The organism is Priestia sp. SB1, from assembly GCF_038898415.1.
The window spans coordinates 391,098-440,221 of the sequence record NZ_JBBJSS010000006.1 but is presented as its reverse complement, the minus strand read 5'-3'; the positions used below and the strand labels follow the sequence as shown (position 1 = coordinate 440,221).

The 49,124-nt window shown below is 38.7% G+C and carries 63 protein-coding genes and 2 riboswitches (1 of these 65 only partly in view); of the genes, 44 read left to right on the top strand and 19 right to left on the bottom strand.

What is annotated here, in order from left to right; genetic code table 11:
* Positions 1-482 precede the first annotated feature (482 nt).
* A complete protein-coding gene (locus WKH56_RS24225) occupies positions 483-683 on the top strand; it encodes a cold-shock protein (protein WP_033580115.1) in 201 nt (66 codons plus the stop codon).
* A gap of 233 nt (positions 684-916) precedes the next feature.
* Here WKH56_RS24225 and WKH56_RS24220 read toward each other — a convergent pair whose 3' ends face one another.
* The gene (locus WKH56_RS24220) at positions 917-1,117 is read right to left on the bottom strand and encodes a cold-inducible protein YdjO-related protein (protein ID WP_155010758.1); all 201 of its coding nucleotides are present in this window, start codon (positions 1,115-1,117) and stop codon (positions 917-919) included.
* A gap of 492 nt (positions 1,118-1,609) precedes the next feature.
* Positions 1,610-2,518, bottom strand: a complete 909-nt coding sequence (locus WKH56_RS24215; RefSeq protein ID WP_275210941.1) for a DMT family transporter — start codon at positions 2,516-2,518, stop codon at positions 1,610-1,612.
* A 311-nt stretch (positions 2,519-2,829) separates the two neighbouring features.
* Here WKH56_RS24215 and WKH56_RS24210 point away from each other — a divergent pair, with 311 nt between their 5' ends.
* The 9 genes from WKH56_RS24210 (at position 2,830) to WKH56_RS24170 (ending at position 7,991) form a co-directional block, all read left to right on the top strand.
* On the top strand, positions 2,830-2,964 hold the full coding sequence (locus WKH56_RS24210; protein ID WP_342836871.1) for a hypothetical protein: 135 nt from the start codon (positions 2,830-2,832) through the stop codon (positions 2,962-2,964).
* 105 nt (positions 2,965-3,069) lie between these two features.
* Positions 3,070-3,375, top strand: a complete 306-nt coding sequence (locus WKH56_RS24205) for a hypothetical protein (protein WP_063247527.1) — start codon at positions 3,070-3,072, stop codon at positions 3,373-3,375.
* A gap of 184 nt (positions 3,376-3,559) precedes the next feature.
* The gene (locus WKH56_RS24200; RefSeq protein ID WP_342836870.1) at positions 3,560-4,042 is read left to right on the top strand and encodes a hypothetical protein; all 483 of its coding nucleotides are present in this window, start codon (positions 3,560-3,562) and stop codon (positions 4,040-4,042) included.
* A 168-nt stretch (positions 4,043-4,210) separates the two neighbouring features.
* Complete coding sequence (locus tag WKH56_RS24195) at positions 4,211-4,720, top strand: MepB family protein (RefSeq protein WP_063247525.1); 510 nt, start codon at positions 4,211-4,213, stop codon at positions 4,718-4,720.
* 351 nt (positions 4,721-5,071) lie between these two features.
* Entirely contained in the window at positions 5,072-5,665 is a 594-nt protein-coding gene (locus tag WKH56_RS24190) for a YdeI/OmpD-associated family protein (protein WP_310884034.1), read from the top strand.
* A gap of 138 nt (positions 5,666-5,803) precedes the next feature.
* The gene (locus WKH56_RS24185) at positions 5,804-6,175 is read left to right on the top strand and encodes an iron chaperone (protein WP_221832290.1); all 372 of its coding nucleotides are present in this window, start codon (positions 5,804-5,806) and stop codon (positions 6,173-6,175) included.
* A gap of 40 nt (positions 6,176-6,215) precedes the next feature.
* Entirely contained in the window at positions 6,216-6,923 is a 708-nt protein-coding gene (locus tag WKH56_RS24180; RefSeq protein ID WP_310884033.1) for a DNA alkylation repair protein, read from the top strand.
* A 162-nt stretch (positions 6,924-7,085) separates the two neighbouring features.
* Complete coding sequence (locus WKH56_RS24175; protein ID WP_342836868.1) at positions 7,086-7,379, top strand: RNA polymerase alpha subunit C-terminal domain-containing protein; 294 nt, start codon at positions 7,086-7,088, stop codon at positions 7,377-7,379.
* Between the two features lie 123 nt (positions 7,380-7,502).
* Entirely contained in the window at positions 7,503-7,991 is a 489-nt protein-coding gene (locus WKH56_RS24170; protein ID WP_310884031.1) for a tetratricopeptide repeat protein, read from the top strand.
* A 262-nt stretch (positions 7,992-8,253) separates the two neighbouring features.
* Here the strand turns inward: WKH56_RS24170 and WKH56_RS24165 are convergent, their stop codons facing one another.
* Complete coding sequence (locus WKH56_RS24165) at positions 8,254-8,442, bottom strand: hypothetical protein (RefSeq protein ID WP_014458940.1); 189 nt, start codon at positions 8,440-8,442, stop codon at positions 8,254-8,256.
* Between the two features lie 501 nt (positions 8,443-8,943).
* On the opposite strand from WKH56_RS24165, the gene WKH56_RS24160 reads away from it, so the two are divergent.
* The 3 genes from WKH56_RS24160 to WKH56_RS24150 all read left to right on the top strand — a co-directional run bounded on the left by WKH56_RS24160 (position 8,944) and on the right by WKH56_RS24150 (position 10,511).
* On the top strand, positions 8,944-9,171 hold the full coding sequence (locus WKH56_RS24160) for a hypothetical protein (protein WP_310884030.1): 228 nt from the start codon (positions 8,944-8,946) through the stop codon (positions 9,169-9,171).
* Positions 9,172-9,262: 91 nt separating this feature from the next.
* Positions 9,263-10,111, top strand: coding sequence for a sialate O-acetylesterase (locus WKH56_RS24155; protein ID WP_310884029.1), 849 nt, complete (start codon positions 9,263-9,265; stop codon positions 10,109-10,111).
* A 79-nt stretch (positions 10,112-10,190) separates the two neighbouring features.
* A complete protein-coding gene (locus WKH56_RS24150) occupies positions 10,191-10,511 on the top strand; it encodes a hypothetical protein (protein WP_310884028.1) in 321 nt (106 codons plus the stop codon).
* A 53-nt stretch (positions 10,512-10,564) separates the two neighbouring features.
* Here WKH56_RS24150 and WKH56_RS24145 read toward each other — a convergent pair whose 3' ends face one another.
* Entirely contained in the window at positions 10,565-11,740 is a 1,176-nt protein-coding gene (locus WKH56_RS24145) for a NupC/NupG family nucleoside CNT transporter (RefSeq protein WP_310884027.1), read from the bottom strand.
* Positions 11,741-12,207: 467 nt separating this feature from the next.
* On the opposite strand from WKH56_RS24145, the gene WKH56_RS24140 reads away from it, so the two are divergent.
* A complete protein-coding gene (locus WKH56_RS24140) occupies positions 12,208-12,423 on the top strand; it encodes a hypothetical protein (protein WP_310884026.1) in 216 nt (71 codons plus the stop codon).
* A gap of 54 nt (positions 12,424-12,477) precedes the next feature.
* Positions 12,478-13,149, top strand: a complete 672-nt coding sequence (locus WKH56_RS24135; RefSeq protein WP_310884025.1) for an MOSC domain-containing protein — start codon at positions 12,478-12,480, stop codon at positions 13,147-13,149.
* Positions 13,150-13,206: 57 nt separating this feature from the next.
* Here the strand turns inward: WKH56_RS24135 and WKH56_RS24130 are convergent, their stop codons facing one another.
* Positions 13,207-14,049 (bottom strand): C40 family peptidase, encoded by an 843-nt coding sequence (locus WKH56_RS24130; protein WP_342836865.1) that lies wholly within the window; start codon positions 14,047-14,049, stop codon positions 13,207-13,209.
* Between the two features lie 515 nt (positions 14,050-14,564).
* Here WKH56_RS24130 and WKH56_RS24125 point away from each other — a divergent pair.
* The gene (locus WKH56_RS24125; RefSeq protein ID WP_310884024.1) at positions 14,565-15,479 is read left to right on the top strand and encodes a DMT family transporter; all 915 of its coding nucleotides are present in this window, start codon (positions 14,565-14,567) and stop codon (positions 15,477-15,479) included.
* A gap of 48 nt (positions 15,480-15,527) precedes the next feature.
* Here the strand turns inward: WKH56_RS24125 and WKH56_RS24120 are convergent, their stop codons facing one another.
* Positions 15,528-16,178, bottom strand: a complete 651-nt coding sequence (locus WKH56_RS24120; RefSeq protein ID WP_034267099.1) for a DUF975 family protein — start codon at positions 16,176-16,178, stop codon at positions 15,528-15,530.
* A 192-nt stretch (positions 16,179-16,370) separates the two neighbouring features.
* Here WKH56_RS24120 and WKH56_RS24115 point away from each other — a divergent pair, with 192 nt between their 5' ends.
* A complete protein-coding gene (locus WKH56_RS24115; RefSeq protein ID WP_342836864.1) occupies positions 16,371-16,724 on the top strand; it encodes a DUF4181 domain-containing protein in 354 nt (117 codons plus the stop codon).
* Here the strand turns inward: WKH56_RS24115 and WKH56_RS24110 are convergent.
* Positions 16,699-16,881 (bottom strand): hypothetical protein, encoded by a 183-nt coding sequence (locus WKH56_RS24110; protein ID WP_328141159.1) that lies wholly within the window; start codon positions 16,879-16,881, stop codon positions 16,699-16,701. The genes WKH56_RS24115 and WKH56_RS24110 overlap by 26 nt on opposite strands.
* 146 nt (positions 16,882-17,027) lie before the next feature.
* Positions 17,028-18,041: a S66 family peptidase gene (locus tag WKH56_RS24105; protein WP_328141158.1), complete on the bottom strand. Its 1,014-nt coding sequence runs from the start codon at positions 18,039-18,041 to the stop codon at positions 17,028-17,030.
* A gap of 148 nt (positions 18,042-18,189) precedes the next feature.
* Here WKH56_RS24105 and WKH56_RS24100 point away from each other — a divergent pair, with 148 nt between their 5' ends.
* Positions 18,190-18,702 (top strand): sigma-70 family RNA polymerase sigma factor, encoded by a 513-nt coding sequence (locus tag WKH56_RS24100; protein WP_048019395.1) that lies wholly within the window; start codon positions 18,190-18,192, stop codon positions 18,700-18,702.
* Positions 18,703-18,721: 19 nt separating this feature from the next.
* A complete protein-coding gene (locus WKH56_RS24095; protein ID WP_342836862.1) occupies positions 18,722-19,882 on the top strand; it encodes a DUF4179 domain-containing protein in 1,161 nt (386 codons plus the stop codon).
* Between the two features lie 46 nt (positions 19,883-19,928).
* Here WKH56_RS24095 and WKH56_RS24090 read toward each other — a convergent pair whose 3' ends face one another.
* Positions 19,929-20,348 carry a MarR family winged helix-turn-helix transcriptional regulator gene (locus tag WKH56_RS24090; RefSeq protein ID WP_063247511.1) on the bottom strand — a complete coding sequence of 140 codons (420 nt, stop codon included), beginning with the start codon at positions 20,346-20,348 and terminating at the stop codon, positions 19,929-19,931.
* A 143-nt stretch (positions 20,349-20,491) separates the two neighbouring features.
* Between WKH56_RS24090 and WKH56_RS24085 the strand changes: the two genes are divergently transcribed.
* From WKH56_RS24085 to WKH56_RS24075, 3 genes are all read left to right on the top strand, one after another.
* Entirely contained in the window at positions 20,492-20,839 is a 348-nt protein-coding gene (locus WKH56_RS24085) for a DUF6054 family protein (RefSeq protein ID WP_028414741.1), read from the top strand.
* A 205-nt stretch (positions 20,840-21,044) separates the two neighbouring features.
* Complete coding sequence (locus tag WKH56_RS24080; protein WP_328141156.1) at positions 21,045-21,428, top strand: FixH family protein; 384 nt, start codon at positions 21,045-21,047, stop codon at positions 21,426-21,428.
* A gap of 278 nt (positions 21,429-21,706) precedes the next feature.
* Positions 21,707-22,912 (top strand): hypothetical protein, encoded by a 1,206-nt coding sequence (locus WKH56_RS24075; protein WP_342836861.1) that lies wholly within the window; start codon positions 21,707-21,709, stop codon positions 22,910-22,912.
* Between the two features lie 140 nt (positions 22,913-23,052).
* Here the strand turns inward: WKH56_RS24075 and WKH56_RS24070 are convergent, their stop codons facing one another.
* The gene (locus WKH56_RS24070; protein ID WP_342836859.1) at positions 23,053-23,433 is read right to left on the bottom strand and encodes a VOC family protein; all 381 of its coding nucleotides are present in this window, start codon (positions 23,431-23,433) and stop codon (positions 23,053-23,055) included.
* 336 nt (positions 23,434-23,769) lie between these two features.
* On the opposite strand from WKH56_RS24070, the gene WKH56_RS24065 reads away from it, so the two are divergent.
* Both WKH56_RS24065 and WKH56_RS24060 read left to right on the top strand, forming a co-directional pair.
* Positions 23,770-23,937 carry a hypothetical protein gene (locus WKH56_RS24065; protein WP_176343650.1) on the top strand — a complete coding sequence of 56 codons (168 nt, stop codon included), beginning with the start codon at positions 23,770-23,772 and terminating at the stop codon, positions 23,935-23,937.
* A gap of 126 nt (positions 23,938-24,063) precedes the next feature.
* A complete protein-coding gene (locus WKH56_RS24060; protein WP_328264090.1) occupies positions 24,064-24,240 on the top strand; it encodes a hypothetical protein in 177 nt (58 codons plus the stop codon).
* 44 nt (positions 24,241-24,284) lie between these two features.
* Here the strand turns inward: WKH56_RS24060 and WKH56_RS24055 are convergent, their stop codons facing one another.
* Positions 24,285-25,214 (bottom strand): DUF3298 and DUF4163 domain-containing protein, encoded by a 930-nt coding sequence (locus WKH56_RS24055; RefSeq protein WP_328141155.1) that lies wholly within the window; start codon positions 25,212-25,214, stop codon positions 24,285-24,287.
* Positions 25,215-25,645: 431 nt separating this feature from the next.
* On the opposite strand from WKH56_RS24055, the gene WKH56_RS24050 reads away from it, so the two are divergent.
* The 4 genes from WKH56_RS24050 to WKH56_RS24035 all read left to right on the top strand — a co-directional run bounded on the left by WKH56_RS24050 (position 25,646) and on the right by WKH56_RS24035 (position 28,582).
* The gene (locus WKH56_RS24050) at positions 25,646-25,903 is read left to right on the top strand and encodes a FeoA family protein (protein WP_108674805.1); all 258 of its coding nucleotides are present in this window, start codon (positions 25,646-25,648) and stop codon (positions 25,901-25,903) included.
* Positions 25,896-26,627: a FeoB small GTPase domain-containing protein gene (locus WKH56_RS24045; RefSeq protein WP_251439602.1), complete on the top strand. Its 732-nt coding sequence runs from the start codon at positions 25,896-25,898 to the stop codon at positions 26,625-26,627. The genes WKH56_RS24050 and WKH56_RS24045 overlap by 8 nt, the downstream gene beginning before the upstream one ends.
* Before the next feature lie 13 nt (positions 26,628-26,640).
* Positions 26,641-28,008, top strand: coding sequence for a nucleoside recognition domain-containing protein (locus WKH56_RS24040; protein ID WP_481861971.1), 1,368 nt, complete (start codon positions 26,641-26,643; stop codon positions 28,006-28,008).
* 196 nt (positions 28,009-28,204) lie between these two features.
* Positions 28,205-28,582, top strand: coding sequence for a hypothetical protein (locus WKH56_RS24035; RefSeq protein WP_048019402.1), 378 nt, complete (start codon positions 28,205-28,207; stop codon positions 28,580-28,582).
* A 141-nt stretch (positions 28,583-28,723) separates the two neighbouring features.
* On the opposite strand, the gene WKH56_RS24030 is transcribed toward WKH56_RS24035, so the two are convergent.
* Entirely contained in the window at positions 28,724-29,167 is a 444-nt protein-coding gene (locus WKH56_RS24030; protein WP_342836854.1) for a hypothetical protein, read from the bottom strand.
* A 291-nt stretch (positions 29,168-29,458) separates the two neighbouring features.
* Positions 29,459-29,839, bottom strand: a complete 381-nt coding sequence (locus WKH56_RS24025; RefSeq protein ID WP_251439603.1) for a FixH family protein — start codon at positions 29,837-29,839, stop codon at positions 29,459-29,461.
* Between the two features lie 230 nt (positions 29,840-30,069).
* Between WKH56_RS24025 and WKH56_RS24020 the strand changes: the two genes are divergently transcribed.
* Positions 30,070-31,053, top strand: a complete 984-nt coding sequence (locus WKH56_RS24020) for an HD domain-containing protein (protein WP_310884017.1) — start codon at positions 30,070-30,072, stop codon at positions 31,051-31,053.
* An 88-nt stretch (positions 31,054-31,141) separates the two neighbouring features.
* Here the strand turns inward: WKH56_RS24020 and WKH56_RS24015 are convergent, their stop codons facing one another.
* Positions 31,142-32,248 (bottom strand): GntR family transcriptional regulator, encoded by a 1,107-nt coding sequence (locus WKH56_RS24015; protein WP_310884016.1) that lies wholly within the window; start codon positions 32,246-32,248, stop codon positions 31,142-31,144.
* Positions 32,249-32,586: 338 nt separating this feature from the next.
* On the opposite strand from WKH56_RS24015, the gene WKH56_RS24010 reads away from it, so the two are divergent.
* The 10 genes from WKH56_RS24010 to WKH56_RS23965 all read left to right on the top strand — a co-directional run bounded on the left by WKH56_RS24010 (position 32,587) and on the right by WKH56_RS23965 (position 44,352).
* Positions 32,587-34,218, top strand: a complete 1,632-nt coding sequence (locus WKH56_RS24010; protein WP_255902115.1) for a xylulokinase — start codon at positions 32,587-32,589, stop codon at positions 34,216-34,218.
* Complete coding sequence (locus tag WKH56_RS24005; RefSeq protein ID WP_098999159.1) at positions 34,212-34,910, top strand: L-ribulose-5-phosphate 4-epimerase; 699 nt, start codon at positions 34,212-34,214, stop codon at positions 34,908-34,910. The genes WKH56_RS24010 and WKH56_RS24005 overlap by 7 nt, the downstream gene beginning before the upstream one ends.
* A gap of 29 nt (positions 34,911-34,939) precedes the next feature.
* Positions 34,940-36,364 carry an L-arabinose isomerase gene (gene araA / locus WKH56_RS24000; protein WP_310884015.1) on the top strand — a complete coding sequence of 475 codons (1,425 nt, stop codon included), beginning with the start codon at positions 34,940-34,942 and terminating at the stop codon, positions 36,362-36,364.
* 145 nt (positions 36,365-36,509) lie between these two features.
* A complete protein-coding gene (locus tag WKH56_RS23995) occupies positions 36,510-37,889 on the top strand; it encodes a sugar porter family MFS transporter (RefSeq protein WP_048019409.1) in 1,380 nt (459 codons plus the stop codon).
* A 440-nt stretch (positions 37,890-38,329) separates the two neighbouring features.
* The gene (locus tag WKH56_RS23990) at positions 38,330-39,205 is read left to right on the top strand and encodes a metallophosphoesterase family protein (RefSeq protein WP_223546690.1); all 876 of its coding nucleotides are present in this window, start codon (positions 38,330-38,332) and stop codon (positions 39,203-39,205) included.
* Positions 39,206-39,362: 157 nt separating this feature from the next.
* The gene (locus WKH56_RS23985) at positions 39,363-39,533 is read left to right on the top strand and encodes a hypothetical protein (protein WP_255902070.1); all 171 of its coding nucleotides are present in this window, start codon (positions 39,363-39,365) and stop codon (positions 39,531-39,533) included.
* Between the two features lie 258 nt (positions 39,534-39,791).
* Entirely contained in the window at positions 39,792-40,043 is a 252-nt protein-coding gene (locus WKH56_RS23980) for a hypothetical protein (RefSeq protein ID WP_028414722.1), read from the top strand.
* An 80-nt stretch (positions 40,044-40,123) separates the two neighbouring features.
* A riboswitch (SAM riboswitch) is annotated at positions 40,124-40,234 on the top strand.
* A gap of 79 nt (positions 40,235-40,313) precedes the next feature.
* Positions 40,314-40,502: riboswitch (cobalamin riboswitch) on the top strand.
* Between the two features lie 150 nt (positions 40,503-40,652).
* Complete coding sequence (metE, locus tag WKH56_RS23975) at positions 40,653-42,947, top strand: 5-methyltetrahydropteroyltriglutamate--homocysteine S-methyltransferase (protein WP_310884014.1); 2,295 nt, start codon at positions 40,653-40,655, stop codon at positions 42,945-42,947.
* Positions 42,948-43,089: 142 nt separating this feature from the next.
* Complete coding sequence (locus WKH56_RS23970) at positions 43,090-43,707, top strand: acetate uptake transporter (protein ID WP_310884013.1); 618 nt, start codon at positions 43,090-43,092, stop codon at positions 43,705-43,707.
* Positions 43,708-43,851: 144 nt separating this feature from the next.
* Entirely contained in the window at positions 43,852-44,352 is a 501-nt protein-coding gene (locus tag WKH56_RS23965) for a GNAT family N-acetyltransferase (protein ID WP_033580157.1), read from the top strand.
* 22 nt (positions 44,353-44,374) lie between these two features.
* Here the strand turns inward: WKH56_RS23965 and WKH56_RS23960 are convergent, their stop codons facing one another.
* Entirely contained in the window at positions 44,375-44,506 is a 132-nt protein-coding gene (locus tag WKH56_RS23960; protein WP_259345520.1) for a hypothetical protein, read from the bottom strand.
* A gap of 242 nt (positions 44,507-44,748) precedes the next feature.
* On the opposite strand from WKH56_RS23960, the gene WKH56_RS23955 reads away from it, so the two are divergent.
* The 3 genes from WKH56_RS23955 (at position 44,749) to WKH56_RS23945 (ending at position 45,713) form a co-directional block, all read left to right on the top strand.
* The gene (locus WKH56_RS23955) at positions 44,749-44,949 is read left to right on the top strand and encodes a helix-turn-helix transcriptional regulator (RefSeq protein ID WP_063247495.1); all 201 of its coding nucleotides are present in this window, start codon (positions 44,749-44,751) and stop codon (positions 44,947-44,949) included.
* Between the two features lie 154 nt (positions 44,950-45,103).
* Positions 45,104-45,268: a hypothetical protein gene (locus WKH56_RS23950; RefSeq protein ID WP_255902057.1), complete on the top strand. Its 165-nt coding sequence runs from the start codon at positions 45,104-45,106 to the stop codon at positions 45,266-45,268.
* A gap of 31 nt (positions 45,269-45,299) precedes the next feature.
* Positions 45,300-45,713, top strand: coding sequence for a DUF5301 domain-containing protein (locus tag WKH56_RS23945; RefSeq protein WP_310884012.1), 414 nt, complete (start codon positions 45,300-45,302; stop codon positions 45,711-45,713).
* Between the two features lie 81 nt (positions 45,714-45,794).
* Here the strand turns inward: WKH56_RS23945 and WKH56_RS23940 are convergent, their stop codons facing one another.
* Together WKH56_RS23940 and WKH56_RS23935 are read right to left on the bottom strand one after the other, a co-directional pair.
* Positions 45,795-45,935: a hypothetical protein gene (locus tag WKH56_RS23940; RefSeq protein WP_013058226.1), complete on the bottom strand. Its 141-nt coding sequence runs from the start codon at positions 45,933-45,935 to the stop codon at positions 45,795-45,797.
* A 166-nt stretch (positions 45,936-46,101) separates the two neighbouring features.
* Complete coding sequence (locus tag WKH56_RS23935; protein ID WP_048019640.1) at positions 46,102-46,734, bottom strand: LysE family translocator; 633 nt, start codon at positions 46,732-46,734, stop codon at positions 46,102-46,104.
* 139 nt (positions 46,735-46,873) lie between these two features.
* On the opposite strand from WKH56_RS23935, the gene WKH56_RS23930 reads away from it, so the two are divergent.
* On the top strand, positions 46,874-47,485 hold the full coding sequence (locus WKH56_RS23930) for a transglutaminase-like domain-containing protein (RefSeq protein WP_310884011.1): 612 nt from the start codon (positions 46,874-46,876) through the stop codon (positions 47,483-47,485).
* 127 nt (positions 47,486-47,612) lie between these two features.
* Positions 47,613-47,747: a hypothetical protein gene (locus WKH56_RS23925; protein WP_255293408.1), complete on the top strand. Its 135-nt coding sequence runs from the start codon at positions 47,613-47,615 to the stop codon at positions 47,745-47,747.
* 72 nt (positions 47,748-47,819) lie between these two features.
* Here the strand turns inward: WKH56_RS23925 and WKH56_RS23920 are convergent, their stop codons facing one another.
* Together WKH56_RS23920 and WKH56_RS23915 are read right to left on the bottom strand one after the other, a co-directional pair.
* Positions 47,820-48,260 (bottom strand): DUF5391 family protein, encoded by a 441-nt coding sequence (locus tag WKH56_RS23920; protein WP_310884010.1) that lies wholly within the window; start codon positions 48,258-48,260, stop codon positions 47,820-47,822.
* A 428-nt stretch (positions 48,261-48,688) separates the two neighbouring features.
* Positions 48,689-49,124, bottom strand: the 3' portion of a protein-coding gene (locus tag WKH56_RS23915) for a DUF2500 domain-containing protein (RefSeq protein WP_221832339.1). Its footprint extends 47 nt past the window's final position; the window shows 436 of its 483 coding nt (coding positions 48-483); the start codon falls outside the window, past its right edge; it ends in the stop codon at positions 48,689-48,691.

Below are 49,124 nucleotides of genomic sequence, written 5' to 3'. Positions count from 1 at the left end.
TGTAGACACCTCATCCCAAATGTAAGAAGCTTTGTAATGATTAGTTGTAATCAATAACTTGTTTTCCTTCTTCCCTAAATAGAATATCCCAATAACCTCTTTATAATTCAGTAAAGCCAACAGGTGTTTTTTGGATTACATATATCCTTTATTTATAAGAAAGATTAAATAGTGAATTATTAGGAATAGCTATAATAAATGGAGCTATATACATATTCAATATGCTCCAGCATTCATAAGCTATGCTACATACACCTATCATAAGTCTTGGTAGGGGAAAGATGAATAGGTAGAACTTGTTGAAAGGGATACTTTCCTTATTTGCTATCGATCCTACTATATGTTATACTACAGGTAACTTATTTTTGTTCGGTATATTGAGAAAAGAAAAAACCCTAAGTAGAAGTTTTTATCTTGAAATAGTATGTTTGGGCAAGATTAGTAATACATTTGTGGAGTATTCCACAGCAGGAGGCAACATTATGACACAAGGTACAGTAAAATGGTTTAATGCAGACAAAGGTTTCGGTTTCATCGAAGTTGAAGGCGGAGAAGATGTATTCGTTCATTTCAGTGCTATTCAAGGTGAAGGTTTCAAATCATTAGAAGAAGGTCAAAAAGTTACTTTTGATATCGAGCAAGGTCAACGCGGAGCACAAGCTGCTAACGTTCACAAAGCATAATTAAAAGTGATAAAAAAAGACTCCTGTGAAGGGGTCTTTTTTTTATGGTGTCATAATTAGCATACTATTGGTTCAATAGAAAAACCCAGGCTTTAAAAAAGCCTGGGTTTTAGACAAGACGATTGGTACAAGGTTAACTAGTTATAACATACAACAGAAATAGAAAGCAAATAGGAACCAAAACTTCTTTATGGATAAATAGTGCTTAATCTTTTAGAAAGCATAGGTTTATATTATTTTTTATGCGGATTACGGGGGATTTTATCAATAAGCCGTTTTTTAGCTTCCATCTGACTTTTACACAAAGGACATTTCTGATGCCTATCGTAAGAGAAGTCTTTCCTCATCCAGCCTTTACACTCTTCTACTGTACATTCCCAAATTTCTGTTTCCTCTTGAATCGGAGGTTCTTGATTTCTTTTACTATAATGCATATTAACCACTGCTCCTCTCTTTAGAAGTATACCTTATAAAGAGAGCATAAATACTTTATATCTTTTATTTCGTTCATGTTTCATTAGCATCGATCTCATATTTGAAAATAAGAGTGAAGTGAGAAGAAGCAGGGAAAGTTCCCTGCTTCTTTTTTTATATTGTGAGTTAAAAATATTCCAATCGTAATATGATGTTGTTAAGAGGGGGAATGAATGTGAGTAATTTAGCACAGGAAGACAGAGAAAAAGAAAAAAAGAAAAAAAGAAAAGAAAAATGATGCTTATTGTTTTGACATTTGTGCTCATTATTGTAGCTAAAAAAGGCAGTCAAATAGAAGGCTGCCTTTTAAACAAAATTGAACAACTAGAATTACGTCTTATCATCACATATGATGAATTTCATTTGAAATATATCATATTCTGTAGTCCTTCAGTTTTTTAATTCCTCTCTTATAGATAACTTTAAAGACTCACATTGTAAAATCTACTTACTTAATTTTGTTTATTGCTAACAAGAGTGACATGCGGAGTTTTACCTTTTGATTTCCTAGATGAAAGATAAACGCCAGCAAAGATAATAAGTAGTCCAACGATTACGTTTGGAGTAATTGTTTCTCCAAGTAGTAAATAACCCCATACCATGGCCGAGGCAGGGATCAGGTAAGTAACCGTCGCTGCTAATTCAGGGCCACCATTTTTATTGATATAAAAATAGATTAACTGACCCAATCCTGAGCCAAAACAGCCGAGACCCACAATTGCCAGAATCGGAAGTGGATGAATCAACAAATCTGCTTTGAATGGTTCGGTAATTAGCATCCCAATTAAACCGATGATAGCACCTGTTAGTAGGGTGAAGGTTGTTATAGTTAGTACGCTCACCTCAGACAGAAACCGCTTTGTTAACTGCCCAGCAAGCCCATAGCAGATACAAGCAACAAGCATTGTTCCAATTCCGACAAACCCTTTCCCGAAAATCTGACCAAATTGAAAATCCATAAGGACGAGTATCCCGAAAAACCCGATAAGAATACCGATCCACTGACGTCCGGTAAGTCGATAAGAAAAAAGAATAAATCCGATAAGACCTGTCCAGATTGGAGTGGTCGCATTTAGAATGGAGGCAGTTGTACTGTTTATCTCAGTTTCGCTTAAGGAAATTAATCCCCACGCCAAACCACAGTTAAATATACCAACAACAATCAACGCCTTCCAGGGTAGTTTCTCTTTAACTTTTCTACGCTTCCACCATAGAAAAGGAAGCAAGATGATTGCACCTGCTAGACAACGAAAAAATACAATTCCCCATATACCAGCTGAGGGAAGCAGCCACTTCATAAATACAAAAGATAAACCCCAAATGAAACTAAGCCCAATTAAGGCTCCATACAATCGAAACATAATACACCTCCTTACTTCAATTATTATGGCAAATTTTGTTGATTATTTCACTCCGAAATTTTGCTTTGTAGAACATTTTCTCATGTTTTTTTCGTTATCTCGATATCTTTCTCTAGGTATATAAAATATTTCTTTTTTTATAAAATAATAAATTTGACGTTATTCATAGGAATAATTCGGGAAAAGTTTAGAGTTTTTATTGAAAAGGGAACGTTTGTTCTTGTATAATATAGAGAACGAATGTTCTTTTTTTGTAGGTTCTTTGGATCTAGTATGAGTAGCTATCAAACAGAGTCATTATATGTATCGACATGAAGGCATTCCTTGCTTTGTTTTGTTTCTCTATATTAGATGTAAACTTTGAAGAAGAGGAGAAAATGAGCTTGTTGGAGGATATTGTAATCAGCGTAAAAGAAGCCCATGCGCTTGCCAAAATGATTGTTTAAATTTGGCTTTCCCTTTAAGAACACCCAACTATACAATCATCTTACAAGGAAAAGATAACCAATAATATAAATTATATAAAATTAGTTTTCGAAGGAGAAATAACATTGAACTCTACACTCAATAATTCAGAAGATATAAAAAGGGAAGAAGGACAAAAGCAGCTGCTTGAAAAAAGTCTTCAAGCTCATAGAAATAAAAAATGGGTAATCAACTTTACTTGTGCTATATCTTTTCTTTTAGCAGTATTATGTTTTTGCTTCCAAGTGCCAGACGCTATAATTATTACTGTTATCTTACTGTTCATATGTGTAACTTTCCAAACCGCACATAAAATGTTAGATAGAAAAATAGAGCTGCGCTTGAAACGTATAAAGCAGGATCATAGAAAGATCATATTCAAGATAAAATAAATCCTAACTTTCTGCCTATATTTTTCTAAAGGTTTAGACAATCTTGCCGCGAACCAATAACGGGTCATTTTTTTGTCTGTTAGTTTAAAGTTAAAGATTTTTGAATAGATGTAATCCAAGAATGAACGCTTTTTTACTTGTTATTGAATTCACTCGATACTTTAGTTTAAAAAAGGAGGGTTTTATGAATTACTCTAAACTGCTTCAATATCAAGGCTGTATTTATTTAAACTCTATATTTGAACCTGAGGATAACGCGTTAATAGTGGATATTGAACGTTGCAAAGTTAATGGAAATGCAGCTGAAGAGATAACAGGAGAAAGCACTTCTTCTTCGTATGCCTCTATTGATGTGGATTACGCACTCCCTATAATTCGACTTACATTTGATTGGTACATTGCATACTCTGTTAGAAACGAAAGTTTTACTGTAATAGATGAATATGAAATGTATACAGGAAGCGCTTTTGCAGTTTATTCAAAGTCCAGATATCTAGATTTTATCGAATTTGGTACCATAGCTGACGATATACACCCTGGTCCGTTTAAACACTATGGAATACATGCTTTAAATCATATAATTGATGTGGTTTCAACTGAACCTCCAAGTATTTCAGTAATACAAAGAGATCGCGAACCAAAGTGGAAAAATGAGGTTAATATGTAGCACATTAACTATATTAAGAGGGGAGTAACGCTTAAGGAATCAAGAGGTGTTACGAGACGAGGATAGCTTTGCTATATCATTTGGAATATTTAAGACGCGATTCGAGGAAAGAAATACAAACCACGTATTATTAATTGAAGAGGGCTATAAACATAAGGGGTAAAAACAATGGAATTTTATGAGGCGTTAACCTATGTAAATGAGAATTTTTATAAACCCAATCGCTTCGCTATAAAAGCTATTCGAGAAGAAGCTCAAAATTCAGATTATGGCGCTGGTATCTTTCAGTTAAATTCAAAATCTGTACGATTTAGGGTGGCGAAAACTACACCTAATAAGGTAGGACAGTTTGTATCCTTTTGGGAAAAAGATGCGACTCATAAAAACCAGGCCTTTTCGGATGGAAAAGCTACCGATCTATTAGTTATTAATACCTTCACTAGTACAAATAGGTTTGGACAGTTCATTTTTCCAAAAGAAATTCTTTTAAAACAAAAAATCCTTAAAACGGCTACCACAAAAGGTAAGATGGCAATTAGAGTGTATCCGATATGGGATAAACCAACTAGCAAACAAGCTATGGAAACACAGAAATGGCAATTAGAATATTTTGTTGAGACAAATGACGCGAACAATTTCCCCCTTCAAAAATTATTAAAGCTATACTTAGAGGGGTAACGATTGAAGCCTTACATACGAATTTACAAGTGTACCTTACATATTATAAGCAGGATCAATGCGTAACATAGACAGGATTCATTCGGTTTGTTGGTTCTCTTAGTAACCTATTTATCTTTATAGATGACATATGTAAATTAAAGAATAAAATGCGGTTAAATAAACTAATTGATGTTCGCTTTGTATAGTGAGCGAACCTACTTGAAATGTTTATAATTTTAATAACTATCAAGTCAATTGAAGGAGGGCATTTCCTATATTTGAAGAATAGTAACACCATTAAATGAATTAAAGGTTGCCTGTATGGCTGCTAGAGCCACAGGTTAAAAAATTGAAGAGGAGTGTTCCTTGATGACAAATAGCAAAATGAATCCTAAGGTTGATGAATTTTTAACTAAAGCTAAAAAGTGGAAAGAAGAATATGAGACGTTGAGAAAGATTGTTCTTGACTGTGAGTTGACCGAAGATTTTAAGTGGATGAATCCTTGTTATACGTTTGAGAAAAAAAACATTGTTTTAATACATGGTTTTAAAGAATACTGTGCGCTGCTGTTTCCTAAAGGTTCTCTGTTACAAGATTCTCATGGTATTCTAGTTCAACAAACGGAGAATGTACAAGGGGCGCGGCAAATTCGGTTTACCAATGTGCAAGAAATAGCTGAAAAGGAAGCCATCTTAAAAACTTATATCGATGAGGCCATTGAGGTGGAAAAAGCCGGATTGAAAGTTAAAGCTAAAAAGCCTGAAGAACTCATTATTCCTGAAGAGCTACAGCATAAATTTGATGAAATACCTACTCTACAAGATGCTTTTACTACATTGACTCCAGGACGACAAAGAGCATATATTCTTCATTTTTCTGCGGCCAAACAATCTAAGACTCGAGAATCAAGGGTTGAAAAATGCATTCCAAACATTCTTAAAGGAAAAGGATTAAATGATTAGTACACTTTATTTAAAACATGGCTAATATAAATTGTTAATGTATTTGAGTCAAAAATGAAATAAGGTGAAGTGAACTGACTGGTGTTCCATTTGTATAAAAGTAGAGTAGATAAAAAATTTATTTAAGGAGAAAATGCTATGGAAGTTTTTGCAGAATATTTAGCGCGTATAGATAGCCCTGACCACCGTGACCGAACAGAGGAAGTTTTGGCTTGGATTGCTAATACTTTCCCGAATTTGGAACCACAAATTAAATGGAATACGCCAATGTTTACTGATCATGGCACATTCATCGTCGGCTTTGCCTCAGCGAAACATCATTTGAGCGTTTCACCTGAAGAAACAGGCATGGCGCACTTTAATCATGACATTGCCCAGGCTGGATACAGCGCTACCAAAGGTCTGTTTCGGATTCTATGGACAGAGCCAGTAAACTATGAATTACTTAAGGACATAATCGAGTTTAATATCTTAGATAAGAAAGACTGTTCAACTTTTTGGCGAAAATAAAAAGCAGATTATGAACGGAGAAGAAGGAGGGTACAGAACGGTGGACTTTGAAATGGTTATGAAAGAACTTGAAGCGATTGGTACGGAACGAATTAAAAAGACTTACATAAACAATGGTGCACACGATCCGCTTTTTGGAGTGGCAACAGGAAAAATGAAGCCTATTGCAAAGAAAATCAAGAAAAATCAGGCTTTGGCTGAGCAGCTTTACGCTTCTGGTAATTATGATGCTATGTATTTTGCTGGTATCATTGCAGACCCAACAGAGATGACTGCGGAGGATTTTGAGCGTTGGATTGATAAAGCGTATTTTTACATGATATCTGATTATGTAGTTGCAGTAACTTTGTCAGAAACCGATTTTGCGCAAGTTGTTGCTGATAGATGGGTGGCAAGCGGTGAAGAATTGAAAATGTCGGCAGGTTGGAGTTGCTACTGCTGGCTTTTAGGTAATCGTCCTGACGGTGAATTTAGCACAAGCAAGATTGCCGATATGCTTAATCAAGTAAAAAATACGATTCACGATTCTCCAGATCGAACGAAATCGGCTATGAATAATTTTATCTATACAGTCGGTGTTTCATATTTGCCACTTCATGAAAAGGCCCTTGAAACGGCAAAGGCAGTAGGTCCAGTCGAAGTTAAGAAGGATAAGAAAAAAAGTAGTATTCTTCTTGCTTCCCAAAACATTCAAAAGGATATAGATAGAGGACGGCTTGGTTTCAAACGCAAACATGTAAGGTGTTAGCATAATTTGTAATGGAGCTGCACTATCTGAAACGAGACTCATAAGTATTTAATGATAATTAGCTTACTATACGTAGGATGTTTTGTTCCTTCATAAACCATCCATTGAAGAAGTGGCAGGGGATAAAAGCTAAAAAACTCTTGTGAAAAGGAGAGATTAAAAATGAAAACCCAAAAGGAAAATCTAAGAATCTGTCATAAAGGCCACAAATATTATAAAAGCAGTCCCTGTCCGACCTGCCCAACCTGTGAGCAAGAAAACAAACCTGACAATGGATTTCTTTCTATGCTATCAGCACCAGCAAGACGAGCATTAGAAAACAACGGGATAACTTCTTTGCAGCAGCTATCAACATTTAGTGAAAAAGAGATATTACAATTTCATGGTATGGGGCCAGCTTCTTTACCTAAACTTAGAGAAGCTTTGCAGACCAATGGGTTAGCCTTTAAAAATTAAACATCAAGGATAGTTAAAGCAAGAAATAGATCTGGATAAAGTGTACGAATACGCTGAATTTCTGGATATGGAAGGGTGTTAAGAGATAAATAGGGGGAAAAAGAAGGGTTGGAGATTTAAGTGATGAATAACAAACTAGATAAAGCATTAGCGTTACGAAAGAATGGAAATCACAAAGAATCTAACGAATTGCTAAGTGAATTAGTCAAGGAATTTCCAGACGATGCTTTATATAACTATCAATGTGCTTGGAGCTTCGACATATTAGGAGAAGAAGAAAAGGCAGTGCCCTTTTACGAAAATGCCATAAAGATAGGATTACCTTCTAAGGAGGATATGGAAGGTGCAGTATTGGGATTGGGCAGCACGTATAGAGCCCTGGGGGAGTATGAAAAGTCAAAAAAGACATTTTTAAAAGGAATAGAATTATTCCCAGATAATCATGTAATTAAAGTGTTTTATTCCATGACCTTATACAATTTAAAAGAACATAGCAAAGCGATGGAACTGTTACTGAAATGCTTACTAAATACGACTAATGACAATGAAATAATAAGTTATAAAAAAGCCTTACATTTCTATTCAGATAAACTGGATCAGACTTGGAAGTAGCTTGTAAAATTCACTGCATATAAGTTCTTTTCCTGAAACGAGGAGAGGACTTTTTTGTAACAATATTGGCAGGCTTCCTTTGATAAAATGACTTTTGAAATGATAGACTGTGAAGAAATACATTTAAACTATAGGAGGCTTTGTTGGGTAAGAAAGCCCTTACATATTATATATGTCTAATATGTAAGGACCCTTATAAGAATCACATTTGAAATAGGAGATCTTTGCTTTGGATCTTGCGCTTCTTTCTTTGTTGAAGCACTTAAGTTTGTACAACCCTATCCTTACTAAACTCTTCTTCAATTAGCTTATCCATTAGAAAATGATAAAAAACGTGATAATTCGTTTTAGTTAGTTTGTCCAGTTCCTGGTGAGTGATGATATTATGTTGGATGAGTAAACCTATAGCAGCTGATATACAATTTACTTTTAAATCTTCTTCCCCTAACATATAAATCACCTTCCCTTATTTACTAAGTAACCCATTCTATATAATAGGCATACTTAAGACACGGACTGATATAAGCTCTTTTCTCAAATTATTGCTCTCGTACTGATAGAAAATGATGATAAAATGTTCTCAACACTTTTTGATGCATACTGTTATCTTTATATACTGCGCTTTCTTTTCCTGCAAAAAAAACAAAATGATTTCAATTTTCCCTTATTATGGAATGTTGTATTTGTTTTTAACAGTTAGGGAAGCTTCTGAATGCTTAGTATTTATCTGAATGCCAACACAAAGAGCTTATGAACGCCGTCCAAGGAAAGTGAATAATGGACTTTATTTTAATTGGTTCTTATTATTTATCTTATGTAAATGCGGTTTTCCTGTAAGTAAAAAAGGCAACTTTAACTATGTCATAAACTACCCTGTAGGTAATTATTAAATTATATAGGGAAATTTACATCTCAATAAAATACTGTTATTACAAATTAGTGAGGTATAAGTATGAAAGAAACCCATAGTAAGAATTTAAAATCGGAAATTATAAAAAAGCACGAGGTATTATTTGCAAAGAGATTGGAACTTGAGAGTGAAGCAAGCCGTTTGATGTTAGAAATTAATTTATTGGATGCACAGAATACTCTTAATAAAGTAAGTCAGTTAAACCAACAGATAGATGATATCACCTCTGAAATGGATTATTTGAAACAAGCTCTTGAAGCCATTAATTAAGCTATATATCAGAGTGTAACTAATTCTATAAGTATAACCACGCGCAAATTTAAAAAAAGTGATTAACATGGTAGAGAAAGAAGGTATTTCTATGAAATCTATATTATTAATTGGACAATCAAATATGGCAGGCAGAGGATTTATTGAGGATGTACCGCCGATTTATAATGAGCATATACATATGTTGAGAAACGGTAGATGGCAAACGATGGCAGAACCACTTAATTTTGATCGTCACATATCTGGTGTTGGGCCGTCAGCCTCTTTTGCTCAAGCTTGGACAGAGGATCATCCGGGCGAGTCCATTGGGTTAATACCATGTGCCGAGGGAGGAAGCTCAATTGATGAGTGGACAATTGACGGACTATTAACAAGACACGCGATTTCTGAAGCGAAATTCGCAATGGAAACAAGTGAGTTAGTGGGAATTCTGTGGCATCAAGGAGAAAGCGACAGTTACGGAGAACGTTATAAGACGTATGAAGATAAATTGCTTTCGTTATTTAAACACTTGAGAGAAGAATTGAATGCACCAGATATCCCGATTATTATTGGTGAGTTGGGACATTACCTTGGAGAAGTCGGATTTGGAAAAAGCGCCGTAGAATATAAACAAATAAATCAGATATTATTTAAAGTTGCCCATGCTGAAAAAAAATGTTATTTTGTAACATCAAAAGGCTTAACAGCAAATCCAGATGGCATTCATATTGATGCCGTCTCTCAAAGAAAGTTTGGATTAAGATACTATGAGGCTTTTTCAAAACAAAAGCATGTTTTAGATGTTTTGGACGTTGAGCATGAATGGATTGAAAAGGAAGCAAAGCGTGAACTAACTAAAAATGAACGTATATTTGTTGAAAGTATGAAGCTTGCCTTGGGACAATTAAGTTTTGAGGAGTTTTTTATTAATGTCTCTACTATTAATGAAAGTAAATAAAGCAAAATTAAAAGGTTGAGGCAGATTACAGGATAAACCCAACAGAAAGCTTGCAGTATTGCTAAAAAGGAGAAAAGCAATGAAAAAAGCTCTCATTTTTTGTTCAGTTCTTATACTCCTAGTCATAGGCGCAGGAATGTATATGAACCATTCTAAAGAAAAACAAATGAAGCAAAAACAACATGATCAAATGTTCCATAAGGTAGAGCAGGCAGCTATTACATATTTTAAAGAAAAAAGACATAAAGACTTAGTGGTGGAAAAAGCAGATTTTGCGGACCATGGTTTTGATTATATAGAGGTAACGGGGAAGGTGAAAGAAGATAACTCTAAGCAATACGTAGTAAACGTCAGCTACAATGATAACTACCGCGTTACTTCTATTGTAGATATGGATTAAAAACAGATAGAAAATGCTAAAAAAGCACTCACCACAAGTGAGTGCTTTCCTCATTAAATAAACAATCCAACCATAATACCTGTTAAAATCGATCCCATTGTAGCGACTAACAGCATCTTCAAGCCGAACTTCGCAACGCGTGACGCTTGTTCGCCGTTGATTGCTTGGATCGTACCAAGAACGATACCAATTGAGCTGAAGTTTGCAAATGAGATTAAGTAAGCTGATACGATACCGACTGTTTTTTCAGAAAGGTGAGGCATCATTTTTTGGAAGTCAAGCATCGCAACGAATTCGTTTGCCACTACTTTTGTTCCCATTACGCCGCCGGCTCTCATCAGTTCGTCTGCCGGGATACCCATGATAAAGGCAATTGGGTAGAAGATATAGCCTAAAATGTCTTGAACCGTTAATCCGATGACACCGTTTAATACGTAGTTCACTAATGCTAAAAGACCAACGTACGTTACAAGCATAGCTGCTACGATTAACGCAACGCGTCCGCCGTCTAGGGCACCGTCACCGATTGCTTCAAACAGCGTGCCTTGCTTAGCAGGCGCTTTAATATCGACTTCGTTTTCATCTTCTGCTTTTACAGGTGCAACGATAGAAGAAACGATTAAGCCAGAGAATACGTTTAGCGGAAGAGCAATTAATACGTATTCAGCAGGAATCATCTGCATGTATGCACCAAGAATTGAACAAGAAACGGATACTAAAGATGTTGTTGTAACGATAAATAAACGGTTTGGTGTTAAACCTCCGATGTGGTTTTTCACCGCAATTAGCGCCGTTGTATCACCAAAGATCATCGCATTCACGGCTGTGAAGCTTTCAATTTGGGGAAGTCCGGTAATTTTTGAAACAAGTCCTCCAATATATTTGATCCCAAAGGGTAAAATACGAGAGTAGTTTAAAATACTTAATAATGCTGAAACGAATACAATCATAACTAACGTTTGGATAAAGAAAATGCCTTTTCCTGCAAGATCTCCAAACACGAACGAAATTCCGTCGTTACCAAATGATAAGATCTTTGTAAATACACTTGTGATAAAGTCAAGCACCTTGCGACCAATCGATGTATTCATCATAAAAGCAGAGATAGCAAGCTGGATGACAAGCATAACTGCGATGCCTTTATAGTTGATAAGTTTCCTGTCGTTTGACATGAGGAATGCAACTGCTAAGATAATTACAATCCCGATAATTCCCATTAAAATTGACATTTACTTTTCTCCTTACATGTATTCTATATTTATAAAAGAGGGACGTGCATAGAAATGACTATGTAAATCGGCCTCTATTTTATACAAAAACGGAACTTCTACGCCAATTTTGTTAAAAATGGGCAAAATTTTTTAGGCCATTATAAAAAATGACGTAATTGTAAAATAATATTTACTATGTGCTAATATGTAAAAAAACATGCAGAACTGACATAATAACTTATATTTCGACAGCCTCTACTATCTTAAATCATTTTGAACAAAAGAAAAAGGGGAAATGAAGATATTTTTAATATAATTGTGAAATATTTTTAAAAATTTATGATACTTCCGGTTCTTGGAATTACAGCATGAGAAGTAAAAAAGAGACAAAATGACCTATAATACGTCGTTTTAGAGAAACTTTTCCTTTTTAATGGTAGAATATTCATGAGGGGTTATAAAGCAATCGCATAAAGGAGTTAACAATGAATAGTATTCAAACATTTTTTTTAAAGCATCCAAAATGGTCGTATACAGGAAATTTTGTGGTAACACTAGCGTGCGTAGCCGTGTTTCCATCTTTATTTATGCCGACCGTTTCGGGAGTGCTGCTTGGATTTGTCGCAGCTACCGCTATTAATTATGCACTAGGACTTAAGTGGAAACCGCTGAGACAGCTCATGAGTACATCCAGTAAATAAAACGCTCTATAAATGTGGTAAACTAGTAAAAATGATAAAAGAGGTGTAAACATAATGACAACACCTGAGAGAAAGCTGATTCATTTAGCAACCGGCATGCCCGAACAAATGGCATACGGCTCTGACAAAGAAATGCGGACAGGTATATGCAAAAAGCAAGTAGACGAAACGTTTTTAGCAAAAGAAGGGTTTCAAGGCGACGGCGTAGCGGACTTAAGGTATCACGGCGGACCCGATCGTGCGGTGTGCGTGTATCCGTATGAGCACTACAAAAAATGGAACGAAGAGTTTGATACGGAGCTGCCCATGTCTGCGTTTGGAGAAAATCTTGTCTTAGTGGGCATGGTTGAAAAAGACGTATGCATTGGAGACGTTTATCAAGTGGGAGACGCCGTTATTCAAGTGACGCAAGGGCGAAATCCATGCGACACGATTACAAAGAGAACGGGCGTTAAAGGGATTTTAAAACGAATGATTGAGACAAGCTATACCGGCTATCTTTGCCGCGTGCTGAAAGAAGGTACGATTACGAAAGACGCGGAAGTGAAATTAATTCAAGCTCATCCGGACCAAGTATCCGTGTGGTTCACGCTTGATTTATATTTCCATCATTCAAAAGATGTAGAAGGAATGCAGCGGGCGTTAGAAGTTTCTGAACTTGCGGAAGACTGGAAAAATAAATTTCAAACGCGTATTGAAAAGGCTCTTTCTGTCGCGCAGCGATAAAAAGTAAATGCCCTCCAATCGTTAGAACGTATCTAACGATTGGAGGGCATTTTTTTCTTAGAAGCGTCCGTATCCTAAGAAATGATCTTGATAGTAAGAAACATCTAGGTCAGCTACTGCTACACCGTGTGAACCAGCGTGAATCATTTGGCCATTTCCGATGTAGATTCCCATGTGAGATGGGCCGCTTGTGTATGTGTTTTGGAAGAATACTAGATCGCCTGGTTGTGGAGACGAAATTTTTGTCGCCATGTTCCAGTAGTTGGCTACGCTTGTACGTGAAATGCTGTGACCGCTATGGTTGAACACGTATGCGATAAAGCCTGAGCAGTCAAATCCGCTTGGTGTGTTTCCTGCCCATTGGTAAGGTGATCCTACTAAACTACGTGCAACATTTACTGTGCTTCCAGAAGCCGTGCTTGTTGTTGGAGCAGGTGCTGGTGTGCTAGTTTCTTTTGCTGCAGATGTAGATGCAGATGCTGTAGAAGTAGAAGGAGTTGATGTGCTTACACCTTTTACTTGGCTTGCGCTTGGTTTACCTGATGCAATTGTTACGTAGCTTGAGCTTTTTGAAATCCATTTGTTTGGTGCAATTTCAACTAAGCCGTTTGCTTCTTTTAAAATAGCAAACTCTTGATCTTGTGTTGCCGTTCCAACAACTGGAGATGAAAAGCTAGCTCCTTGACGAATATTTAACGCACTCACGTTTACGATGACTTTTTGATTAGTAGTAGTTGCTTGTTGTTGAGGTACGCTTGGCGTTACCTTTTCTTGTACGGGTGCTGGTGCAGCGCCTCCGTCATTTGCACTTGCTGAAGTTGTGCTAAATGTTAGGGCAGCGGGAACAAGTAATGCTGCTAACCCCATATTCATAACTGTACGATTTGCTTTCTTTAGCATGTTCTTTCTCCCTTTCCATAACTTGTTTTATTCACAACTGTGAGTCTATCAATCCTGACAGGAAAAGTAAACATCTAATTCCAAATTACGACATTTTGTAACATAGTTTTAATATTAAAGAGCGATATAAGTAGAATTGTCACCTTCTCTGTAATAATTCTGACAATTTATCTAGGTAGAAATGTTTAGGAGATTCATAGATTTATTAGAAAATATGTAAGCTAAATGAAAAAGGGGAGCAGAAACCCAGCAGCTGAATGGCTTCAAGGCTTTTAGGATGTATAAAAGCTATAGGTAAAAAGTGATATTGCCATTAGCGATACACTTTATTTTTTTCTAAATGAGCACATAGAGAAGAAAGATACGCTGTCATAAAAGAAACTCAGTTACTATAACTGCTATACATAAATTACATCAAAAGCATCCAGTTGAAGCGAGTAAAAAAGAAGCGTAGTATACAAGGAGGAATGAACGCGTGAATCATTTACATTCATATATGTAGGAGTGGTTGTTGTATGAAACAGTCATCATCTTTTATTAACGGGATTCTTTTAGCTGCTCTCGTACTGATTTGGGGATTAACGTGGCCGATGTCGAAGCTGGCGCTTGGCTATTCATCGCCTATTTTGTTATCTGGACTGCGGTCATTAAGTGCGGGAGTCATCTTATTAGCAGTCGCACTGCCAAGATACAAGCAGCTTCACTGGAAGCAGAACTGGCGTAAATATATGGTGTCAGGTCTATTTAATTCAATCTTATTCTACGGTCTGCAAACGATTGGACTTATGTTTATGCCAGCAGGGGTTTTCAGCGTTATTGTCTACTTGCAGCCGGTGCTCATCGGCATCATTGCGTGGCTGTGGATTGGAGAAAGCATGAACGCTGTGAAGATAGGGGGCTTGCTTCTTGGTTTTGTAGGCGTAGCTACCATCAGCACGGGAGAATTATCTGCTAATGCTTCAGCCGTTGGAATTCTTTTAGCTGTCCTTACTGCACTGAGCTGGGCGATTGGAACCGTTTATATCAAACGTATTAGCGACAGTGTAGATGGCATTTGGCTTATTACCGTTCAAAGTCTTGTCGGCGGAGTGGTTATGACAGCAGCTGGAAGCGGAGTGGAAGGATGGTCTCATATGGTGTGGAATTCATCATTTATGCTGCTGCTTTTATTTTTAGCACTGTTTTCTGTTGCTGTTGCGTGGCTCATTTATTTCTATTTAATCAGTAAAGGCGAGGCCAGCAAAGTGGCATCCTTTAATTTTCTTGTGCCGATTATTTCAATTGTCATTGGTACGCTCTTTTTGGACGAACCGTTTACGTCGTCACTTCTTGTAGGGCTAGTGCTTATTATTATCAGTATTTATTTAGTGAATAAAAAAGCGAAGACTCAAAAGTTAAAGCCCTCTGATGGAGGAGATCAGGCAGCGTAAAGCTATCCATAAAAAAACCGTATTCGCAACTCGAATACGGTTTTTCTTCTATTCAGCAACTTCTGTCTCATTTGCTTTTAGCTTTTCATAAAAGACGCCAAGCGAAGTCGTTACGTACGGAACAAGCCATAATAACCCGATACCAAGCGTGATCAAGCTTAAAATTCCCCAGCCGATAAAGCTTAAAACGAGTAAAAAGTAGGTCCACTTGTAGCCGTTCATTAACCTTCTGCTTTCAGTAATAGACTGGTTCACTGAATAATCTGGGTTATCGCGGAATACGTAGTAAGCCTGTGAATAGGCAAGGCTTTTGATGATGCCGGGAATGATTAGTAAAATACTCCACAGCACGGTATAAATAATCGTTAGCAAGTAAAGTCCGAGGGTTCTAAAGTATAATCCTGCAGATGAAAATGAATCAAACACGTTTCCTACACGTACACTTTCTCCTCGCACCAGACGCAATAGTACCCAGTAGTAAGAGAAAAAGAGCGGTACGAGCAGCAGGGATACAATATTAGCTAAGGTAGACTGAGAGTATTCGGTTTCAGACCCGCTTGGAAATCCGTTAACAAGAAAGTCAATAAGTCCTGGAATACCGGCAGCAATTAGATACGTAACGAACGTAAGCAGTACGGCGAATCCCCAGCGGTTTTTCAGCGCTGTGAGTGCACCTTGCTTCACTTCTTTTATTCTCATAACTTGATGTCCCCCTCTAGGTGAGTTTATACAGAGAATTCAACCTGTACATTAGTCAATATATTAGCGATTTTTAAATATATGAATGCTTGCACTAATAAGTTGGATAAAGTTTTTTAGATACTTGAAATTTATGGAAAGTCCTTTAAAATGGAAGTATAAGGATATTTTAAGTCGGAAGGAGGGACGGAAATGACGCTTGTGTATTTGCTGATTCTGGCAGTCGTTTATATCTTTCTGGATCTTGCCATGCGAAAGAAGCTGAATACAAAGATGAAAAAAAGCTATTGGAGAAGCTTTAAGGGAAGGCGTCCGCTGTTTATCACACTTGAAATGGTGATGCTTGCAGCGTTTTTAGTGCTGATCTTTGTTATACCTCCAGCCTATACCTCCGTTTTTATGTTTCTTTTCTTTTTTCTCCTGTACGTAATTCGAGGATTTGAAGAATGGAAGTTTGAAAGAAAGAAAAAAGAGCACTATCACTCGTGGTTTGGTGCAACTTTTTTCTTGTTTGGGACGTTTATATTACTGATGACAGATATGTAAAACAAAATTGTGAAACGACGAAATGAACCGCGGCTGATTTCCGTACAAGACTTCGCTTTCCGCGGGCGGCCGGTGAGCCTCCTCGTCGCGAACGCTCCTGCGGGGTCTCACTTGTTCCGCTTTTCCCGCAGAAGTCTTCGTCTTGCCCTCCAATCAATCATTGGAAGCACCTACATATATGAAACAAACCTGTATTTACCATACTCATAAAAAAATCCGAACGAATTGGATTCTGCATCAAGAATCAAGTTCGTTCGAATTTTTCTTCAATTAAATAAACTACTTATATACAAGCCTCTTTTTTTACGTAAAGCATTGAACAACTGTGCCTTTATTCTTCTCTACGTTAACACGAGCATACGCGCCGTTAATAAGCGTGAGCTGAGGAGGAAGGTGGCCGCAGTCGATGTCATAGATAACTGGAATATGTAAGTCAGAGGCGAGGTCATGATACACGTCTTCAGCCGTGTAGGAATCAACGGGTTCATTAGCTATGCTTCTGCCAAATAAAATACCCGAGCAGTTATCAAACCAGCCCGCTAGCTTAAGCTGAAGAAGTGAGCGGCGAAGGTCTACAGTCGTCAGTTCACAGTTGTCAAAGTACCAAATGACCGGTTCTGAAGGAATATATTTTTCTCGAAAAGCTTTTACATCTCCAAAAGGAGTTCCTACCAAGTGCCTGATTACGTCAATACATCCTCCGAGCAGGCGTCCTTGAATATGAACGTCACGTGACGCTGTGTGCTTCCAAGCCGTTTGCTCGGTTAAATGAAACACGCATGGTGACGGGTTATCGTGCTGCCATTCTGTTTGATAGCAATCAGAAGAAACTTGAGCTACGCTTTCTCCTTTTTTGGTCGTCAGCACCTGCTGCCACATCGCAGTCGTTGGATCCCAGTATTCTCCGCGTAAATCCACAAAGTTGGTTCCATGAGCCGTTGCAATCCCGGTATTAAGTGTAATAGCCAGCAAAAGAACGCTGGTGTCAGAATAACCAAGAACCCATTTTGCTTTCCATTTTGTAAAGTCGAGATGTTCAAGAATTTCAATCAGCAGCTCGCCTCCCCAAGGCGGGATAACGATATCAATGTTTTCATCAGTAATCATGGCTTGAAGCTCATTTGCACGTTTTTTAGGAGAAGCAGATTTTGCTTTGTGCTGCGTCCACACGGTTTCTCCGGGTATAACAGAAAAGCCTTTTTCCTTCATTCGTTCACACGATAAAGAAAACATGGAGTGAAGAGGCTTCGGTACACCGGAAGACGGTGCGGTTACGCCGATGGTTGGGTTAGATGTAAGAAAAGGATAGGTAATCATAGCGGCCTCCTTCAAAGGTTTTAGCTTATTTTACCAGCGAGAGAAATACGGAACAAGCTTATTTTTTATTTAATTTAGGAAGATTGATAGGTTTTGTAAAAAGAATGCGTATTAATAGATGTAAAAGCAAGGAGAAAGGAGCAATGTCATGGAAGATGACTGGATTGTTGGGTGTATAACGCGTAAAAAAGAAAAAGGATTAGAGCTGTTAATTGATCAGTACGGAGGGTTAATTACGGCCATTGTACGCAAGCATTTAGGCACGCTCAAAAGCTATGAAGAAGAATGTGTAAATGACGTATTGTTAGCGGTGTGGCATCATATTCACCGCTTTGATTCGGAGAAAAATACGTTTAAAAACTGGGTTGCGGCTGTTGCGAAGTACAAAGCCATTGACTATCAGCGCAAATACATAAAAACGCAGCACGAAGCGCTTGGCGAAGCGGAGTTCGGTGAAACATCAGGAGTTCATAATGTTCAAACAAATGACGTGGAAGAACTTTTAGGTCACTTAAGTGAAGGAGACCGCGAGCTGTTTAAAGCGTATTACTTACAGGAAATCGAGCTGAAGCAAATTGCGAAAAAACAAGAGACCACCATCAGCAATTTATACAACCGGCTGTCGCGCGGACGAAAAAAATTAAAAGCGATTTTTAAATAAGAAATAAGGAGGGACAAAGATGAAAAATGAGTACGACTTATTAAACGGATCGTCTATAGATGTTGATGAATATGAAGAAATCGAGCTAACGGAAAGCGAGAAAAAACGAATGAAAAAACGTTTAAAACGTGAAATAAAGCCGGTGCGGAAAAAAGCGCGTCCGCTGATTGCCGCTGCGGTGCTGCTGCTTGCTGTAACACCTGTGATGATGAAAAACGAAACGGTATGGGCATCGGCTGTGCGAATCAGTCAGCAGCTCGGTCAGCAAATTGAGCTGCTTATAAACAAGCCTGAAGGCAGTTTGAGCAGCTATAAAAAAGCGGTAAATGAAACGGCAACGGACCAAGGTATTGAAGTAAAAGTAAATGAACTAATGCTTGATGACGGACAGGTGCTGCTTGGGCTGACGATCAGCGCAGATGAAATTAGAAGAACCGCACTAGGACTTAACCAAAACGCGCCAATTCGACCGGGAGAGCTGCGCGTGAAAATTGGCAATATGTCGTTTTTTGATTCCGCTTCAAGTATTAGAGAGGAACCAATCAAAAACAAAGACGGAAGCTGGGACTATCTGTACGCTTTAAAACTAACGCAAGCGGACACGGACGGAGACGGGGAAATTGATGTTGAAGGCTACAGCGTGCTAGATCACATTGATCCAAGCAAAAACTATCAAATCAGCGCGCAGTTCACAAGCCTCGAATTTGAAAAGAATCCTGGTCAGACGAAAAGTGGGAACTACCGGGATTCGTACGGAGAAATTAAAGGGAATTGGACCGTACACACCAGCGTAAACGGCTCAAAAATTATTGCTGATACTAAAGTGTATCCGTTAAACAAGGAAATTCCGATTAGCGAAAAGGGAATAGAAGGCGTATTGTCTATTAAAGAAGTTCGCGTATCGCCTGTTTCGATTAAAATGCACTATACGTTTACATCAAACGGAAGCATCCGAGGCGGAACGGATGTTGGTGTAGACATAAAAGATCAAAATGGAAGAAATCTTTCTGAAAGCGGCAGTGGAGGAGGAACAGACACAGTGATAGAGATGGACGGAGAGTACCGAAATGATAAGGACGTCACTATGCTTCGATTTATTCCGTATGTAAGTGATCACGAAAAAGACTGGTCAAAAGACTTAACTTCAGACGCATTTAATTTGAAGGTAAACAACAACTAACCAAAATAAAAACCAGAGGCCTGCTTAGCGGGCATCTGGTTTTTTATTAAATATCCATTTTATTTAACAAGCGAAGAAACGTTTGTAATTCTTCATCCGTAAAATGACTAAGCTTTTCACCGTATTCTTTAGTGAGCACTTTTTCCATTTCTTCTGCAAACGCTTTTCCTTTATCCGTAATGGATAAGTAGACAACGCGGCGGTCTTTTTGACTGCGTACGCGCGTGACAAATTCTCTTTCCATCAGACGGTCGCTGATACACGTCATGCTGCTGTTTGAGATGTGCATATGCTCGGCAATCTCAGAAACGATGTGATTCCCTTCTTTATACAGCATGTGAAGCGCTAAAAATTCATTTAAAGGAATATATGATTTTAAAGTAGGGATAACTGATAGCTGCATTTTTTTCGTTTGGTTTCGCATCGTTGAAACCACATTTTGGATAAGTTCATCTCGTGTATTCATTGAGGTTGTGTGCTCCTTTTTCCGTTCAAACAATTTCTTTTCTTTTCTATTGTACCATATTGTACATAAAGAGAAGCGGCAGGTTTTTTAGAGGGAAAAAGAGAAGTAGTAGGTATCTGTTGCGATAGAAAGGGGCTTGAGTGATGGGAAAGGTAATTGAATTTAAAACGACGCTACTTCCTTTTGATGGAGCAAAAAAGCTTGTGAACGCAAATAATTCGGAAAGTGACTTACTATACAAAGAATATTATGACCTTGGAGACGGCAAGCAGCTGTGCACACTTGTGTTTGAACGCTATTTTTTCCGCACCGGCGGCAGAGGATCACTAACCATTATTCTAGAAAATGTGTCGGGTCCAAACAAAGTTAAGTGTATTCCTTCAGGAAGCGCAGAAGGAGTATTAAATATTGACTGGGGAGCAAGCAAAGATTTTGTACGATGGGTCGAAAACGCACTGTCTGCTTATACGCTAGAAGAACCGCAGAGATAAAGGTAAAGCTGGAGAAGGCAATACGCTTCTTCAGCTTTTTTTGTGAAGCGAAGGGCGAGTAGAGAAATGAAAAGATGTAAAAGCTACTGTAGAAATAAGAACTTTATGTGGACAATAAGCAATTTTTCTCTTTTTACCGGATAAATGAGTATAATATGAAATTGCAGGAAGACTTCACATTTACATAACAAAGGAGAACAACATAATGAAAAAACTCAGCATCGTATTATTCGTTTTAATGATAGCTATAGTAGGCTGTTCAAAAGGAAATGATTCACGTTCAAAAGAAGTAAATGGAACGATTGAAGTACCGGAATCCATTCAAGCAAATGAACAAGTCAAGCTTAAAGTCCTTGTGACGCAAGGAGATAAAAAAGTAGAAAACGCAGATGACGTACAGTTCCAAGTTGAAAAAGAAGGCTACATCAATCAAGAAATGACAAAAGCACCGCACGAAGGAAAAGGCGTATACAGTACGGACTATACGTTTAAAGAAGACGGCGAATATATGATTACCGCTCACGTGACGGTAGATGGTGACATGAAAATGTTTACGAAAAAAGTAGAAGTAGGTAAGTCTAAAGAGTAGTACCTTATATAGCCATTTAAAAAGAGAATGCCTTGTGCATTCTCTTTTTTTAATAAGTTCCTTTTTCAACGTCTTTTACCGTTGACACAAAATGGTTTAATTTTTTAATCATTTCGTTTCTTCCAAGACAGCAAACCAAACGTTAGGAAACTTATGTTAAAATTAGGATAATAATAGTAATCTTGTTTAACTAATGAGGAGGTAAAGTTGAACAAGCCCTTTTTTCTAAAAAAGAATATTCTCTTTCCTTAGGGAATTAACAATTGGGGATGAAAAGAATGAACCATTTTCTGAATCAAATTGCCAAGGACTTAACTAATACGAACTTAGAAAGGTATTGGCCAAATTTTGAACTTGTTGCCTATGCATTGTACGACCAAAACAGTGTATTCCTGTTCAATCATCCTAGGTATAATGACATTCCTCCTAAATCATATGAAATTTTAAAACGGGACGAGCAGTTTGTGGGAAATACGCTTATTCTATTTGATGGCTATCCTACGGCTATTGCTGATATGGAACTGTACGATGACTATGAAGGACTTTTTTCGATATTGGTTCACGAATTATTCCACGGAAATCAATATGTAAAAGGGGAAAAACGCTTTCCTGATGAAACGATGGGAATAACCTATCCCTTAACAAAAGAGAATGTAGAAATTCGAAATCGGGAAAGAAAAAGTCTTTATAATGCATTGATAGAAACTAGTATCAGTAACAAGAAGCAGTATTTGAACGAATTTATCAGCCTAAGGGAAAAAAGGACAGAAGGAATAAAAGAGCATTTAACATATGAAAACTTAATTGAATCTGTTGAAGGACCAGCCTGGTACGTTGAACTAAAGGCTTTTTCAGAAAAATCTTCGCTTCCTAATGATTTGGTTTTAAAAAAATATGGAAAAAATCTAATAAACGCTGTTGAATCCACTTCTAATATAAGGCGCAGCTGTTATAGTTCAGGCTTATTTATGTGTTTGTTGCTGGATGAATTGTTACCTGATTGGAAAGAAAGTTTTTTTGAGGCTAAAACAACACTATTTGAGTTAATTAAAATTCTTGATATTCCCCCTCGAAAACAGGCAATTGAAGAGGTTCAAATAAGCCCGGAAACAGAAGCAGCAGTAAATTTTGCGGTTGAATCAAGGAAGAAAGAACTTGATGAATTCGAAGCACAGATAGGAACCCATCTTTTCATTGAAGGAGAAATCATTGCTTTATCCTTTGATCCGATGAATATTGTTCCTTTGGAAGGCAGGTTATTACATAAAAATTATATAAAAGTAAGGATAATTAACCAAGAATACCTTATTCAACAACCATCCCTTGCCTATTGTGCGGTTGGATTGAAAAATATAAATAAATTACTTATCGTATTACAGGATAAACCATTGGAAACGGGTGATTCACTTTTTATCACTGGTATTGGAGAAATAAAGGGTCAGTATGAAATACAAAAAGATACGATCAATTTGGTTGTTAATTAGATTGTAAGGACGCAGTTTATAAGAAGCGGGGTCCCTTATATAATAAAGAAAACTCGCAAATTTCTACTGCGAGTTTTCTTTTGAGCCTCTATAACATAGCAATAATATTTATGAAAACAGCCTTTTTTAAGAAGGTCGCCTTAATCTACGTAGTTCGACAGCTCAATCAAATTGTAATCAGGATCTCTAATATAAACAGAAACAATAGGCCCTACAGCACCTGTACGTCTGACCGGCCCTTCTTCAATTTCTACATTATGTTTTTGTAAATGATGGATTATGCTTTCGATCTTTTCTTCTGTAATAAAACATAAATCAGCGGAACCCGGAAGAGGGTGATTTGCTTTAGGCTCAAATTCATGCCCTGCTTGATGTAAGTTTATTTTTTGTTCACCAAAACGAAGCGCTACTCTTCCTTCTCCGAACGTTTCTTTTTGCATGCCTAAGATAACCGTATAAAAGTGAATAGTTTTTTCAACGTCTTTTACTGTTAACACAAAATGGTCTAGTTTTTTAATCATTTCGTTTCCTCCTAACAATGTACACTTTCTTCCTCTGAGGGTAGGGTAAGTACTGGGTGAGATCTGAGAGGTTTTTCTATAAATAAGTATATCATTTGTAAAGTGGAGCATAGCCAGAGACAGCTTTATGTCCATTTCCAGTTCAAATGAGCGTTTTATAAATAGCCTGTTTTCTAAAATATTGTGGTTTTTACATCACACATTAAAAAAATATGGAATTTTATGTTAATATTAAGTAGAGAGTAACATTTATTTTCGCAACTCGGTCGGGAAAGTTTGTTGATTAGATATGTTAAAAAATTTAAATACATATAATATAAGAATGGAGATGCTCGTATGTCTATGGGGATACTTTCTTTAATCACTTTTGTGATCTGGTTTGTAGCCATTCAAGAGTTTTTGAAGCCTGAAAAGAATCAGAGTAACCGAAAAATAATGATGTTAACATCCGCAGGCTCCTTGCTGACGTTAGCTCTGACCATTTCACTTTTTCAAACGCTATAAAAATACCTTGAAAAGAGGTTTTTCGTCGGCTGCAAGAAGCGTAATGCATGCGGCCCTGAGTTCTTTCGTGGTTGTATTGGATGATTTGGTTTTCGGAAAATGATGGGGAAGGGGAGGGTAGAGATTGTGAAGAGGAACTACACATTACTGTTTTATTTTCTGTTTGTATTGTCAATGATAGGCGGCCTAGCGTTAAGAGATACGTTTTCCTATTCAATGATGGTTGGAGGCGGAATAGGGCTCACCTTTCTTTTTTGCTCCGCTTATTCTGCAGAAAGAAAGAAAAAGAAGCATGTGAACTGATGGTTCGCATGCTTCTTTTTTTTATGTTTTTTTGTACGACGATCTTATTTATAAACGCTGGACGGAATTTTAAACGTATGAATGCCGTTAGAATACGGGCCGTACTCATACTCACCAAATATAATGGCAATGCCGCTACTTGTATAGTAAAACTGATCGTCTTTTAAATTTACAGACTTAAATTCATTAACCCAGAACTGAGCACCTTTTTTATTACGCGCAATCATTTCATTCCGGATATAGTTATTAACCTTGTTTAACTTAGTGTTGGTGTTAATAATATCTTTTAAGCTAATTTGTCGAGCTTTTAACAAATCGTAATTGTACGTATCAATCCAAGCGTTGCCGTGAACGCCGCCAGCGTACGCATCATTCGTAACAGCAACACTTAAAATATTATCTTGGTTGTAAGGTACAGAGTATGTCATATTACGAGAATAAGGACCTGGCGCCCAGCCGTTTTTGCGGTCTTCCTTCTCTTGTTCTTTTAGCTCGTTGTGTTCTTTTTGTGCTTCCTTAGCAATATTTAAGAACTTTCGATTATAGCTAGCCTCAAATGGTTTATTGATAAGGCCAGATACCTGCGGATAACTAATGTTGCTTGCTAAAGATTTCTTCGTGACCGTTACTCCTAAGGCCTGAACTTTGTCACTAGGCGCTTTTTCATACTTAATACTTGATGACTTTTGAGCATAGGTACCCTTTGATACGCCGTAAAGACCACCAAATTTACTAGATTCAGAATACACGCGGAATACTTGCCCTTTTGTCACTTTTCTAGCCGCTACTAACTTGTTGTTTTTAATGTTGTAAAGATTCGTGTTCTTTAAAACTGTAACGCGTCCTATTTGCCCTTTAACCAGTTCCTGATTCCCCCACACGACTTTTGCTTCTGCAACGGTTTGCGGTGCAAGCGGTGAGAATAATAAAGCAAAACCTAAAACAACTGCGCTAACCCTTTTGAACCTTTTCATAAAAGCCCCCTAAAGTGATTTTGTAGGTTTTAAAGCTAATCGATACTTTATTTTTCAAAAAAACCCATTCACTAGTATAGCATATTTTTACAGTTTTTTACTTTTGTCAATTCGTTTTTACTAAATTATTTTTCGACTTGATTCCTCTTATTAAATGATTAAATAAAATAGACCGGTGCACTTTATGCCTTTAGTAGAAAGAAGAAAAAAGTCAGTTATTTACCCTAGACTAAAAAAGTTTCCTGTGGTAAACTTTCGGTATTATTATAAGTGAAAACTAAAATTTTTAAATAATTGATGCAGACAGGTTCACTTTTCTGCTTAAGCAGAATAGCCTATTACAAATCAACGAGTATATTTTTTTACCTTAAAAGTTGGTCTAATGAAAAAAATATAACCTTGTATAAAAAATAAGAAGGGGTGAAAAATAGATGGCTAGTGTAAAAAATTCTCCGCTGTCTACATTTACGACAGGTGAAACGGTGCAGCTAGAGCGAATTGAAATCGAAGGTGCCTTAAAGCGCCGCTTGTTAGATTTAGGGTTTATTCCAGGAGCCATCATCAAAGTGCTTCAAAAAAGCCCGTTAGGAGATCCTGTTGCTTATCAAGTCAGTCATACAACGATTGGTCTCAGAAAAGAAGAAAGTTCAAAAATTTATGTGAAAAAAGTAGGTGACGACGTTGAGTGAGTATCGCATTGCATTAGCAGGAAATCCGAACACAGGAAAAAGTACGTTATTTAACGGATTAACCGGTCTTAAGCAGCACACGGGAAACTGGACGGGAAAAACCGTGGCCAAAGCAGAAGGGACGTTTGAACATCACCAGCAGCTCTACACAATCGTCGATCTGCCTGGAACGTATTCACTTTATTCAAACTCGGCGGACGAAGAAGTAGCGCGCGATTATATTTTATTTGAAAGACCTGACGTGACGGTTGTTGTGGTCGATGCAACGGCGATGGAACGAAATCTTAATTTAGCGCTGCAGGTAATGGAAATGACGGAAAACGTCGTGATTTGTGTGAACTTAATGGATGAAGCAAAGAAAAAAGGAATTGTGATTAACGAAAAAAAGCTCGCTGAATCGTTAGGCGTACCGGTTGTGCCTATATCAGCTCGCAATAAAAAAGGCATTACGAATTTGCTGGATGCGATTGAAGGAGTCGTGCGCGGGGAAGTAAAGCTTACTCCTTATCAGGTGCAGTACACAAAAGAAATTGAAGCTTCGCTAAAGGAGCTAGAACCTCAAGTTGCTTCTATTGTGGGAAATCAATTTCCTCTCCGCTGGATTGCTTTACGAGTTCTTGATGGAGACACCTCGTTTTTAGAAACAATTCAGCAGCATCAGCAGCAAGGTATCAGCCACACAGAAAGGAGGAACAGCGCATATGGGAAATCCGTTAACTCCTGAAAACTCATTAGCGATGGAACAGCTAACGCGCTATGCGCAGCAGGCAAAAGAAAAAGATCATCGTTCAAATATGGTCGCAAGCATTTATCAGTCGTCACAGCAAATATGTAAAAAAGCCGTTGTATACGAAGACCGCTCAAAGCTTCAGCGTACGGAGAAATTGGATAAAGTCTTCACTTCGCCAATTTGGGGCTTTCCGATTATGCTTGGTATTTTATCGGTCATCTTTTATATCACTATAGCAGGGGCAAACGTTCCTTCTGGATTAATTGCAGAAGGGTTCGGCTGGGCGGAAGGATATTTAACAGCTTTCTTTCAAGCGATGCATGCGCCAGAATGGCTGCACGGAATTCTTGTACTAGGACTGTTTCGCGGCACGGGATGGGTCATTAGCGTGATGCTGCCTCCGATGGCTATCTTTTTCCCGGTGTTTGCGCTTTTAGAAAACTATGGCTACTTGCCTCGCGTCGCGTTTAATATGGATCGTTTGTTCAAACGAGCAGGTGCACACGGCAAGCAGTCCCTGACGATGGCAATGGGGTTTGGATGTAACGCCGCAGCGATTATGTCAACGCGTATTATTGAATCGCCGCGTGAACGTATGATGGCGATTTTAACGAATAACTTTGTTCCATGTAACGGCAGATGGCCTACGCTGATTTTATTAGCTTCTTTATTTATGGCAACAGGCTTTACAGGGAGTGCTAAAACTTTCGTAACGGCGCTTGTTGTAGTGGGAACGGTGTTATTTGGAATTGTTGTGACGCTGTTCGTATCATGGGCACTGTCTAAAACGGCGCTGCGCGGAGTACCAACCCACTATACGCTAGAGCTCCCGCCTTACCGCAAGCCAAAATTTGTAGATACAATTGTACGTGCGACGCTGGATAAATCGCTGTTTGTGTTAAAACGCGCGATTATTGTTGCAGCACCCGCAGCGGTATTAACGTGGGTATTGGCTAATATCTATATTGGCGATACGAGTATTTTAATGCACTTCGTTCAGTTTCTTGATCCGTTTGCCAAGACGCTGGGGCTAGACGGGTATATACTAGCTGCTTTTATCATTGGCTTGCCGGCTAATGAAATTGTTGTACCGGTTCTACTGATGGCGTATTTATCAACGGGCTCATTAATCGAAATTGAAGATGCAACAAGACTCAAACAAATTTTTCTGGATCACCACTGGACGTGGCTAACGGCTCTTAACATGATGCTGTTTTCGCTTCTGCATTTTCCGTGCGGAACAACGCTTGTGAACATTTATAAAGAAACTAAAAATGTTAAGTGGACGTTTCTTGCTTTTGCGATTCCAACAGTGATTGCGATTGGGGTTACGTTTGCGGTTGCTCAAGTCGTAAAAATGTTTAACCTTATTTAAATATGAAATAAACGTGCAGGGCTTTGCGAAAAGTCCTGTATTTTTTATGAGTAGTCAATGAGATAAAGAGTATGATAGGGTGAACTTGATTGCTATTTGTTGGGTTAAATGGTAATTTGTATGATATAGATTTGCTTAATGCACAAAAGAGATTAATAGAAAAAAGCGCCTATGAAATGCTAAAAGGAGGCTGACGGTGGGGATATTTTTTAATAAAATAGATTCAAACAAAAGGAGTAAGTATCAAACAAGGCTGTATTCTTGCTTCACTGTTCTCATCATAATCAATGTGATTAACAGCTGGTTTCTCGAGTGGCTGTGGCTTTATATCACCACAAGTAGCGTTCTTGTTATACTAGTGGTATTCCTGCTCAAAACACCTAAACGTGATTTAGAGAAAGAGTGGAAGCAGCTAGAAATAGAGAAAGACGAGGCTTTTGAAAACAGAGTCAATTTGATGATGATGAATGGCCGAAGTGACGTTCAGGCTATTAAATACATACGAAAAGAAAAAAATCTCGGTCTGCTTCATGCGAAGCAGTATCTTGACCGTATTAAAGAATCCAAGGAATAATAAAAGCGACCTTTGACAAGAATAGCGGGCTCGGTTTTGAAGTGAAAAGTAACAAATAGCATATCACAAAAACAGATTTTTTCGCAGGCTTTTCGGTATTAAAATAACCAAAAAGGACTATCAAATGATGGTCCTTTTCGCTTAAATGCCTAATATCGAAATGTACTCGTTATTTTTACTCTTTTCAGTTATCCAAGTTTGGAATTCGCTGATAACTTGAACTAAATCACTAACATTTTGGTTGAGGTTTTCTTTGAATTTTTTCTCCGTGCTGTCCAGATAGAAAAAACCGATATGCTTTTTTAATTCATCAGCTTTTGGATTATCCATTAAAAATAATTTAAGGTTTTCTAGTTCCTCTACAATCAACTTCCAAGTCACTCGGCTTATCTCACTCATTCCCCAAAGAGAATATTTTTTGTAGTGTTTTTCAATCGCACTGGAAAAGTAAGTGAATGTTTTATCTGTGAAAAATATTGATTCTTTAGTCCAGTGTTCACCTGTGTATTTTCCAGGTTTTATTTCCACATAACAAGTCCCCTGTAAGGAGTCTAAATCACGAATAATTTTAATAGGTTCTGTCAAATTCGTTCCTCCCAATAGTAATTATCTAAGTTAAATAATATTTTTATCACATCAATAGTAGTAACAATTCAGAAGCTTATTCTAGCATGATTTTCAAGTGCATGACATTAGTCATTTTCAATTTATTAGTATGCTGATTTATAGACTAATTACCGATATATCCTACAAAATCAGCAAAACTAAAAGGTTCAAACCACATGTGGTTTGAACCTAAAATTATTACGATATTTAAGTTTTTTACTCTTAATCCAATCCTTTATAAGAAGCAGAGGTCGTTTTTTAATAGGCAGTTTACTTTTTCTCGCCAACCGTTACTTTTTTCGTAAACATTTTCATGTCGCCTTTTATCGTCACATGAGCGGTAATCGTATATTCGCCGTCGTCTTTAAACGTATAGTCGGTGCTGTATGCGCCGTTATCCTGATGTTTGGCGTCAATCATTTTCTGGTTAATATAGCCTTCTTTTTCGACTTGAATTTGTACGGCATCTGCATTTTCTATCTTTTTGTCTCCTTGTGTAACGAGCACGTTAATAGCTGTTTTTTCATTTGCTTTAATGGTTTGAGGGACTTCAATTGTTCCTTTTACTTCCTGTGATTTTTGCTCGTTTCCTTTTGAACAGCCGACTACGGCAATGACTAAAATGAGCAGCAGCATGCTAAGCTTCTTCATAAATATCTCCTTTTTTATCTTACATTCTATTAGTAAATAAATTTCTCCATAAAACTTTATCACTAAAGTCATAAAAAAAAATCATCCCAATGAGTGATTTTTATGAGTGTGCCAGCAAGAAACTTGAACGTTTTGTTACAAAAGCTAGTTTACTATCGCAACGCGACTTTACAGCATTGTGTCTTGAGCTTAGGATTAAACATATTAAGCTAGTAAAAGGAGAGAAGGATATGCTTACACTTTATGATGAACTGTACGGGAAATTTGAAGCAGACGGCGTTCTTTTAGAGCTGATTCAAAGTGATCCCGTACAGCGTTTAAAAGGAGTTTACCAAGGAGGAGCGAGCCGGTTTGTAAATGAAAAATGGAATACTACTCGATATGATCACTCCGTTGGTGCGATGATGCTTGTACATAGGCTAGGAGGCTCTTTGGAAGAGCAAATAGCGGCTTTATTACATGACGTTTCACATACGGCATTTTCTCATGTAATTGACTATGTTTTGGAACAAAAAGAAGAAAATTATCATGAAATGATTTACGAACAAATTGTGACCCAGTCGTCTATTCCTCATATTTTAACGAGCGCCGGTTTAAACTGGCGAGATATCTTACTTGATGAAAGCCAGTGGACGCTGCTCGAACAGAGCGCTCCGCACTTATGCGCCGACCGCGTGGATTATACGCTGCGGGATTTGTACGTATGCGGGGAGATTACTTTAGAAGAAGTGCATGCGTTTTTAGATCACCTTGTCGTATTTAATGGACAAATGGCATGTAGCAATTTATCAGCGGCAGAGTGGTTTGTGGATGCTTACTACAAAGAAGTCATTGGCTTTTTTATGAATCCGCTTAATATGTTTGGAAATTATCAGCTGACGGAGATTATCAAGCTTGCTTTGCAAAAAGATATTTTATCTATAGAAGATTTTTTAAAGCAGGATGACGATGTGGTTCGGTTGCTGAAAAACGCTGGAGATAGCAGCATTGAAGGGATGCTATCTGCTCTTTTTAACAGCAAAGCAGAAACAGGAACGGCGTCTTGTTATGATGTTTACCAAACGACAAAAATGCGCTGGGTTGATCCTCTTGTTATTGGTTCAGATGGGGCGGCTCCTGTATCTCAGCTATCACTTACCGCTAAAAGAGCAATAGAGCAAGCGAAACAAAGGATAGAAAAAGGAGTATATATCAACGTTCAGGCTCCGTTATAAAATGAATCGTTACATAAAAAAGGGGATGCAATAATGTGCATCCCCTTATCTTATAAGAAGTTTTATAGACCTCTAAGGAAGCCTTCTCTTAACGAACTTCATCACGCTTCGCAGTTAATTCTTTAATCGTTTCTCCTTCAACTAACACAGGCTGATAGTAAGTTTCGTTTGGCAAATTTTTTTTGCCCTGCAGCTTTTTAATGATCCAATCAGCCGCGTCGTGTCCCATTTGTTCCTGCGGATGGGTTAACGTTGTTAAATTAATCGTTGCATTTTTAGCAATGTACGAATTATCTTGACCAATAATTGACAACTTGTCCGGAATGGAAATGCCAAGCTGTCTGCATACATTTACGACTTCTAACCCTACTTCATCGTTATAGCAGACAAGAGCGGTCATTTCGTCTTGATTTTCAGTGAGAAACTCTTTTAAATTAGCGTACAAATCGAGCTTTGTTTCGGTGTTAAAAGACAAAATATGCTCAGGCTGAAAGCGGAGTTTTGCATCACCGAGCGCTTTTATGTAGCCTTTCATTCGGTATTTTCCCTGCAGGTCATCCATTTTGGCAATGAGTCCAATTTGTGTATGTCCTTTTGAAATTAATTCATTTGTGGCAAGGTAGCTTGACTGAACGTCATCTAAACAAAAAAACGGAACCTCTAATTCTTCGTAGTAGGCGTTAATCATCGTAAATGGAACGTCTTGTTCTTTGAATGATAAATAATACGAGATGTTTGGATTGTACAAATTACTTTTTGTAGGCTCAACAATTAAGCCGTCTACTCCGTAGGAAAGCATCATTTCCAGCGCTTTTTTTTCTTGTTCCACATCATTATTCGTGCTCGCCAGCAGCAGCGAATAATTATCTTTATTTAACCTGCTTTCAATTCCGCGAATGATCGAAGGGAAAATATAGTCGGAAATATACGTGGTAATAACGCCGATCGTTTTGTTGGCAGAAGCCCCGCTCGCTTTGGATTGATACTGATTGCTTACATAGGTGCCAGACCCTTTTTCGCTTCTTAAAAACCCTTCATTCGACAGCTCTAAAATCGCTTTTCGAACCGTATGTCTGCTGACACCATACGTTTCTTGCATGACCGATTCAGTCGGGATTTGCTCGCCAATGCTGTAATCGCCTGAAAGAATTTTGCTTTTTATATCCTCAATAATCACCTGATATTTTGGCTTCATGTTTTCACTTCTTTCGTAGTTGTATACATTCAACTTTTTTTATGTGTAAAATTTGTATGGACATATTTTATCATGAACGTGAATAAATGAAAAGATTTCCGTAATTTTTAATCAAAAGGAAAATGATTTAAGGGTTGAATACCGATTTTTTAAAAGTTTAAGAAGAGAATAGTAGGGTGTTTTGAGTATTTGTGTGCATATATAATTTTATTATTGACAAATGTACGTACAAATAAATATACTTAAGTTGTTAACAAATTCAAACAGCGTTACATAAAACGGAAAGCGCTTCCTTGCTGCTATAGGTATCTTTATAGCTATCAGAAAGGAGATTAAACGTGAAAACAACTCAAGAAACCATAAAACAAGCAATTGCTAAAGGAAAAACGTCCCTTGGAATTGAACTTGGATCTACTCGTATTAAAGCGGTGCTGATTAATGAAAACTTTGAAACGATCGCATCAGGCAGTTATGAATGGGAAAATCTCTTGGAAGACGGTTTTTGGACGTACAACTTACTTGATATTATTACAGGTTTGCAAAGTGCTTACCGTGAAATGAAGCAAGAAGTGGAACGAAGCTACGGAATCACCATTCGAACAGTTGGCTCTATCGGTGTTTCAGCTATGATGCACGGATATATGGCGTTTGATAAAACGGGTGAGCTGCTTGTTCCGTTTCGAACGTGGCGTAATGCAACAACAAGCGAAGCAGCAAAAGAATTAACTGAACATTTTAACTTTAATATTCCTGAACGATGGAGCATTGCGCATCTGTATCAGGCAATCATCAATCAAGAAAAACACCTGCCGCGCATCCATTACATAACAACGCTAGCCGGCTATATTCACTGGCTGCTAACGGGCAGTAAAGCGCTTGGAATTGGAGATGCCTCGGGGATGTTTCCGATTGATGAACGCACAAAAAATTACAGCGAAGCGATGATGAAGCAGTTTGATGAGCTTATTTCTTACAAAGGATATCCGTGGCAACTAACAGATATTCTGCCTGCAGTTCATACTTCAGGCGAGCAAGCAGGCATATTAACAGCGATAGGAGCTAGCATTTTAGATCAATCAAAAAATTTGCAGCCGGGCATTCCGTTTTGTCCTCCAGAAGGAGATGCAGGAACGGGAATGGTGGCGACAAACAGCGTAAGAAAACGCACGGGAAATGTTTCAGTAGGAACGTCCGTTTTTGCGATGATTGTACTAGATAAAAAGCTTTCAAAAGTCTATCCGGAAATTGATTTGGTTACCACGCCAAACGGCAGCCCAGTTGCCATGGTTCATGCGAATAACTGCTCAAGCGACTTAAACGCTTGGCTCGGATTGTTTCGTGAATTTTCGGAGGCGATGGGGCAAAAAGTAGAGTCGGATAAATTATTCCAAGTGATGTTAAATAAAGCGTTAGAAGCTGATCCTGATGGAGGGGGCTTGCTAAGCTACGGCTATTTCTCAGGTGAAAATATTACCGGAGTAGAAAGTGGACGTCCGCTATTTGTCCGTTCAGCAAAAAGCAATTTTAATCTAGCAAACTTTATGCGTACACATCTTTTTACAGCTTTTGGCGCTTTAAAAATAGGAATGGATCTTTTAGTCAAAGAAGAAAACGTAAAGATTCACAGTATTTTAGCGCACGGAGGATTATTTAAAACGCCGGTAGTGGGTCAAAAAATGATGGCAGCGGCAATTAATACCCCGGTTTCCGTCATGGACACAGCGGGAGAAGGCGGCGCGTGGGGCATGGCTATTCTTTCTTCTTATATGCTCAATAAAAGTGAGAATGAAAGTTTAGAAGATTTCTTGGATGATAAAGTTTTTAAAGAAGTGACCGCACAGGAAATCTACCCTGACGAGCTCGATGTAAAAGGGTTTGAAGCATTTATTAAAAGATATAAAAAAGGGCTAGTGATTGAAAAAACAGCTGCCGAGCATCACAGCGAAGAACGGGAGGAGTTACTGTGCTAGATAAATTAAAAGAAGAAGTATTTCAAGCAAACCTCGATTTGCCAAAACACGGACTGGTCAAGTACACGTGGGGAAATGTAAGTGCAGTTGATCGAGACAGCGGTTTGTTTGTGATTAAACCAAGCGGGGTGACGTATGAAAAAATGACGGCACAAGACATGGTCGTCGTCGATTTAGATGGCCGCGTGGTAGAAGGTGAGCTTAACCCGTCGTCTGATACGCTGACACATGCTGTACTATATAAACACTATCCCGAAATTGGCGGTATTGCTCATACGCATTCAACGTGGGCGACCATTTGGGCTCAAGCAGGGCTTGATGTGCAGGCAATGGGAACGACTCATGCCGATACCTTTTATGGTTCCGTACCGTGCGCGCGCTTTTTGACAGAAAAAGAAGTGAATGACGGATATGAAGTGGAAACGGGCAAGGTAATCATTGAAACGTTTGAAAAGCGCGGTTTAGATGTGCTAGCGGTTCCTGGTATTTTACTTCAAGGACACGGGCCGTTTACGTGGGGAAAAGATGCCAAAACGGCGGTAATGAACAGCGTCGTATTAGACGAAGTATCCAAGATGAACTTCTTTACCCAAAAATTAAACGGGCTGGCTGAAGAGCTGCCGCAGCGTATATTAGACAAACATTATTTACGAAAACACGGACAAAATGCGTATTACGGGCAAGGGAATTAAAAGACTTACATACAGAAAAGGGGATTATCATGTTAAAAACGACTCAAAAAGAATTTTGGTTTATTGTTGGTTCACAGCATCTTTACGGAAAAGAAGCGCTAGCAGAAGTAAAAGCACACGCGCAAAGTATGACTGATGCTTTAAATGAAAGCGGTGTCTTACCTTATCCGCTTGTGCTGCAAGATTTAGCTGTGAACGCTGATACGATTACAAGCATGATGAAAGAAGTGAATTACCGAGATGAAGTTGCCGGTGTAATCACGTGGATGCATACGTTCTCGCCTGCAAAAATGTGGATTCGCGGTACCAAGTTGCTGCAAAAACCGCTGCTTCATTTGGCAACACAATTTAACGAAAGCATTCCTTGGGAAACGATTGATATGGATTTTATGAACTTGAATCAGTCCGCTCACGGTGATCGTGAATACGGCTTTATCAACGCGCGTTTGAACAAGAAAAATAAAATCGTAGTAGGCTACTGGGAGCGCCCCGAAGTACAGCAGCAAATTGCACAGTGGATGGACGTAGCCGCTGCTTATAACGAAAGCTTCAACATTAAAGTTGCGCGTTTCGGTGACAATATGCGCAACGTGGGAGTGACAGAAGGAGATAAAATCGAAGCGCAAATTCAATTTGGATGGACGGTTGACTACTTTGGAATCGGTGACCTTGTTCAATATGTCAATGCCGTTACGGAAGAAGAAATCAATGATTTATTTGCTGAATATGCAGACGCGTATGAATTTGTTTACGGTGATTATTCTGCAGAAGACTGGGAGTCTAGCGTAAAAGTACAGGCAAGCTATGAAATTGCGATTAAACGTTTTCTAGACGAAGGCGGCTACAGCGCTTTTACGACTAACTTTGAAGATTTGTACGGCATGAAGCAGCTTCCAGGTCTAGCCGTACAACGCTTGATGGCACAAGGATACGGATTTGCTGGTGAAGGAGACTGGAAAACAGCGGCGCTTGACCGCCTGCTTAAAGTGATGAGCCACAATCAGTCAACGGGCTTTATGGAAGACTACACGTATGAATTAGCACCCGGACGTGAGTCAGTGCTTCAATCACACATGCTTGAAGTAGACCCGACGCTAGCGATAAACAAGCCAAAACTAATCGTTTCTCCGCTAGGTATCGGCAACCGCGAAGACCCGGCCCGCTTAGTGTTTGACGGTAAACAAGGAGAAGGTGTAGTCGTTTCCATGGCTGACTTTGGCACGCATTACAAGCTGTTAATTAACGAAGTATCGGCATTTGAGCCGGAAGTTCCAGCTCCAAATCTTCCGGTAGCGCGCGTGCTTTGGAACATTAAGCCGAACTTCCAAGACGGCGTTAAAGCGTGGATTGAAAACGGAGGAGGCCATCATACGGTTCTTTCATTAAATTTAACTACGGATCAAATTGTGAGCTATGCAAAGCTTGTGAATTTAGAGTACGTCATTATTAAGTAAGCATCATTACTTCCAAGGGAGCGCTGCTTCCTTGGAAGTGAAAATATAGCGTCAGTAAAAGAACGCCGTTTTTAGAAATAAATGAAAGCGTTTTAAATAAGTGTGGCAGGAAGAAAAACTAAGACAATACAAAGGGGATATAATCATGAGTAAAGTATCAAGTAAGTTTATCTTCTTCTTCGGCTCATTTGCCGGTATTTTATTCGGTTATGATATTGGGATTATTGCTGGTGCAGAAGGTCATATCCGTGAAGCGTTTCATTTAAGTCCGCTCTGGCTGGGAATTGTAGTTTCGTCGCTTATGGGCGGAGCAATTATCGGTTCTATTTTAAGCGGATTATTAGGTGATAAGTTTGGACGAAGAAAGTTAATTTTAATTTCCTCTATCATTTTTCTGTTAGGTTCCATCGGTTCAGCGATTGCACCAGAGGAAATTACGTTAACGATTGCGCGCATCTTTTTAGGTACAGCAGTGGGAACGGCTTCTTCGTTAGTTCCTGCCTATATGTCAGAAATCGCACCTGCTCATATTCGCGGGAAGCTTTCAGGTTTAAATCAGCTAATGATTGTAATTGGGTTATTGTTAAGCTATATCGTAGCCTTTATTTTTGAGCCGGTTCCAAACAGCTGGCGATTAATGCTTGGCAGCGCCGGTATTTTTGCAATTGTCTTATGCATCGGGATGATCAAGCTTCCGGAGTCACCTCGCTACTTAATTAAAAACGGAATGGCAGATAAAGCGCGTGAAGTGCTGCGCACGCTTCGTTCCTCAGCAGCGGAAGTCGAAGCTGAAGTATCTGAAATTCAAAGCGTAGCTGTGCATGAACAATCAGGCATTAAACAGCTGTTTCATAAAAAGTTTCGTTTAGCATTAATTATCGGTGTCGGAATGGCAACTTTTCAGCAAATTCAAGGCTCAAACTCGATTGTTTATTATGCAACAAGCATTGCCCGTCAAGTTGGTTTAGCGCCGCAGGTAGCTGCTGGTTTTACGGTTATTGTTGGGGTAATCTTCGTTGTGACAACACTTATTTTTCTGCAGTTTGTTGATAAATTTAATCGCCGTACTATTCTTACGGTTGGCGGAGCGGGAATGGCTCTTTCCTTTTTTACCCCGGCTATTCTTGGAGCAGTAGGCGTTAATGAATCCGTCGTGAACTGGGTTACGTTAATTGCACTTTGCTGCTTTATCCTGTGCTATGCGTTTTCTTGGGCGCCGCTTACGTGGATCATTGTAGGAGAAATTTTCCCGCTTTCTGTACGCGGAATCGGTGCTGGTATTTCATCTGCCTTTAACTGGACAGGATCGCTTGCAGTAGGGCTTGTGTTTCCTATTTTAGCCGATCAGTTTAGCTTAGGTGTGATCTTTTCAACGTTTGGGATCATTTGTATTCTCGGATTATTCTTCATACGCTTTGTAGTTGTCGAAACTAAAGGGCGCAGCCTAGAGCAAATTGAAACAGACATGGCAGCTCGTTCTGAAAGAAATTCGTTAAGTCCAGTTGAGCGTAATAAATATGTTTAATTGTCGTAAATGTTTCAAATGTAAGGTGCTGAGATAAAAATATTTTAGCCGAAGTGAAAAACGAACCACTAATCAAAGTGTTTGATTAGTGGTTCGTTTTTTATGGTGAACGCAGGTTTCAGCTGTTTCATTTCTTCTAGCAGTTGATTGGAGAGCAAGGCGAAGACTCCTGCGGGGCAACAAGCGGTTCAGCTCATGTCGGCCTTTGCTCGTCTTTGGATTATGCTCCAGCTCTTATTAATAGATACTGAGATTCTAGCTTTTATGTTGTCCTATCCGTGCTTAACAAAATGAAAGAATAGATAGGCTATGGAAACTCATTTAAATGTGCGTTCTTCTTACAAGAAGATAGTGACCTTCATCAGCAAATTTCCATATAAATAAGTAAGCTTGTTTACTTTTAACCAATTTTATTTAGTAATAGGAGGATTAACTAGTTGATGAATTTGACGCTTCATGAACGTTCTGAAAAGTTATTAAAGCAAAGAATTAAACAATTAAATCCGAGAGATCCATTCAACTTTGTTTTTATGGGCGACAGCAGAGGTGACGGACCAAACGATAATTGTTACACGATGAGCGGTGAATTTGAGCTTGTGTTAAAAAAGGCGGTGGAATTGAATCCGCTGTTTATTATTCATGGGGGAGACACCGTGTATACAGGAGAAAAGAGGTATTTGGAGCACTTTGTTAAGGTTGTCGAAAAAATAGCACCAAACATTCCCGTGTTTGTATGCGTAGGGAATCATGATGAATTAAACCTTGAAGAAAGCAACCTCGAAAACTTCAGAGCCACTATCGGAAAAGTGCACTGGGTCATTGATATTCCTGTCTTTAACTTCCGGTGCATCGCATTAAATAATATCATCAGTCCCAAGAATAAAATATATGGATTTACAGATAGAGAGCTGAATTATTTAGAGCAGCAGCTAGAGGATGCTCCTCGTAATACCGTTGTAGCCATGCATGCGCAGCCAAATATTGGCCGGTGGTCAGACCTGGGAGGTTTTCCTGTAACGACTCCTCAAAGTCAAGAATTTTTTGATTTAATTCAAGAACATCGCGTGAAAAAAGTGTTAGTTAGCCACGTGCATGCGTATGACGAGCAGTTTATTAGAAAAAACAGAAACGGGTCGTTTACGCTTGGAAGAGGCACTGATTTTGTATTATCAGGAGGCGCGGGTGCTCCCCTTGATTTTGAACCGCCTTTAATTTTAAATAATTATAATTTTACGGAGTTTTTTGTTAGCCGGTACGACATTTTAGGACCTCTTCTTTGGAAGGATTTTGGACGACCTCGAAGAAGTTGTTTGTAAAAACAAGAAAGTAGAAAGCTAGGTTCAAAAAAAAGAGGCTGGGAAAAAAGGGTTTTAGGCGAAATGAAAAATGAACCACTAATCAAGCATCTTGATTAGTGGTTCATTTTTTTATTAGGGTAAACGTAGATTTCATGTGTATAGGTCTTTCTAGTAGGTGATTGGAGGACAAGACGAAGACTCCTGCGGGAAAAGCGGAACAGGTGAGACCCCACAGGAGCTTATGCGACGAGGAGGCTCAGCGACCGCCCGCGGAAAGCGAAGTCTTATACGGAAATCAACTGCGGTGTCACAAGCGATTCAGCTCATGAATCCCATTTGCCTTTAGATTGGATTCACTTCGTTATGTCTCAACCTCTTTTGGAAAACCGTACGAAACCTTGTAGCAGAAGGCTAAGCCAAGCGTTATAATAGATAGTGAATGATGATATATTCTCTATATTTGTCATATATTTGTATTACATATGTAATTGAAGAAAAACATTCACTTGATATACTGTTTAATGACTTAACTTTATCTTAACATTCACAGTGAAATGCCTGTTTATAGAAACTTAGAACATACACAGCAAATGGAGGAGCTATCATGGCAAACGAAAAGATGCAAGAAGGACTCAATCGTTTTATTAAGGAAGATTTAAATGACCTTTTAGGTAGACTGTTCCCCCTAATGGACCGAGAATGTGCGGAAGAAAAGAGAATGCTTATCGAAACGGCGGTAGAGTACATTTATTCTTCAGGGTATCATCAAGGAGCAAAAGACTTGATCGAAACACATCGAAAAGATGATTACAAATTATTAAGGCAAAAATTAGCGTCAACGCCTCCTGAAAACTAATTTTTTTGAAATTTCTTTTGACAACATAAATGTAAGGTGTTAAGATGACTTTACATTCAAAATATTATAAACAATTAAAACTCTTATTGAGAGAGGCGGAGGGACTGGCCCTGTGAAGCCCGGCAACCATTTAACAATCTTGTTAAAAAGGTGCTACATCCTGCAAAGCGTACAGCTTTGAAAAATAAGAGAGGATTTCATAGATACTATGCCTCTCTATTCATAATAGAGAGGCTTTTTATTTTATGTAAAGGTGTTTTGAATGAACAATTTCATAGAAATGCATCAGGTGCTGTGTAACGAATGTACGCAGCTTAAAAGGGAAGACCGGTGAAAAGCCGGCGCGGTCCCGCCACTGTAATGGGGAGCAACTTATTAACCACTGTTTCATGTTGAAATGGGAAGGGATAGGAAGCGATGAACCTAAGTCAGGAGACCTGCCTGTTGTATGCACTTAAGCTCTACGGGATATAGAGAGGAGTGAGGAATACGTGTTGAGAAAAACAGGCTATCTCAACTTTAGTTAAGTATGCGTATCATCTCTCTTTTCATTTCGAAAAGGGAGATTTTTTAGTTTAGCGATAAAAAAATATACAGGGAGTGGAAAAAATGAGCAGTGTAAAAAGTTCAAATGTAGGTTATCCAAGAATTGGTGAAAAACGAGAATGGAAAAAAGCGCTTGAGCAGTTTTGGGCAGGAAAGCTAGAGAAAGATATCTTTCTTCAGGAAATTGAAGCTCTTCGTCTAGGACATCTGAAAAAACAGCGTGACGCAGGAATTGAATTAATTCCAGTCGGCGATTTTAGCTTATACGATCACGTGTTAGATACAGCCGCTATGTTTGGTTTGGTGCCAAAGCGCTTTGAATATAACGGAGGCCCGGTATCGCTTGAAACGTATTTTGACATCGCGCGAGGAACAAAAGGTGCGGTAGCTTCTACGATGACAAAATGGTTTAACACAAATTATCACTACATCGTACCCGAGCTTGAGGAATGTACGCCGGCACTTGTAGAAAATCGCCCGCTTCAATTTTACAAAGAAGCAAAACAAAAGCTGAATATCAAAGGCAAACCCGTTATTTTAGGTCCAGTAACATTTGTGAAGCTGTCAAAAGGATATAAAAAAAGTGAGTTTAAAAAAGTAGTTGAACAATTTGTTCCTCTGTATGCGACTATTTTAGCTGAGCTTCAGGCAGAAGGAGTAGAGTGGGTACAAATAGATGAGCCGGTTTTAGCTACAACGCTATCAAAAGAAGACCTGGCGCTCTATAAAGAAGTCTATGAAGCTTTGAAAAAAGCGGCACCGAATGTAAAAGTCATTTTGCAGACGTATTTTGACAGCGTAGATTACTATAAAGAAGTAGTTGCTCTTCCTGTTCACGGAATTGGATTGGATTTTGTACATGACCGAGGCGAAAATCTCACGGCGCTTAATAAATATGGTTTTCCAACTGATAAAGTGCTGGCAGCAGGAGTGATTGACGGACGAAACATTTGGCGTGAAAACTTGGACGAACAGCTTTTAACAATCAGTGAAATTGAAGAAGCTGTATCAAAAGACCGTTTGATTCTGCAGCCTTCATCAAGTTTATTACATGTTCCTGTCACGGTGAAAAGCGAAAAAACCATTGAGCCAATTCTAAAAAACGCGCTGTCTTTTGCAGATGAAAAGCTAAAGGAAATCACGCTTTTAACAAAAGCGGTGCAGCAAGGAAAAGAAGCAATTGAAAAAGAAATAAGTGTAAACAAACAGGCGATTCAAGCATTAAATGGATCATCTTTTCGAAATCACCAAGACGTGCAAAAAGAGCTGAAGCAGCTGGACAGCTATAAAGCAGAGCGCCAAGCGCCGTTTGACGTACGTCAACGCGTTCAACAAGAAGCGTTTCAACTGCCGCTTCTTCCAACGACAACAATTGGAAGCTTTCCGCAAACAAAAGAAGTGAGAAAAGAGCGTCTAAAGTGGCGTAAAGGAGAATTGAGCGACAAAGCGTATGAAGCGTACATTAACGCTGAAATCAAAAAATGGATTGAAATTCAAGAAGACATCGGCTTAGATGTCCTTGTGCACGGAGAGTTTGAGCGTACGGACATGGTTGAATACTTCGGTGAAAAATTAGGAGGCTTTCAGTTTACGAAGTTTGGCTGGGTGCAATCATACGGTTCTCGCTGCGTCAAGCCGCCGCTTATTTACGGAGATGTCTCGTACGAGCAGGCGATGACGATCAAAGAAACGGTCTACGCACGGTCTCTAACCAATAAGCCTGTTAAAGGAATGCTGACGGGGCCGATTACGATTTTAAACTGGTCATTTGTGCGTGATGATATCCCGCGCTACGACGTGGCAAATCAAATTGCGCTTGCTCTTAGAAAAGAAGTGGAAGCACTTGAAAGTCAGGGCATTTCAATGATTCAAGTAGATGAACCGGCGCTGCGTGAAGGACTGCCGTTAAAACGAGAAAACTGGGAAAGCTACTTGAGCGCCGCGGTGTATGCGTTCAAATTAGCCACGGTATCGGTGCAAAACGAGACGCAAATTCACACGCATATGTGCTATTCGGAATTCGAAGAGATTATTGATGCGATCAAAGCGCTTGATGCCGACGTGATTTCCATTGAAACGTCCAAAAGCCACGGTGAATTAATTTATGCGTTTGAAAAACATACGTATAACCAGGGAATTGGACTTGGCGTATATGATATCCACAGCCCGCGCGTACCGAAGCTTGAAGAGCTGACACGAAACATTGACCGCGCTCTAAAAGTGCTTGATCCTGCATTGTTTTGGATTAATCCCGACTGCGGTCTTAAAACAAGAGGAATCAGCGAGACGGTGGAAGCTTTAAAAGTGATGGTTGAGTCTGCAAAACAAACAAGAAAAAATTTATTACAAAACGCTTAATAACAAGAAAGTCAAGACCAAGCAGTGTAAACGCTACACTGCTTGGTCTTATGGGTTTTTTAAAGGCCAAAAATATCCATTGACACTTCCCGTAGATTTTTGTATCTTTTTAAAGGTGTTTTTAAAATCAGGGAGGTACAACATGAGTAACAACAGCACGCAGCACGTTAAAATTGTAACAGCGGATCCATCAGCGCTAGGCCTATTCGGACTTGCCATGGTGACACTTGTTGCATCGTTTCAAAAGCTTGGGGTAACCGATGGTGTTTCATTGGTATTGCCATGGGCAATTTTTTTAGGCGGAATAGGGCAGCTAATTGCGTCTATGCAAGATTTCAAACATAATAATACCTTCGGCGCAACTGCTTTTGGTGCCTTCGGTTTATTTTGGCTAGGTGTAGCGATGACATGGCTTATTCAGCTTGGCGCATTTGGAGAAGCGCTCGCAAAAGAAGCGGATCCGAAGCAGCTAGCATTTGCTTTTGTCGGCTACTTAATTTTCAGCGTTTTTATGACGATTGGAGCAATGGGCACTCATAAAGTATTATTTATTATTTTTGTATTAATTGATTCCTTATTTATTGGATTATCGCTAAGTACATTTGGTGTGGCATATGAATACACGCACTTACTAGCAGCAGTGTCAGAGCTATTAATTGCTCTGTTTTCATTCTATGGATCTGCAGCGGCTGTATTAAATACTCACTACGGTCGAGTTGTGCTTCCGGTGGGCAAGCCATTTGGTGCATTTATTAAATAATCAAGACGTTCATTAAACAGCGAAGTAGGGTTGAATTCTGTATGATGCAGAGGTCAATCCTTTTTTGTTTGTGCGTTTTTATATATAGTAGAAAGAGATAGTTATATATAATAGAAGCTTTTAGAGAAAAAAGAGAAATACATAATGAAAGGAATCGTTTCAATGATTATAAGACAAGTGGATGAAAAAGATTTAAACCAATTAATTACATTAGAAAACAAAGGGTTTACACCTGAAGAAGCTGCCTCAAAAGATGCATTTATCACGCGAATTAAAACCATTCCTGATACGTTTATCATCGCCGAAGAAAATGAAGAAATAATCGGATATGTGAACGGACCCGTCATTTCAGCTCCGTTTATTACGGATGATTTGTTTGAAAAAACGATTTCGAACCCTGAGACAGGCGGTTATCAAAGTATTTTGGGTATCGTTGTAAATCCCAAGCATCATCACAAAGGAATTGCCAGTATGCTGCTAAAAGAGTTTGAAAAACAAGCACGGAACAAACAGCGCGTAACGGTGACTTTAACGTGTAAAGAAGAATTGATTCCGTTTTACGAAAAAAATGGATATGTGAATCAAGGAGTTGCGCAGTCCCAGCATGCAGGCGTGCAGTGGTTTAATATGAGTAAGGAGCTTTAATGTTACTACTATGAATTGCTTGTTACACTGCTAATGATTTCCGTGCAAGGCTTCGCTTTCCGCGGGCGGCCGCTGAGCCTCCTCGTCGCTTGCGCTCCTGCGGGGTCTCACCTGTTCCGCTTTTTCCCGCAGGAGTCTTCGCCTTGCCCTCCAATCATCAGCTAGAAGCACCTACATACACGAAACCTACGTTCACCATACCCATAAAAAAATTAGCACGAGATGAATTCTTAATCAAACTCGTTCGCCTTGTCCTTCAACTAACCTACTTTTGTTCTAACCTCTATTTCAGTTATGTAAAAGACGCTACTTTGTCAAACATATTTGACAGTAACAAGGAAGATAATATAAGATATGGATGTAAAAAGTTTTTTACATTTTAGAGATGAGTGATGAATGGTGGAAAACCGAATTAAAGAACTGCGTAAAGTCAAGCGGATGTCTCAAGATGAATTGGCGAAAGTATGCGGTGTATCTAGACAAACGATTAACGCAATTGAAAACAATAAGTATGATCCAAGCTTAGCGCTGGCTTTCCAGCTGGCCCAAGAACTGGGAGCAACAGTAGATGAGCTGTTTTTATTTCATAAATCATGAGTTAGTTAAAAAAAGGTAATGTGAAGCAACGATCTTCCTAGTAGGCGTGTTGACGATTCTGACCTATAAGCGAACAATACATAAGTAGGTAGAAGATTAATACTATTTCTATTGCTTCATATAAAAAATTCACCAAGAGATGGCGGTGAAATGAATGAAAAATCGAGCTGCAGGAGTAGCTCTTACAAGTACGGGCATGTTACTGTTGATGATAACGTTAATACTTCCTGTTCCGGGATTAATCTACAGTCTGCTTGTAGGAAGCAGCATTGTACTAAAAGGATGCGGAACAGGAGGAATAAAAAGGTGTATCACCTGAATGCAGCGTGATGTAGAAAAGGAGGTTCCTTTTGAAAAAAAGAACGATTATTATAGCTGCACTTCTATTTATCGTCATATTTTATTTTACATATACCGGGAAAGCCTATCAGTTAAAAGACGTCATAAAAGTAGAGGAAGCAAACGTTACGCGTATTGAAATAGATACGGACGAAGGAAAACGTGTAGTAGATGACAAAAAAGCGATAAAGCAAATCGTACATTCTTTAGCAAAAATAGAAGTGAAAAAAAGCAAGGAGCTGGACCCAAAGTTTGACCAGGCGTACTGGGTAAAAATCGTCGAAAGCGGAAAAGATGCGTACGGATTAACGATTTACGATGACGATTACATAAAAGCGTTTAACTTTGAAGATAAAAAACAGGCGACGTATACGATTGTTAAAGATCAAAAAGTAGATGTTAAAAAGCTGTTTTCAACTAAATAAAAAACCTACTAAAAAAGACAGCCTGCGCTGTCTTTTTTTATAAAAATAATAGATTGAAAATTTTGACTATTTTAAGTGGAATTAATCCTTGCCTATATAATTAATAAATGATTGAATTAGGTCAATATCGGGGTTAACTAACAGTGCTGGAAGAAGGCCAAATGTTAATAATACAAGGACGTTTGATCCAATAAAGATGCGAAGTGCTTTTTTGATTTTCATGATATTTCCTCCCTTTTTTATATTTTCGTATAAAAAGAGAAAAAAATCAATAGAAATGTGACGAAAATGTGAACTTTTTGTCTGGTAGTCCCTGATAGATTATAAAAATTCCCTCTCTATACTAGATAAAGAGGGGATATAGTAAATCATAAAATATGTAGAAACATTAAAAGTACATGCGCAGATTCCCGATAAATCGGTAGAGAAAATAGCATGAAAAGCCAATTAAGATACATCCAGCTGCAATAGAAACCCATTTGATATAAAGCTGATTCAGCACTTTTCTAGTTCCAGAGACAATTGTCATTAAGCCCAGGTCATGAATTAAAATTCCCGTTAATATTCCGGCAGCAATTACTAGGAAATGAAAAGAGTGAGAGGATTGAAGCGAATTTGTCAGCACCGTTCCAAACACGCTCAGCCAAAAAATGAGATTGCTAGGAGAAATGGCAACAAAGATTCCGTTCACATAAGAAGAGGCAAACGACTTTTTTACGTGTTCTCCAGGAGCCGTTATATCATGATCCGCGTGTCTAATGCTGTCATAGCCAATATAAAGTAAAAAAAGTGCCCCTACAAGCCACATAACAAGCTGGATAAAAGGAGCAGACAAAAAAGAAGCCAGTCCAGAGTAAAGAAGCACAATTAGCAACAAATCAACCGTCATGCCTCCAAGTCCCACAACCCAGCCGTGAAGAAAACCATTTTTTAAACCTTGCTTCGTCATTTCAATCGTTACCGTACCCACGGGAAGGGCAATCGAAAGACCGAGCAGCACATTTGTTAAAAATAACGTCACCAAAAACAAAACCTCTTTCAATCTCGTATCTACTATCGTTTTCCGTTTAAGTGGTCTTTCATTATATAAAAATATGTAATAAAATTCAATATTATGAATAAAAAAACACACGGTGAAGATAAGAGGAGGAAAAAAGTAAATGAAGTTAATTTGTGAATCGTTACAAAAAGAAGACTATATACAAGAACTTTCTCAAGTGAATTTTACACATCCTTTAATTCAACAAAAGGTACGTGAACTCAAAAGCGGCTCGCCTTATTCTCCAATAGCGTACATAAAAAAAGCGTACGAGTTTGTGAGAGATGAAGTTTCTCATTCATGGGATATTCAAAGCAGAATCATCACGAAAACGGCTTCAGAGGCTTTAAAAGAAAAGGAAGGAATTTGTTACAGCAAATCTAATCTACTAGCCGCTTTGCTGCGTGCAGAAGGGATTCCGACAGGCTTTTGTTATCAAAGATTAATCCTTGGGGATACGATAGACACAGGCTACTGTATTCATGCGTTAAATGCTGTCTACATCAAAAGTGAAGAGAAATGGATTCGATTAGACGCGAGAGGAAATAAAGAAGAAGTGCAGGCCGACTTTTCGCTAAAAAAAGAAAAACTGGCTTTTCCAGTAAATCCTACACAGGGTGAAGTAGACTATGCGACTATTTATACAAAACCTCGCAAAGAAACAATGGACGTGTTGTCTCAGCACGAAGACTGCTTGGATATGTATTTGCACTACTTGCCTACCGAGCTATAAAAAGAGGCTGGGATAAACGTATTTTAGTTGAAGGAAGATCCGAACGATGAATGGAGAACCTTAATAGAGAATGAAATTCGTTCGGATTTTTTATTGATAGTTTCATGTATGTGGCTGCTTCTAGCTGGTGATTGGAGGGCAAGACGAAGACTCCTGCGGGGAAAGCGGAACAGGTGAGACCCCACAGGAGCGTAAGCTACGAGGAGGCTCACCGGCCGCCCGCGGAAAGCGAAGTCTTGCACGGAAATCAACAGCGGTGTAACAAGCGGTTCAGCTCATCTCTCCATTTTATTCGTCTTTAACTGAAAAATTAGTATGCCATCTCTTCACCATTTTAAACGCTTTCCTGCATAGTGGCTGACGGTCTTTTAAACGCAGCAACAAACCACACAATATTCGTAATCAGTAAGCCTAAGCAAGAAATCATTACACCTATGATGGAAGCTAAGTTTCCTGAGAAATCTTCCAGTGCGAATAAAAACAGAGCCGGCATTAGTAATAGAGTACTAGCAGCGATTAAAAGTCCAATGCTGCAAAAAGCGGCCATCACAAATTTTAAGAAATGCATTCCCAGCAGATAAAATGTCAAAGGCAACAGATATAAAAACAGAATCATGCCAAGCGATAACCACATCCCAACTGAGCCGAGCGTGTTAACGTTGGGGCCTGAATCTGCTAAAGGAGAAAGCGAAGCAAGAACTATGATAGAGCAGAAAAATAGGGCGGAAAGCAAAGTAGTGATCGCCACACTATTTTTTATTTTAGAATTGTGCACTGTTTGTTAACCTCCTTTCCAAATTAAAAGTATATGGATTAATTTTACAATATAAAGACGAAGGAATCACCAGGCTTTTACAAAAATGTTCGATAGGTTGGATAATAATGAAGGGAAGATGGGTTGAGATAATACACGTGAACATATTTTTTGTGTGGGCCTGGATAGTGGGTTTCGTGCCAGTATTGCGTCAGTATTGTTTGAATAGGATGCGAATGAGGGGCCTCTCCGTAATGTCCGTAGTAGATACCGCTGCCTGAATAAGGAGAATACATAAAATCACCTGCCTGCTTAAATGAATGTGTTACACGGTATGTTTTTATACGGATTAACGTTCTTCTACAGTGTAAAAAGGGCACAAATAGGTCGTTTGCTGTATAAATGCCTCACTCCAGTAAAAAAGACCTCTAAAAGCACGAGGTCATAAGCTAAGCATCTGTATGTTCTTTACTTGGATTCCTTTGAAAATCCAAAAAACGAGTTCCTTGAAACGTCAGCATTCCTTCATCACCTTCTGCAAGCTTGCCGTACTGGCTGCCTGAAACAGTAAATTCAGAGCGGTCGGTGCTTTCAAATTGAAAGGTTACGTAGTAAGTTGTAGACGTGTGAGAGTGGTGATGTTCGTGAGCGTGACTGTTGTGGTGCTGGACGTTTGTCCGTTTGCCCGTAATTTTTGCTTTTACGGATAGACGGGGAGACTGCTCATTTTTGCTCCACGTGCTGATTCCTTTAAAAATAGAAAATAAGAAAATACCAATAACAATAACAAAAAATAGCATAACAAACGTAGGCATTCCGTTAAATAACGCATCGTCTGGAAAAAAAGCGCCTCCGCTTAGGTCAGCATCACCTTCAAAAACAATG

Bases quoted from the DNA above. Each gene is read 5' to 3' on its own strand.
- WKH56_RS24225 (WP_033580115.1), top strand. From the start codon at position 483: ATGACACAAGGTACAGTAAAATGGTTTAATGCAGACAAAGGTTTCGGT.
- WKH56_RS24220 (WP_155010758.1), bottom strand. From the start codon at position 1,117: ATGCATTATAGTAAAAGAAATCAAGAACCTCCGATTCAAGAGGAAACA.
- WKH56_RS24215 (WP_275210941.1), bottom strand. From the start codon at position 2,518: ATGTTTCGATTGTATGGAGCCTTAATTGGGCTTAGTTTCATTTGGGGT.
- WKH56_RS24210 (WP_342836871.1), top strand. From the start codon at position 2,830: ATGAAGGCATTCCTTGCTTTGTTTTGTTTCTCTATATTAGATGTAAAC.
- WKH56_RS24200 (WP_342836870.1), top strand. From the start codon at position 3,560: ATGAATTACTCTAAACTGCTTCAATATCAAGGCTGTATTTATTTAAAC.
- WKH56_RS24195 (WP_063247525.1), top strand. From the start codon at position 4,211: ATGGAATTTTATGAGGCGTTAACCTATGTAAATGAGAATTTTTATAAA.
- WKH56_RS24190 (WP_310884034.1), top strand. From the start codon at position 5,072: ATGACAAATAGCAAAATGAATCCTAAGGTTGATGAATTTTTAACTAAA.
- WKH56_RS24185 (WP_221832290.1), top strand. From the start codon at position 5,804: ATGGAAGTTTTTGCAGAATATTTAGCGCGTATAGATAGCCCTGACCAC.
- WKH56_RS24175 (WP_342836868.1), top strand. From the start codon at position 7,086: ATGAAAACCCAAAAGGAAAATCTAAGAATCTGTCATAAAGGCCACAAA.
- WKH56_RS24170 (WP_310884031.1), top strand. From the start codon at position 7,503: ATGAATAACAAACTAGATAAAGCATTAGCGTTACGAAAGAATGGAAAT.
- WKH56_RS24165 (WP_014458940.1), bottom strand. From the start codon at position 8,442: ATGTTAGGGGAAGAAGATTTAAAAGTAAATTGTATATCAGCTGCTATA.
- WKH56_RS24160 (WP_310884030.1), top strand. From the start codon at position 8,944: ATGAAAGAAACCCATAGTAAGAATTTAAAATCGGAAATTATAAAAAAG.
- WKH56_RS24155 (WP_310884029.1), top strand. From the start codon at position 9,263: ATGAAATCTATATTATTAATTGGACAATCAAATATGGCAGGCAGAGGA.
- WKH56_RS24150 (WP_310884028.1), top strand. From the start codon at position 10,191: ATGAAAAAAGCTCTCATTTTTTGTTCAGTTCTTATACTCCTAGTCATA.
- WKH56_RS24145 (WP_310884027.1), bottom strand. From the start codon at position 11,740: ATGTCAATTTTAATGGGAATTATCGGGATTGTAATTATCTTAGCAGTT.
- WKH56_RS24140 (WP_310884026.1), top strand. From the start codon at position 12,208: ATGAATAGTATTCAAACATTTTTTTTAAAGCATCCAAAATGGTCGTAT.
- WKH56_RS24135 (WP_310884025.1), top strand. From the start codon at position 12,478: ATGACAACACCTGAGAGAAAGCTGATTCATTTAGCAACCGGCATGCCC.
- WKH56_RS24130 (WP_342836865.1), bottom strand. From the start codon at position 14,049: ATGCTAAAGAAAGCAAATCGTACAGTTATGAATATGGGGTTAGCAGCA.
- WKH56_RS24125 (WP_310884024.1), top strand. From the start codon at position 14,565: ATGAAACAGTCATCATCTTTTATTAACGGGATTCTTTTAGCTGCTCTC.
- WKH56_RS24120 (WP_034267099.1), bottom strand. From the start codon at position 16,178: ATGAGAATAAAAGAAGTGAAGCAAGGTGCACTCACAGCGCTGAAAAAC.
- WKH56_RS24115 (WP_342836864.1), top strand. From the start codon at position 16,371: ATGACGCTTGTGTATTTGCTGATTCTGGCAGTCGTTTATATCTTTCTG.
- WKH56_RS24105 (WP_328141158.1), bottom strand. From the start codon at position 18,041: ATGATTACCTATCCTTTTCTTACATCTAACCCAACCATCGGCGTAACC.
- WKH56_RS24100 (WP_048019395.1), top strand. From the start codon at position 18,190: ATGGAAGATGACTGGATTGTTGGGTGTATAACGCGTAAAAAAGAAAAA.
- WKH56_RS24095 (WP_342836862.1), top strand. From the start codon at position 18,722: ATGAAAAATGAGTACGACTTATTAAACGGATCGTCTATAGATGTTGAT.
- WKH56_RS24090 (WP_063247511.1), bottom strand. From the start codon at position 20,348: ATGAATACACGAGATGAACTTATCCAAAATGTGGTTTCAACGATGCGA.
- WKH56_RS24085 (WP_028414741.1), top strand. From the start codon at position 20,492: ATGGGAAAGGTAATTGAATTTAAAACGACGCTACTTCCTTTTGATGGA.
- WKH56_RS24080 (WP_328141156.1), top strand. From the start codon at position 21,045: ATGAAAAAACTCAGCATCGTATTATTCGTTTTAATGATAGCTATAGTA.
- WKH56_RS24075 (WP_342836861.1), top strand. From the start codon at position 21,707: ATGAACCATTTTCTGAATCAAATTGCCAAGGACTTAACTAATACGAAC.
- WKH56_RS24070 (WP_342836859.1), bottom strand. From the start codon at position 23,433: ATGATTAAAAAACTAGACCATTTTGTGTTAACAGTAAAAGACGTTGAA.
- WKH56_RS24065 (WP_176343650.1), top strand. From the start codon at position 23,770: ATGTCTATGGGGATACTTTCTTTAATCACTTTTGTGATCTGGTTTGTA.
- WKH56_RS24055 (WP_328141155.1), bottom strand. From the start codon at position 25,214: ATGAAAAGGTTCAAAAGGGTTAGCGCAGTTGTTTTAGGTTTTGCTTTA.
- WKH56_RS24050 (WP_108674805.1), top strand. From the start codon at position 25,646: ATGGCTAGTGTAAAAAATTCTCCGCTGTCTACATTTACGACAGGTGAA.
- WKH56_RS24040 (WP_481861971.1), top strand. From the start codon at position 26,641: ATGGAACAGCTAACGCGCTATGCGCAGCAGGCAAAAGAAAAAGATCAT.
- WKH56_RS24025 (WP_251439603.1), bottom strand. From the start codon at position 29,839: ATGAAGAAGCTTAGCATGCTGCTGCTCATTTTAGTCATTGCCGTAGTC.
- WKH56_RS24020 (WP_310884017.1), top strand. From the start codon at position 30,070: ATGCTTACACTTTATGATGAACTGTACGGGAAATTTGAAGCAGACGGC.
- WKH56_RS24015 (WP_310884016.1), bottom strand. From the start codon at position 32,248: ATGAAGCCAAAATATCAGGTGATTATTGAGGATATAAAAAGCAAAATT.
- araA (WP_310884015.1), top strand. From the start codon at position 34,940: ATGTTAAAAACGACTCAAAAAGAATTTTGGTTTATTGTTGGTTCACAG.
- WKH56_RS23995 (WP_048019409.1), top strand. From the start codon at position 36,510: ATGAGTAAAGTATCAAGTAAGTTTATCTTCTTCTTCGGCTCATTTGCC.
- WKH56_RS23990 (WP_223546690.1), top strand. From the start codon at position 38,330: ATGAATTTGACGCTTCATGAACGTTCTGAAAAGTTATTAAAGCAAAGA.
- WKH56_RS23980 (WP_028414722.1), top strand. From the start codon at position 39,792: ATGGCAAACGAAAAGATGCAAGAAGGACTCAATCGTTTTATTAAGGAA.
- metE (WP_310884014.1), top strand. From the start codon at position 40,653: ATGAGCAGTGTAAAAAGTTCAAATGTAGGTTATCCAAGAATTGGTGAA.
- WKH56_RS23970 (WP_310884013.1), top strand. From the start codon at position 43,090: ATGAGTAACAACAGCACGCAGCACGTTAAAATTGTAACAGCGGATCCA.
- WKH56_RS23965 (WP_033580157.1), top strand. From the start codon at position 43,852: ATGAAAGGAATCGTTTCAATGATTATAAGACAAGTGGATGAAAAAGAT.
- WKH56_RS23955 (WP_063247495.1), top strand. From the start codon at position 44,749: ATGGTGGAAAACCGAATTAAAGAACTGCGTAAAGTCAAGCGGATGTCT.
- WKH56_RS23950 (WP_255902057.1), top strand. From the start codon at position 45,104: ATGAAAAATCGAGCTGCAGGAGTAGCTCTTACAAGTACGGGCATGTTA.
- WKH56_RS23940 (WP_013058226.1), bottom strand. From the start codon at position 45,935: ATGAAAATCAAAAAAGCACTTCGCATCTTTATTGGATCAAACGTCCTT.
- WKH56_RS23930 (WP_310884011.1), top strand. From the start codon at position 46,874: ATGAAGTTAATTTGTGAATCGTTACAAAAAGAAGACTATATACAAGAA.